This is a genomic window from Stenotrophomonas maltophilia group sp. Smal13 (genome assembly GCF_030236855.1).
Lineage (GTDB): Bacteria > Pseudomonadota > Gammaproteobacteria > Xanthomonadales > Xanthomonadaceae > Stenotrophomonas > Stenotrophomonas maltophilia_A.
Genome location: NZ_JASJSQ010000018.1, coordinates 1 through 56486, shown reverse-complemented (window position 1 = coordinate 56486; position 56486 = coordinate 1). Strand labels below are relative to the sequence as shown.

Genomic DNA, 56486 nt, shown 5'->3' with positions numbered 1-56486 from the left:
TGCGCCCGGTGCAGGTGGGGATGCGCCCGCTGCAGGAGGGGATGCACCGGGCGCAGGTCTGGAGGTGCGCCCCGTGCCGCCTAACCGTCATATAACCCCCATTGAACCGTCAGATGAACCGCCAATTGCGCCGCCGGTGGCGACGCCGCCGACGAAGGCGGAGCTGGAGGAGCAGATGCAGCTGGCCTGCAAGGCGACGTGGGCCGCCTACCGGGCTGCCTACCGTATCCGCCACGGTGTGGACCCTGTTCGCAACGCCAAGGTCAACACCAACGTTCGGGATCTGGTGAAGCGGCTGGGCCGGGAAGAGGCGCCGCAGGTGGCGGGCTGGTTCCTGAGCGTCAACGAGAACTACGCCGTGAAGCGGATGCACGACCTGGGCGTGCTGCTGGCCGGGGCCGAGGCGTACCGCACGCAGTGGGCGACCGGGCGGCAGGTGACCGACACCAGCGCCCGGCAGCAGGACCAGACGCAGGCCAATGCCAACGCGGCCGACGACGCCAAGGCGCTGCTGCGCCGCTTGAAGGGGAACGCGAATGCTTAGTGATGCTGATCAGGACAGGCTGGTCGAAATGCTGGTGGCCACGGCCGAGGTGATGGGCGAGCAGATCCGCCCGGCCGCTGCCGCTTACATGGTCACCGATCTGGCGACCTATCCGCTGCAGGTGCTGGCCAACGCGCTGACTGCCTGCCGCCGAGAGGTGAAAGGCAAGCTCAGCCTCGCCGCGATCATGGAGCGCATCGACGACGGACACCCGGCACCCAACGAAGCTTGGGCCGTGGCCATCCGCGCCGCTGACGAGGCGGTGACGCTGGTGTGGACCGTGCAGACCCGGGACGCATGGACCGCGGCGCTGCCGCTGGTGGAGGCCGGCGACAAGATCGCAGGCCGGGCTGCATTCCTGGAGGTCTATACCCGGTTGGTGAAGGAGGCGCGCGCTGTAGGCGGCTGTGCCGTCTACCAGCCGTCGCTGGGCCATGACTCCGGCGCACGGGACGCAGCGCTGCAGCAAGCGGTGGCAGCCGGCCGCCTGGCGCACGAGCAGGTCGCTGATTACCTGTCGCTGCCACCGGCCACGCCCGCGTTCAATCCGATTGCGCTACTGGCTGGCCGAGTGGAGACGAGTCCGCAAGCGAGCGAGCGCGCCCGGAAGCGGCTGGCCGAGATCGCAGAGCTGCTCGGTTCCGCTCAGGACGCCGCGGCATGAGGGAGGACCACGTCGAACTGGAGGTGCGCCCGGTGTCCGAGCCAGTAGCGGTGGCAGGCTGGTATCTGGCCTATGGGTACGGGATCAAGCCGCTGGTGCTGTACGCCACCCGTGGCACCCGGGTGTGGCGCGATGGGATGCGCCAGATCCCGATCACCCGCTATGCCGGCCCGATCCCGGAGCTGCGCTGATGTGGTCGAAAGCACCACCGCCGAACAAGGAAGAGTCGGCCCGCATCGAATTGGCCAAGACCGGCCCGTGCATGGCCTGCCTGGCGCTGCAGATGCAGGGCCTGCTGGAGCCGGAGCTGGTGGTCTATGGCTGCGACTACAACCACGCCAAGAGCGGGAACGTGCGGCGGGGCCACGCGGAGGGCTATGGCCTCTGCAAGTGGCATCACATGCGGTATCCGCTGGAGGGGAACACCTTCGCGACGATGCGCCAGATCTACGGCCCGAGCCTGATGGATGGCTCGCGGACCTTCCACGAGACGTACGGCTCCGACGACGAGCTGATTGCAAACCAGACCTGCGTGAACGAATTGAGGGCGGCAGCATGAAGAAGACGAAGGCCATGGCGCCGAGGATCAACCCCCAGCGTGTCCCACGTGAGCGGCGGATGGACCACAACACCGTTTCCCGACCCAAGCGGCTGAAACCGGCGAAGAACGCGACCGGCCCGGCCGAGACGGTGGAGCAGTTCAAGGCGCGTGGTGGGCAGGTTCAGCGCCTGACGGCAAGCTGGGAGCAGCGAGCATGACCGCCGCCGCGTTGAAGCCGTGTCCGTTCTGCGGCGGCGTAGCCAAGCTGGAAACCTTCAATGAGGAGCACTCGATCTTCGGAGATGTTCCGTGGTTGCGCATGCGCTGCAGCTTCTGCCAAGTGCTGGAGCCTCAGCTTGCAGAGGGGCCAGAGATCGACCTGGCCATCGCGTGGAACACTCGCGTTCCAGTGGCACAGGCCTGGCAGCTGATCGCTGGAGCACCCCAGGACGGCACGCGGCTGATGCTGTGGGACTCGGTGAGCAGGCGGCCGGTGTTCGGGAGCTGGCGCGGGGACAACCCGGCGATCACGCACTATGCGGCCGAGCCGGCTGGTCCCGCGGCGGTCTGATGAACGCAACCAAGAATCCGGCGCGATCGCGCGCTGCACGAGCAAACCACCAAGGGGAAGGCGCATGAGGACGAGCAAGGCACGCGAACTGTTGGCAAGCCGGATGGGCCCGACGGCGACGAAGTTAGACGTTGCCGGTGGCGGCGGTAGCGGACGGCCGGATCTGACTGCTCAGGACATTGCTGCGGCGCTCGGAATGGTGCCCCCAGGCCTGGGACGAGAATTGCTTGAGACATGCTACTGGCCGGATTCATGCAGGGGATCGATGAGGCTGAGAGACGAGGTCGTTGCGCTCGTGGTTCCTGAGTTCAAACGACAGCTGCAAGAGCTCGCTGATGCACGTACGGACTTCGGACTTGCCGAAGTATGTGTTGGCTGGGTCGGCCGTACGACTCTGGAACAGAGGCAGTATCGAGAACGCTGCCGAGATCGTCTTGAGTCTCTCAAAAAGAAATGTTGGCCGGTATCAACCTTGGAGTCTCTCCCTACCTTGGCCGGAGCCATCGTGCAGGAATTGACCTCAAAGGGGGCGTGCAGAAGCTGTGGTGGCGTCGGGAAGCGCGTAGCGGGAGAGCATCTTCTCGTCTGTCCAGAGTGCGGAGGTGAGGGTGTTGCCGAGGTGAGTGACAGACAGCGAGCTGCACTGATCGGACGAGATGAATCGACGTACCGCGCCAAGTGGAGAGTCGTGTACGAGTGGATGTTCGATCGGATGAGTGCTGCCGAAGCGACAGCGGCAGATCAGCTTGCGCGCGCGCTGAGCAGACATGCGGCCTAGCCCAAAACCACGGGATTGAGCCTCCCGCAGGGTGACAACTAGATTTCCTAGCATCGCGAGGATCACTTCATTAGATCCAAGTTCACGCACTGATCGCGATAGGTGCAGACGAGCCCCGGCCTTTGGTCGGGGCTCTTTCGTTTCCAAAACTAGGAGCTCACTACATGAACACGAACATCCGCCCGTTTGGCGATCAGATCCCGACCCTACCTCCCGTTCCCGCTCTGCCGCCGCCGAAGATGGAGAACATCGGTGGCTCGATGGCGAGCCTCTTTGTCACGGCAATGGAGGGGTACAAGGGCGACTTCAATGGCGATGGTCTTCAGCTCTCGGAAGGGCCGATTGAGCCCGATGATGAAGTTCCGTCCGATCCGGAGCGAGATGCCGCTGAGGCAAAGCTCCGAAACAGTGCCGAGTTCCAGAAGCTGCCTCGCACAGTACGGGATACGGCCTTCATGAGTCGCAAGGAGGCGATTAGCTGGGCCAAAGCGCTGGACAACGGTCTCAAGATCCAAGTGGTGGCAAACACTCAGAGTGGCAATGCAGCGACCTATGATCCCAGTACGAAGACGATCTATCTGAAACAGTCATATGTCGACGCAGCGAGCGGCGAAGAGTATTACGGGTACAACAGCGGATTGTTGCTGGGCAGTCTAGTTCACGAGCTGGGACACCACCTGACCTTGGGCCAGATCTCTGTAGATCCGACGACCAGGGCAAATTACATCGATGGGAATCTCACAATCGAAGCCGCCGCCATCGTCAACAACCTGATTACATACCATCTGCTCGGCCATCAGGGATACGACGTGTTCGTGGGAGGTGGCAACGTCAACAACGTGTTCTTCACCTTCTACGAGCAGTTCATCGGTGACAACAACATCGACTCGCTCATCAACAAGATTAAGTCGCAGCTGCTGATCAACGGCACCTATCCCGACTACTACGGCCAGTACTGGGATCAGTACCTCAAGCCCTAAGTGCGAAACGCGTGCGGGATAGCTAGTCCCGCACCTTCTTGTGTACTTTTCTCAGCATTGCAGAGTACGCCCCGACTTCAGGTCGGGGCTATTTTTTTGCCCGCGTCCCAGCCGGACAAACTCTCGTGCCCAGCCGGCGCCAGGGGTGGGCACCCATCAACCGGGAGGGGCTTATGCCGAACCGGACAAGTCACGGGGCCACCATGAAAGACGAGATCATCAGCACCGCGGCCGGCGCGGTGGCCAAGGCCGCGCCGCCGGTAACCGTTGCCGGCGCCGTCGCTGCGGGAGCGGATCTAGACCGTGTGGTGGTGGTGTTGACCATCGTCTATCTCGTGGGCCAGATCGCCTACCTCGGCTGGCGCTGGGTTCGCGAGTGGCGGCAGAGGGCGCGAGCATGAAGGCCAAAATCATCGGTAGCAGCGCCGCCGCCGTCATTGCTTTGGCTGCGGCCGCGCTGGTGAAGCCATGGGAGGGCTACTCGCCGACTCCCTATGTCGACATGGTCGGCGTTGTCACCTACTGCTACGGCGATACCAGCCGCCCGGATAGGGCGGTCTACACCGAGCAGGAGTGCGCCGAGAAGTTGAACAGTCGGCTGGGCCAGTACCTGACCGGCATTCAGGCATGCATCCGCGTGCCACTGCAGCCCCACCAGGCTGCGGCGCTGCTCAGCTGGACCTACAACGTGGGCGTGGGCGCTGCCTGCCGTTCGACGCTGGTAGGGCGGATCAACGCTGGCCAGCCCGCCGCGAGTTGGTGCCCGGAGCTGGACCGCTGGGTCTACGCCGGTGGCAAGCGCGTGCAGGGCCTGGTGAACCGCCGAGCAGCTGAGCGCCGGATGTGCGAGGGCCGGTCGTGAAGCGCATCGCCATCGCAGTCGCCGTCTTTGTCCTGTGGTCCGGCGCCATGGTCGGCGTTGGTTGGGCCTGGCGCAGTGACCGGGCAGAGGGCAGGGAGGCCACCCAGCGCGCCGCCGGCGCCGAGGCGGTCGCCGCTCAGGTGAACCAGACCCGTGCCACCGAGCACGCTCAGGCCGAGACGCTGGCCGCCATTGGAGCGAAGCATGAAGAAGACCGCGCTGCGGCCGAGACCGTCCCTGCTGCTGTTGTGGCTGACCTGCGCGCTGGTCGTCTCCAGTTGCGCGACGACCTCGCCACCTGCAATACCGCTCGCCTGTCCGAAGCCGTCGCCGGCGCCGTCGAACGTGATGCGCACGCCGAACTACGAGCAGAGGTTGCGGGAGCTGCTGTTCAAATCGGCCGCGACGCCGACAACCACGTCCGTGCCGGCCAAGCAGTGATAGCGGCGGACCGCAAATAGTCGGGAAACCGAATTCCAACCCAGAACACATTGAGACCCGGCTAAGTGCCGGGTTTCTCGTTTCAAGCGCGGCCTAGGTTCGCTACCGAACGTCTGTCGACCTGCCCGACAGGCTGGCCGCGCTTCCTCTTCAGGCAGATCAGGAGGAGCAGGCATGTCCAATGTCATTCAGCTGGCAACCGCCGATGGTGAGGCGCGCGCTGATAGTGCGCAGATCGCCGAGAACCTCGGTGTAGCGCATGAAAGCAGCATCAAGCTCGTTCGGCGCTATCGAAAAGAGTTTGAGCGCTTGGGAAGGGTCGGATTTCAAATCCAACCCTTTCAAACCAGTGGCGGCCAACAGACACGCGAGGTTGCGCTGCTCAATGAAGATCAGTGCTACTTCCTGCTGTCTTTGTCGCGCAACACGCAGAGGGTCGTGGACCTCAAGGTGAGGCTTGTTCAGGCATTCAGTGAGGCACGGCGTGCCGGAGTGGTCCAATCGCTGTCTGTTTGGTATCAGCTGCAGGCTGTCCAGCTGGAAGAGAAGAACTCCGCCGCCAAGGGATCTTATGGGTCGCGCCTGATGAACAACCGGAAGCGCGAGAAGGCTGGGCTGCATCGTGAGTTGGCCAGGCTGGAGGCGCAGGTGGTCATTCCCCTGTTCCCCGGCGAGGCTGCAGCATGAACCGGCGAGGATTCCTGCGCGCGCTGGGTGCCGTCCCCGTCATTGCAGCGGTTCCGGCCTTCGTAGCTCGCTTGGCGCCCGCCGCAGCTACCGCGCCAGTGACTGCTGACAGCTTCAAGGTGCTGGCCCCGGACGGCGCGGTGCCGGTGGAGGTTGGTGGCGGAGCCACGACCATTCGCCATGCAGGTGGGCGGACTGAGTACCGGGACGGCCGTTGGGACGTTTACGACGCGCGAGGCGTACTGAGGATCAGCATGGGGTGCCTGTGATGGCTCCCGGAGGCAAGGCGGAACGCCGCATGCTCGCGCTGGGCCGGCTGAAGACCGGCGAGATGAACAAGACCGAGGCGGCTTATGCCGAGCGTCTGCGCGCGCTGCAGGCATCGGGTCAGATTCTCTGGCACAAGTTCGAGGGCCTGAAGCTGCGTCTGGCGGACAACACCTTCTACACGCCGGACTTTGCCGTGCTGGAGGCCGACGGTGTCATGGCCTGCCACGAAGTGAAGGGCCACTGGCAGGACGATGCCAGGGCCAAGATCAAGATTGCCGCCGCCATGTACCCGTTCCGCTTCCTTGCTGTGAAGGTCAGGCGCAAGCGCGACGGCGGCGGCTGGGCAGTAGAGGAGTTCTGATGGTTTCGACAGTGCACGCAAGGGTGCGCATGCGGTGGTGGCTTCGCTGCTACCTCGCCGCAGTTATGTGGTTCGCGCGGGCTACGGGAATGGAGCCGGACTGGGACCGGGTTGAACGGTGGATACGCCGCGGCCTGGTGCTGCAAACAACGAGGGTTACTGATGGACGCCACACTGGTTAGCGCGCGGGACACGGTGCTCAGCCCAGAACAGGTCGCGCGCTACGCTGCGGCCTCGTCGCTGGCTTCGCGTGTTGAATGTTGCAGCGATGCACGCATTGATCGCTTGGTTGGGGTCATTGAGCAGCAGGGCAAGCAGATCGCCGAACTGGCCATGCACGTGGGGCTGCTGGTGCAGGCCGTGGCCCAGCTGCTGGGTGAGGAAGCCGGTGCACCGGTGCAAGACGAAGGTGCCGAGCCAGAGCGAGTCGACCTGGACGGGAAACCGTACTGATGGCTGCAGGTGCTACCCCGCGCCGCGGCAGGACCCGACAAACAGGCGGCAGCGCCTTCGCGCACCTGTATGGCACCGCGCGCTGGCAACGCACGCGCAAGGCGCAGTTGGAGCGTGAGCCGCTGTGCAGCAGGTGCAAGGCCAGAGGCCACGTCACGGTCGCCACGGTGTGCAACCACACCAACGGCCATCCCGCCGGAGAGACGGAGGAGATGTTCTGGACAGGACCCTTCGACAGTCAGTGTGCCAACTGCCATAGCAGCGACCAGGCGCGACTGGAGCGCGGCGCCGCGCAGGTTCGCGGGTGCGACAACGACGGTTGGCCGATAGGTCACTGACGGTTCCACGGCCCGACGTTCCACGTCGAGGGGGTAGGGGGGGCGAATTTATGACGTCGGCCGGCTCCTAGACCGAGCGCCCCCCCAAACACGCGTATCCACAATTCACGGGACGACCCTCGAACGGGCCATCCCCGCCAAGAAAACCCGCATTTTCCCGAGGAATTCATGCCAAGGCCCCGACTGCCCGTCGCGAAGGCTGCGACAAGCGGCGCCGCCATCAAGAATCCAGGCCGGCATGCCGGGAGGAAGAGGCCAAAAGGTACGCGCGCCTTGGGCGAGCCGTTCAAAACCATGACAGCGGCCGAAAAGCGGGCGTGGAAGGAATTCGCATCGGAAATGCCCTGGCTCAATTCCAGCCACCGGGTGCTGCTCCGCCTGGCGTGCCTCTGGACGGCGCGGATGGAAGACCCAAAAGCCGAATTCGGCGTTTCAGCAACCCAGGCGGTCAGCTCGATCCTTTCGAAGCTGGGCGCCACACCTGTGGATGAATCGAAGGTCTCGCATGGCGGTGACGAAGACGACCAGGGCGAAGAATTCTTCGGTGGCCCCAGCTCCGGCCGACCGCACTAAGGCGTATGCGCTGGATGTGGTGGCTGGCCGGATCGTTGCCGGCCCCCATGTGCGCAACGCCTGCCGTCGCCACCTGCAGGATCTGATCGAAGGCCCCGAACGGGGCCTTTACTTTGACCACGAGGCTGCCGAGTACGCATTCCGATACTTCGAGAACGTGCTGATGCTCTCCGAGGGCCAGTTCGAGGGACGGAAGTTCGAGCTGCACCCCTCGCAGGCGTTCATCATCGGCTCGCTCTTCGGCTGGAAGGGTGCAGACGGCCTTCGCCGGTTCCGCCGCGCGTACATCGAGCAAGGCAAGGGCAACGGAAAGAGCCCGCTGGCCGGCGGGCTGGGTCTGCTGGGCATGACTGCCGCAGGCGAGGCCGGCGCACAGATCTACTCAGCGGCGGCGAAGAAGGACCAGGCGGGCATCCTGTTCGCCGATGCGGTGAAGATGGTCAAGAAGTCGCCGCTCCTGGCCAAGCGAATCGAGTTCGCTGGCGGTGAGGGCCGGGAATTCAGCATGGCCCACCACGCCAGCGCGAGCTTCTTCCGCCCGGTTTCGCGCGATACGGGGCGCACCGGTTCCGGTCCCCGCCCGTTCTTCGTGCTGGTCGATGAGGTGCACGAGCTTCCCGACCGCCGAATCATCGAAATGCTGGAGCGCGGCTTCAAGTTCCGCCGCGAGCCGCTGCTCTTCATGATCACCAACTCCGGCAGCGACCGGACCTCGGTGTGTTGGGAGGAGCACGAGCATGCCGTCAAGGTCGCCGCCGGCCACACCGAGGCGGTGAACGATCCGACCTTCGTTGGTGACGTGATCGATGACCGCACCTTCAGCTACGTGTGCAGCTTGGACGACGGGGACGACCCGCTCGAGGATCCCAGCTGCTGGGCGAAGGCCAATCCCCTGTTGGGGGTAACTATCGCCGAGCAGTACCTGGCGGACGTGGTGGCGCAAGCCAAGGCCATCCCCGGGTCACTGAACGGCATTCTTCGTCTGCACTTCTGTGTGTGGACCGATGCGGAGACCGCCTGGATGACGCGCCCAACGCTGGAACCGGCGCTGGCCGACTTCGACCCGCGCGTGCATGAGGGTCGCAAGGTTTACCTCGGCCTCGACCTGTCGCAGGTTCGCGATATCACCGCGATGGCGGCGGTGGTGGAGACCGGCACAGTGCCGGTGGAGGTTGAAGTCGAGGGCGAGAAGCTCGTCATCGAGAAGCCCACATTCGACGCCTGGATTGAGGCTTGGACGCCCGGCGACACGCTGGACGCGCGGCAGCTGCAGGACAAGCTGCCATACCGCACGTGGGTCAACGGTGGATACCTGCACGCGCCACAAGGGCAGGCCATCAACTTCCGGCATGTGGCCCAGGTCATGGCCGAGTACGACAACCGGTATGACGTGCAGCTGGTCGCGTACGACCGCTACGCGTTCCGCAGGTTCGAGGAAGAGGTCAACGACATTGGCTTGTCGGTGACCTTCGCAGAGCACCCGCAGGGCGGCTGCAAGAAGGGCAAGCCTCTGGAGGCCGCGGTCGAGGCCGCAGAACAGTCGGGACAGCCGGCGCCCGAAGGCATGTGGATGCCCGGATCGCTACGCCTGCTGGAGGAGGCGCTGCTGGAAGGCCGCCTGCGCCTGCGCCGGAACCCCGTTCTGGTGTCCGCAATCATGTCCGCCGTCATCGAATCGGACCGCTGGGGCAACAGCTGGCTGTCGAAGGCCAGGTCGGCAAACAAGATCGACGCCGCCGTGGCCCTTTGCATGGCCATCGGTGCGGCACACGCCATGCCGCCGGACGCCGGCGGCATCGACGACTACCTGGAAAACGGCTTCTTTGGACTGATCGGATGACTACCTTTCGCTGGTACAACCCGCTGAGCTGGCGGTTCTTCGGGTACGACGACCCTGCCACGGGCAACTACGTGGAGGTGGACCTATCCACCGGTGGCCGAGGCACGAAGGCCGGCGTCCGGGTGACGCCCAAGAAGGCGTTGACCGTCAGCATCGTGTGGTCCTGCGTCAAAGTCCTGTCCGAGTCGGCCGCGGGGCTGCCCTGGAAGCTCTACGAGGACAAGAACGGCCTGAGAGCGCTGGTCAAGGGAAGCAGCCCGCAGCGCCGACGGCTCTTGCGTCTGCTGAGCAAGCCCAACCCCTTCATCAAGTGGCTGGACCTAATCAAAGCGGTTGTGGTGAACATGGCGCTGCGCGGCAATGCCTTCGCCATCATCCAACGCGACGACGAAGGAGACTGGATCGGGCTTATTCCGCTGCCGGTGGACAGCGTCCGCATCGACACCGACGACGGACTGATCTACTGGGCAACGATCAACGGCAGCGAGACTCCGGTATCGCCGCAGAACATGCTGCATTTCAAGCTGTTCAGTCCGGACGGAATCGTTGGCTTGTCACCGGTGGAGTACCAAGCTGAAACCATCGGCCTGGCGCGCGCTGCCCAAGATTGGTCAGCTCGGTTCATGCGAAAGGGTGGCTTCACCGGCGGATACATCATCTATCCGGGCTTCCTGACCAAGGAGCAGCAGGCGCAAATCAAGGCGAAGCTGCCGGATATCCGTCAGGGCGACGTGGACGACCTCGGCAAGATGGCAATCCTGCAGGGCGGGCCGACGATCACCCCGGCCGGCCTGACCCAGAAAGACAGCCAGTTCATCGAATCGCAGCAGTTCCAGGAGGAGGCGCTTGCCGGCATCTGGGGTGTTCCGCTGTACCTGACCAACCGCGCACGCTCCACGTCGGTGCTGGGCTCGAATCTGGAGCAGCAGACCAGCGGCTTCGTCACCTTCGGCCTGAAGCCCTACCTCGATGCCATCGAGAGCGAGATCAACGACAAGCTGTTCGCCGATGGCGACATGTTCGTTGAGGCCGTCGTAGAGGGCCTGTTGCGCGCAGACAGCGGTGCCCGGTCGACCTACTACAAGACCGCCCTGGGCGGCTCTGGCGGCTCGGGCTGGATGACGATCAACGAGGTTCGGGTGAAAGAGAACCTGCCTGTGCTCGATGGCGAGCAATACAACCAGGTCACCCGGTGGACCAGCAACAAGCCCGATTCCAGCAACGACGACCCAAGGGGAGATCCCGACAATGCTTAGCAAGTACTCCTGCCCGTTCGAGGTCAAGGCGGCAGACGATTCCGGCAACTTCGAAGGCTATGCCTCGGTGTTCAACAACGTGGATCTCGGCGAGGACCTGATCCTTCCCGGCGCCTTCGTCAAGGTGAAGACGACCCGCACTGGCCGACTGCGCCTGGCGCTGTACCACAACCTGACGCGGTTGATCGGCGATGCCGAGTTCAAGCAGGACGACAACGGCCTGCACCTGAAGGGGAAGGTCAACCTCAACGTCAGCTACGCCAAGGACGCCTACGAGCTGATGAAGGCCGGCACCTTGGACGAAATGTCAGTCGGCTTCAACACGTTGGAGGACGCGATTGAAACCCGCGAGGGACGGCGGGTGCGCGTCATCAAGAAGGCTGAATTGTGGGAGGCCTCGGTCGTCCCCTTCGGCATGAACCCGGAAGCACAGGTGATGAGCGTCAAGTCCGACGTTCGCGCCTTCGAATCGGCCCTGCGCGAGCGCATGGGGCTGTCCCAGAAAGAGGCGGCGGCCGTCGCCTCGCTCGGCTTTCCTGCGATCCACCGAGACGGTGGCATTGGGGACACGGAGACCGTGAAGCAGCTGCAGCAACTCGGCACATCCATCGAATCCATTTTCAAAGGAATGCACCAATGAGCGAGAACATCAGCGATATCCGTGAGGGCCTGGAAAAGCAGCTGAAGGACGGCTTCGCCGGCTTGCAGAAGAAGTACGACGCCGCCTCCGAAGAGATCCAGAAGGGAAACCAGGTCACCACCGACCTGAAGAAGCAGATCCAGACCGCTACCGACGACATTCAGAAAGTGGTCGACAAGGTCCTGAAGCTGGAAGAGAAGGGCATCGGCCTGGGCAACCAGCCCGGCACGAAGAAGGGCTTCATCGACTTCATCAAGGGCAACGACGAGTACAAGGCGCTGCAGGGCCGTGAGAAGTCGGCGGCCGAGATCGAGATCAAGAAGGACGACCTGGCGTCCATGCAGGAGACCAAGGCGGTCACCAGCGCCGGCATCGTCGTGCCGAACTACGACCCGACCATCCAGCCGGGGATCCGCCAGGAACTGCGCATCCGCGACATGATCCCGTCGATCTCCGTCACCGGCCAGAGCTACACCTACTTCCGCGAGAAGCTGCACACCCGCGGCGCTGGCCCGGTCGGCGAAGGCGGGACCAAGCCGCAGAGCAACGTCACCTTCGAGCAGAAGACCGACCTGGTGAAGAAGCTGGCGGTCTGGATTCCGGTCACTGACGAAGCCCTGGACGACGTACCGCAGATGTATGGCTACCTCCAGCAGCTGCTGCGCTACGACCTGAAGCTGGAAGAAGAAGTCCAGATCCTGAAGGGCGACGGCCTGGGCAACAACCTGCCCGGCCTGATGACTGACGCCACGCTGTTCGATGCCGACCTTTCGAAGGCAAGCGACACCTCGATCGATACCGTCCGCCGCGCGATCTACCAGGTGCGCAAGCAGTCGAAGCTGTCGGCGGACGCCACGGTGATGACCGAGCTGGACTGGATGAACATCGAGCTGGAGAAGGACAGCCAGAACCGCTACCTGTTCGCCAACCTGCAGGGCTTCGTGACCCCGATCCTGTGGGGCCGGCCGGTGGTCGCCTCGGACAGCATGGACGAAGGCGACGGCACCACCACCGGTGGCGAGTTCCTGGTCGCCAACTTCCAGCGCGGCGCCACGATCTACGACCGCATGAGCTTCCTGTTCAAGGTCGGCCTGATCAACGACGACTTCGTGAAGAACCAGCGCGTGCTGCTGGTCGAAGAGCGCCTGGGCCTGGCCAAGCGCCGGGTCGAGGCATTCGTGAAGGGCCGCTTCAAGCCGCAGGCGTGATAGCGCGCTGATCCCGAACGAGGCCGGCCACGCGCCGGCCTCTCTCTTTCGATACGGAGCAGGAACATGAAGATCAAAGCTCAATGGGGCTTCCGCGGCGACGCCCCGAAGCTCAACGCCGAGTCGGCCGATGTGAAGGCTGGCGACGTGTTCGACGGCGTGGATCCGGAATACGGACACGCGCTGGTCGGCAAGGGCCTGGTGGTACAGGTCCACGAAGGTGCCGCACCCCAGGAGACGAAGCCGGCCAAGCCCAGCGAACTGAAGGCGGGCGAGGGCGACGGTGTGGGCGGAACTACCAGCACCGACGCAGTTCCAGGTGCAGGCGCACCGGTGGGCGATGGTGCTGCGTCCGCTGAAGCTGGCACGCCCGGCGCCGTGGCCGGCAGCCCGGCAATCGATCCGGTCGGCGCTGATGAAAGGGCGCTCTTGATCCAGCAGCTGGAGGCCGCCGGCGTCGAGTTCGATCGCCGCTGGGGGGCTGCTCGCCTGGCAGCGGTGCTGGCCGAAGCCCAGAACAAGGATCCCGAGTAATGGCGATCACCCTCGACCTTGAGCTTGTCCGCGAACAGTGCCGCGTTGTCGATGAAATCAGCGACGCACTCCTGCAGACGTACATCGCCGCGGCGCTCGTGCACGTAGAGATGCATTGCGATCGCCGTCTGGTTGAGGGTGAACCGTCCAGCGAGGACGAGATGGCGCTAACGGCGGACGTGCATCAGGCGGTTCTGCTGATAGTCGGCAGCTGGGCGGAGAACCGCAGCGCCCTGGGTGAGCTGACCACTGAGATTGCCCTCGGTGTGTCACGACTGCTTTGGTACAGGAAGCGATTCTGATGGCTACTTCAGCAGGGCAGCGCCGTCACTTGATCCGCTTCGAGCGCTCAGTCGACGTCCGCGATCCGCTTGGCGGGCCGCCCAAGAAAGAATGGCAGTTTGTCGCCGAGGCGTGGGCAAAGAAAACGAACCAGCTCAGCGCGACGGCAGAGGCGATCGCCGCGGGGGCGGAGCGATACCGCGAGCAGGTCCGGTGGGACATGCTCCCGCGACATGTCGAGCCCACTTGGCGCATTGTCGAGCGGGGCAAGCCTTATGCGATCAAGAGCATTGCACCGAGCAACGACGGTAGTGAGATGGCGATCATCGCCGTAGCGGGGTTGGGCAATGGCTGAGCAAGTGTCAATTCAGGGGCTGGATGGCCTGTTGCGCTCGCTGCGGGAAGCCCCGAAGGCCATCCAAGGGAGGGCGGTGCAGGCCGGCATGCGCAAGGGCGGCAATGTCATCCGGGACGACGCTAGGCGCCGGGCGCCGAAAGAATCGGGGTTCATGGCATCGCAGATCGTGACGCGCAGAGCCAACAGCAGGAGCCGGCAGCGTGCAGGTGTGGGCCAAGGCGGTGAGTACTTCACGGTTGGCGTCAAGACTGGGCGCCGCCGCAAGTACGCCAACACCAAGCGCAACCGTCGCCGTGGCCGCGTTGGGAAGGTCTACGAGGAGGCGGGGTGGGCCTATTACTGGCGGTTCGTGGAGTTCGGCACCAAGAAGATGCGGGCCTCTCCATTCCTCACACCCGCCGGTGAGGCCAAGGGGCCGGAAGCGGCACAGGTGATCATCAATGAAACTTGGGCCGCGCTGGACAAGCAACTGAAGAAGGGTGGCTGGCGATGATGGTTCCCCCGATCCAATCGCTGCTGGAAGGCGATCCGTCCGTCCGGCAGCAGCTCGGCGACCCCGTTCGCCTGTTCCTGGGCAGCGCGCCTCAGAACACGCCACTCCCCTACGCAACGTGGGAGGTGGTTAACGGCTCGCCAACCGCGATGCTGTCCGATCCGCCGCCGGCTGACGGCTGGCGGGTCCGCATGACCGTGTGGAGTGAGGTCCTCAGCCAAGCCAACGGCGTTGCCGTCGCCATCCGCGATGTGGTGGAGCGCGTGGGCAGCATCGAGTCGTACAACCCGACGCCCGACAGCGACGGCACGGATTCGGTAGGCATTTCGTTCGACGTGCGGCTCCTGCAGCTGCGCTGATCCACACAACGGCAACCAACCGGCCCCGCAAGGGGCCTTTTCTATGCCCGGCGACGGGCGCAACGCAAGGAAACCCTTATGGGACAGGTAATCAAGTCGAAGCACTCCCAGTTGTTCGTCGCCATCGGCGCGGCCGAGGTCATCAAGGTGACCCGCCTGCGTTCGGTTGGCTTCCCTGATGGCCAGGCGTCGGAGATCGATATCTCCGACTACGACGACGACTGGGACCAGTTCGTCGCCGGCCGAAAGCAGACCGGCAGCACCAGCATCGAGATCATCTACGACAGCGTCGACCACGAGAAGCTGGAAGAGCTGCATGAGACCGGTGCCGTCGTGAACTGGCTGGTGACCGCGCCGCTGTCGGAAACCGAAGGGGCGGCGAAGCCGACCGCAGCCTCAGGGAAAATTACTCCGCCCACTGACGTGCTGTCCAAGCAGTTCGACGGTTTCGTCCAGAACTTCGCGGTGACCAGCCAGGACAACGACGTCTGGAAGGCCACGATCACCATCCGCGGCTCCGGCGCAGTCACTACGCATCGCCCTGCTGCTGGCCCGTAACTGGCGGCAACGGCTTCTGCACTCCCGGCCCACTTCGGTGGGCCTTCTCTTTGGCAGGGCGCGCGGATCCTCCGCGTGTTAGCCGTGCGCGGCCCGCGCGCCCTGTCGCCATTCAAGGAAACGGCCAATGAGCAAGACCAACGAAACCACCGATACCCAGCCGCAGCAGCCCGTGAGCATCCTGCAGTCGTTCACTGACCTGGGCATGTTCGCGTCCAAGGACGTGCATGCCGACACGATCACCCTGCCGAACGGCGACAAGGCACAGTTCCACGTGCGCGAGCTGCCGGATGCGGAGTTCCGCAAGCTGTGGGGCGAGGGCGACCGCGCCAAGCTGATCGAGGCAACCATCTGCGACGAGGACGGCAATCCGGTCATGAACGCGGCGCAGGCCGCCCAGCTCAAGCCGCTGGTGGCTGCTGAACTGCAGCGCGTGGCCATGAAGCACTCCGGGTTCGGCGACGCCGCCGCCCAGGCGCAGGCCGACGCGGGAAACGGCTAAGGCAGCGTGGCGAGGACTGGTTCTGGAAGGTCCTCGCCGGTCACCTGCACCGGCCGGTTTCGGAGTTGCGGGCCACCATGTCACGGCGCGAGTTCCTGGAATGGTGGGAGTTCCACAAGCGGAACCCCATCGACCCCGTGAGCCTGCACATCAAGCCCGCTGCCTTCGCCGCGTACATCACCGCCTCGCACAGCCAGGGCGGGACCAAGCGCTCCTTTCAGCACTACCTCGACGCCCTCGTGCCACGGTCCGATGAGGACGAGGCGCAGGACTGGTTCGACGGACTGGGATGACCATGACCGACACCTTCGGGCGGTTCGCCGCTACACCCATTGGCCCGGTACTCGCTGCGCGAGATGGCGGGCTGACCCTGGCCACCACTGGCGCCACCACGCTGGCCAGTCACGCGCGTTCCGACTTCAGCCTTGATGCCGGGACGGTGGGCGTGGAGTTTGCCGTGTGGGGTGATGACGCCGTTGCAGCACTCGTAGGATTCGCCACCGGCCCGGCAGCGATGAACAAGGCGTTGGGTGCAGACCTCGCCAGTATCGGTTGGGATCTCGCCGCCGGGCGCCTGCTGCAGGCGGGCGGTGCGATCGCAACGGGCCTTCCGACAGTGGCCCATGGCGACATTGTCGGGCTGCAGGTGGTGTTCTCGACCCCTCGCCAGCTGCGGCTCTACCTCAACGGCGCGCAGATCCTGGTGCGCGAGCTGCAATTGTCCGGTCCGCTGTTCTTCGCCGCTTCGCTGGGCGCTTCGAAGGCTGGCGGGCTCTGCCTGGCTGTCAATGCCGGGCAGTGGGGGCCGCGAAGCGAGGCGGCGGCCGCTGGCTGGCGGTTGCCCACTGCGTCCGTCAGTCCGACCCGGCTGGCCGACGTGGACTGGCTGTCCGCGCCCGGCGACAGCCCGGCCAATGCCCGTTACGAGGGGTTGGTGGCCGAGGGCGTCAACCTGATTCAGGAGCTGGCGTTCTGGCCGTGGGGCGGTGATCCGGTGTCCCAGGCAGCGGCTGCCGAGTGCGTCGTGGTCGATGCGGAAGGTTTGCTGGACGGGATGGCGGGCACCGGTGCTTCTGGCAGTTCAGTGCAGATCCTGCTGGCACCCGAGAGCGGCATGCGGGCCGACGCCGTCCCAGCCTTCCGTTGCGCGATCGAACAGATCGAGTCCAACGACGATGGCACCAAGACGCTGCACCTGCGCGATGCGCACGACTACCTGGACGAGACGATCAACCGGGGCGTGTTCCTGCCGAATGTCGCGTCACTGGCGTGGAAGCCCCAGCCGGTGGTGATTGGCGCGGTGGCCAGCATCCCGGCCATGGGCGCCAATTCGGACGCAACATCGATGTTCGTCGCTGACAGCCGGGTCTACGTCAATGCGGTGATGGACCGCGGTGACCTGATGGAGATCAACACCTACAACGAGGCGCCGGACGGGCAACAGCTGCTGCTGAAGTCGCCACCGGTGACGCCGGTGGTGGTTGACGCCTCCAGCATCGGCGCGGGCATGATGCCGGCGCGGCTGGAGCAGGCGGTGGGTGATGTGATGGCCCGGTTGGGCCGAGCGGCGTGGTCGGCCAGCGACTGCGCGGTGATCGACCAAGCCACGGGCTACATGGGGATCGGCTACTACGCGGGCACAGCCATCACCGGCCGCGCAGCGCTGAATTCCCTCCTGCCCAGCTACGGCGCCGGCTGCTATCAGGATCCTGCTGGCGTGTTGCGCTTTGTCCGCGTGACCGCGCCCGAGGCCCATGCCGGTGCGTTCGCCTTCGACCTGTCGGAGGATGATCTGGCGGCTGATCTGGTCATGGTTCCCGATGACGCTCCCAACCTGACCCGACGCATGGCCTACCGACCCAACGGCCAGGCGCTGGGCGCATCGGACCTGGTCACCGACGTTGTCGACGTGCCCCAGTCCCGGCGCGATGAGCTGACCGGCCTCTACCGGGGGCAGGTGTATGGTGCTGGTCCGCTGCACGCCCACTACCAGCGTGCCGAGGCTGCGGACCCGGTCATCTCGTTGTTCTGGCACGCGGCCGATGCGCAGCAGGAAATTGAGCGCGTCCTGGGCATGTACCAGGTGCAGCGCCACTTCTACCAGCTCGCCGTCCGTGGTGATCAGGATCTGGCGCCGCTGCCCGGGCAGATCGGTCGGCTTACCTACGGTCGATACGGCCTCGAGGACGGCAAGCCAGTGCTGGTGCGTCGGGTAGAGCGCAACCCAGCCACGGGGGACGTGGTGCTGACGGTATGGGGATGATGACGTGTTGATTGGATATGGCATGCCGGCAGTCACGACAGTGACCCTCACCGGCGGCACGTGGCTCAGTGCGGATCAGGGCTCGGCGCTCTTCGACGGGAAGCCTGGCAGGGCCTCTCGGATCCGGCGCACAAGCTCGCTGGCGATCACGATCACCCTGGCCGATGCTGTCGTCCCGGGGATCATCGCGATTCTCGGCCTCAACATTCCGCCGGGCGTGCAGGTCAGCGCTGCCGGCGCGACCGGGACCACTGTGCGACTGCCCGACGGTAGCGTCTGCGCATGGCTGTTTCCGCAGGCCAGCGTCCTGGTCTCGGCGGTGTCCGTGGAGATCGCCACCACGGCCACCAACGTGGACGTGGGCGAGATTGCGATCTTCCGGGCAGTGGACGTTGGCATCAAGGACGGCTGGGCCGTGGCCACTATCGACGCCAGCGTTCATGCCCGGACCAAGGGCGGGCAGGTCAATACGGTTCCCGGGGCGCTGTACCGCCGCCTGACCTGCACGCTGTCGGGCCGCTCCACGACGGTTGTGCGCGGCAACGGCCTCAGCGGCATGGATTGGGAGACGATCGGGGCCGCTCTGTCGGGCCGGCGGCGCTCCTGCGTGGTGCCCCAGTACCGGGATATGGTCACGAAGGCATTCGATCCTGCACTGGCGGCGCGGTCCGCTCTCTATGGCTTTCCGCCCCAGCTACCCAGTGCCGAGAACATCAGCCGGCAGTACTTCTCGGGATACATGGAATTCGAAGAGGTTCCTTCGTAGCACCCGCCGTTTGAGGCCTCTGACTCGGGCTGGCATGATGCCTGGAGTCAAAAAGGGGGCAAGGAAAGATGAAGTACGCGGTCCTAATGGGCTTGTTTTTTCTGGCGCTGCCAGTTGCTGCGCGACAATCGCAAGAGCCTGGCTACGGCAAGCCTCCCACCTATGGAGAGGCGGTGGAAGTCGCATTCACGTCTATCGGTGGAATGATGCGTGATCCGGCAAACATGTACGGATTTGCGATATCGCGCCCCGAAGCGACTTGTATGAGGCGGGGGCACCCTGGGCGATCCGAAGTGTGCGGTTATCGCATGTGCGTCGTTTTGAACGCCAAGAACGCCTTTGGCGGCTACGTTGGGTTCCGCAATTACACCCTGATCTCGACGCCCGAGCGAGGCCCCTTCTTTTGGGAAGGGGGTTGCACCGTGGCGCAGCCTTGGCTGGGGGATCCTCCGGTTGAGGTCCGGAACTTTTGCATGGACAACCCGAAGCACAGCGCATGCAAGGAAGGGTTCACCGAGTCCTTCGTGGCACGAACCCTGGAGGAAAGTGTTGCGAAACCTGAGTGGATGACTGGCAGCGGCAAAAGCGGCGGCAGTAAGCCGGAAGTGGTGGCACCGTGCAGTGATGAGTTCAAAGATCAGTTGAGGGCAAAAGGAATGTCATACAAGGACATTTCGGAAGTCTGTATCGACTGAAAAGAACCGATTTGAATCCAAAGCCCGCCTAGAGCGGGCTTTTTTTTGGGGAAGCCATGAGTCTGTATACCCTCACTGTTGATCTTCTGCTCAAGACGGGATCGTTTGAGCGCGATGGCGGCAAGACCGCTCGCCAGTTTGAGCAGCGGATGCAGAGCATGCAGGCATCCGCACGCCGTGCTGGCACGGCGATCGGTCTGGCCATCTCGGCTGGTGTCACCGCTGGTGGCGCCGCCATGGTTCAGTGGACGCGACAGGTTGCCGATCTTGGCGTGGAGTACGACAAGCTCGGAAAGCTATCGGGGACAACTTCGGAACAGTTTCAGCGAATGGCGGCCGGTGCCAACTCTGTTGGGATGAGTCACGAGAAGCTGGCGGATATCTTCAAGGATGTTCAGGACAAGATCGGCGACTATGTCCAAACCGGCGGCGGCGCCTTGGCGGACTTCTTCGACAACATCGCCAAGCGCACGGGCGTCACCGCCGAGCAAATGCGAAAGTTGTCAGGTCCGGATGCGTTGGGCCTCTACTTCAAGAGCCTGGAGCGTGCGAATCTGTCGCAGACGGAGTTGACCTTCTACATGGAGGCTATTGCCAGCGACGCATCGGCGCTGATTCCGTTGTTGCGCAACAACAGCGCCGGGTTTCAACAATGGGGTAACGCCGCGCAGGCCGCGGGAGCCATCATCGATGGAAAAACCAACAAGGCAACTGAGCGTCTTCGCCAGGTCACACTTGAAGCGGATCTGGCGTTCAAGGGGCTGAAGGTAAGCGTAGCTGAGGAGATCATTCCGGCGCTGTCCGACTTCTCTGAGCTGTTGAATGACCCTGATTTCCGGCAGGGATTCGGGGTGATCGTCCAAGGTTTGGCCACAGTCACGACAAAGGCAGCGGAGGCTGCGTCGATGATTGGGAACCTCTCTGTTCTGGTGGCGCAGGGTTTCAAACCCGTAGGTGATAAGAGTTACGACGGCCTGATACAGGAACGGATGCGGATTGAGGAGCAGATTGCCGGTGCAAAGGACGTCGCTGCCAGGGCGCGCGCCGGAAACGCATCGTGGTGGGAGGGCGGGCTTTTCCGAAATACGAACAGTGAAGCCAATGCCAAGTCATGGGATAAGTATGCCCGTGACCGAGAAGCAGAGTTGGTGCGTGTTGACGCTGCGCTGAAACGTCGGCGCATGAAGGACCTAGCTGACGCTGTTGTTGTAATCGACAACGGACAGGCGTTGCCGGAGTCAGCACTCAAGCCCGACGCCGTGGGCTATCGACCAACCGGAAACATCGACAAGAGTGCTCGGGACAAGGCTGACGCAGAGGCAAAGCGCCGCGCAGACGAGATTGCCCGATACCGTCGCCAAGCGCAGGAAGCTGCTGGGGCAATGCAGGGCCCATTGGCAGAGGCGATGGGTAAGCACCTCGGTAACATGTCCGAGTACAACAGCCTGCTGGCCAAAGGGAACATTGCTCAAGCCGACGCCAATGTGCTGATGGCTCAAAGCGCTATTGAGTACTCCAAGGTAGCGGCGGAGGTGGAGAAGGCTCTGGCCAGCCCGGAGTCGCTGCTGGCAACGATGGATGCTGAAGTTGCCATGCTTGGAAAGGTCGGGCGTGCACGGGAACTGTCGCGACGACAGATGATGAACGAGCGCGACATGCGCCAGGAGCTGCAGAAGGCTGTGGAGGCAGCGGGAAGTAAGGAGGAGCTGGCGAGGAGGAAGGGCGTAGCCTCCTACGAGGCGTACGAGCGGTCCATGCTAGCAGCGGCCCGAGCATCGGCCGAGCTGTCGTTGCGCGTGGAAGAGGCCGCAGCCAACGTTGAGGCGTGGGCCGGCGTGGTCGTCAACGGCGTGGGCGATGCCGCCGACGCCATGGCCGACTTCGTTGCTGGCGGTCTGCGCGAATTCGACAACCTGTGGGACGATCTGAAGGACACCGCCAAGCGCGGGCTACGTGACCTGACTCGCGAGTTCCTGCAGCAGAAGATCGTGATCCCCATCCAGACGCAGATCCTCAGTGGGATGAATGGGCAGGGCGGAGGTCTGAACCTGCAGAGCCTGATGGGCCTATTCGGCGGTAACGGGTCCGCGGCCGGTGGCCAGAACGTGAGTACGGTCGCCGGGCTGCTTTCCAAGGGTCAGGGTCTGTTCGGATTCGGCCGTTCGGCCGGGGCTGCAGCGGGGACCCTGAGCGGCTTCGGTGACGTGACCAGCATGGCCGGAATGACTGGTTCCAGCTTCTCGGGGCTGATCGGCGGGGGGAGCGCCGGCGCGGGTGCCGGTGCAGGGGCTGGTGCGGCCGGCTCGGCAGCTGCGGCGGTGCCGATCATCGGCTGGATCGTGGCCGGCATGATGAAGAACGCCCAGCTGTTCGATCAGGGCTGGAACATCGCCAACGGTGAGAGTTGGGCCGGCAAGATCGCCACAGCCGGTGCGGTGGGGCTGGCCGACAAGGGGTTCCGTGCCCTGGGCTTCAACGACAAGGTCGCTTCAATCCTGTCTGGCTCCAGCATCCACGCCAAGCTGTTCGGCCGACAGGCGCCCAAGGTCACAGGCCAAGGCATCACCGGCAGCTATGGCTTCGGCGGCTTCGACGGCCAGAGCTATGCGGATATCAAGGCCAAGGGCGGCCTGTTCCGCAGCGACAAGAAGTGGACGCAGTTCGGCGCGCTGGATCCTGGCATCGATCGCACGTTCGATATGGCGGCGCGGCAGGTGCGTGGCGCGGCGACCGATCTGGCCAAGCAGTTGGGTGTGGACCTTACCCAGAAGCTCGGCAGCGTGCGGGTAGACCTGGGCAAGCTCCAGTTGTCGGCGGACTCCTCCGAGGCCAAGGCGCAGCTGGAGGCTTACCTCGCCGAGATGACCAATCGGTTGTATACCGAGGCGGTCAAGGCGGCGGGGTTCGGTGGCCAGCTCGACGGCTACTTCGAGTCGGCGGACGTGTTCACCGCGCTCAGTGCGTCGATCGCGCTGGCAGTGGGCAATGCCGATGAGCTGGGCCGAGCACTCAACGGGCTGGATGTCGACAAGGTCAACAAGGCGGTCGACTACTTCCAGGACCTGGCCGGCGTCGCCGGCACGGACTTGGCCACCCAGGTGCAGAAGGTGACCGGGCTACTCGGCAACTACGCCAGCCTCATGGCCGACGTGAGCACCCAGCTGATGACGGCCAACCTGACGCAGTACCAGTCGCAGGCGTTGTCGATCGAGCGCACGTATCGCCAGCAGGTGAAGTCGGCCAATGACTACGCTAAGGCGCTTGGCTTGTCCGGCGCCCGCGCGGAAGACCTGGCCAAGATCGAGGCGCTGCGTGCCACCAACATGGGCAAGCTGCAGGCACAGATCGACAAGGACAAGAAGGCCATGCAGTACGGCCTGTCGATCAGTGACCTTTCGCCGCTGACGGACCAGGAGAAGCTGGGCGAGGCGATGAAGGAGTTGGAGCGGGCGGTGTCCGGTGGGGACACCAGCGCCGCACAGGCGGCCGCTCAGGCGGCGCTGGGCTTCGGACGCAACCTCTACGCCAGCGGACAGGACTACAACAGCCTGTACGGCCGCGTGACGGGCCTGATCGATGGCATGAAGGTCGGAGACCTCAATCAGCAGGACGGCACCAGCATGGGGGCGCTGGCAGACGCCATCGAGGCGCTGCCGGACAACTTCAGCCGGGCCGTGTTCGACCTGGTCGTGAACAACGACGCTCAGACGCAAACCACTGCCGCAGTACAGCAGAGCAACGCTCTGCTCGCCGAGCAGAACCAGCTGCTCCGGCAACTCGTGTCTACCACTACCCAGGGCGTACGCAACGCCAGCAGTTCAGCGCTGCGCGAAGCACTCAACGCGAGGTAATCAGCAATGCAAGCAAGGAAACTCACGCTGGTGGAAATCGGCGTGGGCGGGCTGCCGTCCGCGTCTCCGGTGGCACCGCGCTTTTCCACGTGGTTCCCGGTGCCCTTCAAGGCGCCGGACGTGCCGCCGGCGAACGGGGTTACCCCCACGCCGGTGGCCGACGGCGTCGTGCTCGAATGGGACGCCGTCAATCTGGAGGGCGTGGTCTACGTCATCTCGCGCAGCGAGAACCAGAACGGCCCCTGGACGGAGATCCACCGCACCACCGAGACGCGGTACGTCTATAGCGACGGCAGCGGCAAGACGTGGTGGTTCCAGATCACCCCGACCGTGCGCGGCAAGACAGGCACCGGAACCGTGGTGGGTGCTGTCCCGCCCACGACCTCCAAGGACCTGGCCGAGCAGCAGGCCAAGCTGGCGGAGGAGATCAGCGCCCGGATCCAGGCGATCGCAGACGAGGCGGCGGCACGCGCTGCTGGGCTGGCGCAGGCTGCACAGGACCTGGTCGCCGAGGCACTGCTGCGGCAGCAGGGCGTGACCGAGGCCCTGCAGGCGGTCAGTGCAGAGGCCCAGGCGCGAATCGATGCGCTGCTGAACGAGAAGATGGCGCGCGAGGCGGCGATCAGCCATGAGCAGCAACTGCGGCAGAGCGCCGATGAATCGCTGGCGCGCGCAGTGTCAGAGGTCGCGGCTGGCAGCGGGACGCAGTTCGACAGCATCAAGCTCTGGCCGTTCAATCAGACCATTGAAGGGTGGACGGGCAACGGCGCGCCGACGCTCGTGGACGGCTGGCTGCGGCCCGCCAACCATGCCACCGCGCCGTGGGTGCAGTCGCCGGTGGCCTTGGCCGTAGACGGCAGCGCATACCGCTTCGTGAAGCTGCGCGTGAAGCGCGTTGGCTCGCCGACGTGGAGCGGGCTCCTGCAGTGGATCACCGCCACGGACCAGGCATGGAATACGCAGAAGCGTGCGGCCATCCCGGAGCCGGCGTGGGACGCGAATGGCGTGGCCACGGTCGACGTGCAGGACATTGCCTGGTGGCCGGCCACGGTTGATGCGATTCGCCTGCAGCTGGGGGCGGCGCAGACCGTCGCCAACTACTACCTGATCGACTACATCGCCGTGGGGCGTCCGCAACCGGGTGCGTCGGTGGCGCTGGTGCAGGAGGAAACCCAGGCACGTATCACTGCAGTCGCCGCTGAAGCTCTCCAGCGCAACACGCTGGCCGTTCAGATGCGAGGCAACTACACCGGAACGGATCCGCTGCAGCTGACTGCAGGGCTGGCCTACGAGGAGTTTAAGGCCCGAGTGGCTGCGGACTCGGCGCAGGTGCAGCGCATCAGCACGATGGAAGCTCGCATGCCGGTCGGCACTGGTTCGCTTGCAACCGCGGCATCGGTGACGGCGCTGCAGGAAGCCACCGCGACCACCACCAACGCGTTGGCGCAGTCGATCATGACGATCAACGCCACATTGCCCGCGATGATTTCGCAGGGCAGCAGCATGGTCCTCAATGGCTCCTGGCAGGCCGGCAAGGACGTTGGTTGGACCTACGACCCGGGTGCCACCGGCACCAGCTGGCCGGCGACGGAGGGGCGTGCCGGTGGGGCGTGTGTGCGCTTCGATCCAGGGGCCATTCGACGGAAGGCTGCATATGCCAACAGCCGGACGGTGATGCCGACGAGCCCGGGCAAGAAGTACCGCTACGGCTGCTGGTATCGGACTAGCCCGGACTTCAATGGCACCTCGGGTGACAGCAAGCTGCGGCTGTCGAATCAGAACGATGATCTGCTCGGCGGCTCAACGTTCTTCGTGGCGAACAAGGCCGCGTGGACGTACCTGAGTGCCGTTTACTCGATCCCGGAGAACACTGCGATCACCGGGTTGAAGCTGAGCATACTGGCTGACAACACCGCCGGCACGTTGTGGGTCGACGACGTTTCGCTAGAGGAAGTGACAGAAATTCTGGCGAACGCTCAAGCGATTTCGGACCTCAGCACCAGCGTGACGCAGCTGGGTGAGACGGTCACGTCTCAGGCAGGGCAGTTGACGGCGCTTCGAAGCGACCTTACCGGCGTTTCTGGGAGAACCGACGCCAACACCCTGGCGCTGACCCAGCTGACCTCGCGCACCACTACGGTGGAGGGCAAGGTGGAGACGGTGGGCACCAGCGTAACGAAGCTGGAAGGCCAGATCCAATCTGTCGGCGGCGACAACCTGCTCTGGAACAGCAGCATGGAAGACGCCCCGGTAGCCACCGCGGCCCCAACCGGTTGGAATCTGGAACGTATCCGCAGTGACGTGGGTGGGACCTTCTCCTACGTCGACTCGTCGCTATCCGGTGGCGGCAAGGCCGTGCGACTCGACTGGACGGCTGTGAACGCCAAAGACTGGGTCGGCCTGAACCGTGCCGGTCCTGGCTCCAACTACGTGAAGGTGGATCCGAACACCGACTACACCTTGTCCTCTTGGGTGCGCGGCACGGCGGGAACGAAAGCCCAGATCTACGTCCAGTGGATGAACGCTTCGGGCGGAACAGTGCTGGGAACCGTGACCTTGCCGGAAGTGGTCATGACCAGTCAGTGGCAGCGGCTGATTCTGCCCGCTCGTTCCCGCGGTGACGCTGTGCTTGCTCGCGTGTACGTGGGCCGACAGTTCGCAGACCAGCCCGGTGCGTACGCCATCGAGATCGACAACGTGCAGTTCCAGCGTGGGTTGGTAGCCACTGAATACCGCCCGAGCGGTCAGGAGGCGATCAACCTCACGACGCAGAACGTGTCTGCTGTTTCCGGCCTGACGACCCGCATGACCAACGCCGAGAACAAGGCAACGGCTCAGGCGGACCAGCTGACGAGCCTCACAGCGTCGGTGAATGCCAGCTTCAACCGTGGCGACAGCATCAACACCAACTCCGCTTTCGACGGATCGGCCCAGCCGTTCGCACTTGATGGGGCGGTTGAGTGGGTAAATGGTGGGGGGCAAGTCGGGTCCGCAATACAGATGACCCACGTCGCGGGGGCTACGAATCCAGCGGTGCGAGCTAACCGTGGCGCCTGGTCTCCACTCCGGGCGGGCACTGGACGGCGCATGCGTACAGTCATCGTGGCACGCGCCACATCGGGTTCCATTTCCTTGACGGCGCGATGCCGGGTCCGCACGGGTGGCGTGGCGGGCGAGGGCAACAACGACCAGACGACGCCTGTTCTGACTACGGCTTGGCAGAGGTTCGCCTTGGAGCACCCAATCGGTGATGACCGCACCGAAGTAATGTCCCACGTGTGGGCAACGAACCGGGCGAGCGGAACAGCTGTGGTGCTGGTGGATCGCATCGAGTTCTACGACGTGACCGACGAGTTGCTGATCAGTGCCAATGCATCGGCAACGGCAGGCCTCACCACGGCGGTGAACCAGCAGGGCAGCAAGCTGGACGCGACGGCGCAGGACTTGCTGAGCCTGAAGACGCAGGTGGGGAATGTGTCGGCCAGCGGCTTCAACGAGCTGAAGACCCAGGTCACGCAGCAGGGACAGACGCAGGAGTCGCAGGCGCAGCTGATCACCGGCTTGCAATCCCAGATGGGGAACAAGGCGGAAGCGGCGGTAGTGGTGGAGATGGGAACCAGCATCAAGAACCTTGGAGAGTCCGGCAACCTGCTGCAGAACTCCACGTTCCCGTTCTGGTCAAAGAACGGCTGGGAGTGGACGGAAAACCCCGACAATTGGTGGAATGAACTCGGCAACCCGACAGGTAGCGGCGACTGGAACCCCCAAGGTGTGTTTGGTCTTGGGGCAGTAGCGAAGGGCGGTATGAGTGCCGGTCAGGTGTCAGCGACATCCACCGCCTACGACACTGCCGTACTTCCAAACCGCACGTATTGCTTCAGCGTGTGGCTTCAGACGCATCGGTGTGATAGCCGGATCGAGATCGCATTCTATGATCGCGGCGGCAACTACCGAAGCAGCGCCTACAGCGATTGGTCGCCGGCGAACGATGGCAACGCGTCTTGGGGTCTGGGTGCCATTCCGCGCAGCTATTTGTTCGGAAAGGCACCGCCAGAAGCTACCTTCGCCCGAGTTCGTGTCTTCCTGCGAGGTGTTGGTGGCCTACAGGCGCCGTACTGGTGGATGTTCCGGCCGATGTTCAGTCAGGTGGCAGAGGGCGCGACTGCCCCGCCTGCATGGAACGCGGGTGGCCTTGAGGCGAACGCGAACTGGGGTGTGAACGTTCGTGCTGACGGGAAGATCGGCGGCATCCAGCTGGCCAGTAACGGGGCGATTTCGTCGTTCGACGTAGTGGCCGACGTGTTCCGTGTGTCCTCCCCTGGCAACAGCGGGCAGCGCACGGAATACAGCGACGGGAACTGGCGCACCTACTACCCGAACGGGCAGCTCGCCACGCGCATGGGCTGGTGGCAATAGCAAAAGGCGGGAGTGGCAAACGCCCTCCCGTCAATCACTAGAGGAGTAGAGCGCATGCCTGCGGGAATTCAGACCTTCAATCTCGACGGATCGCTGGAGATTGACTACACGACCCGCTTGGGGCTGTTCATCGGCACGGTTCAGACCGACGCCGTGCACGGTAATTCGACCTGGGTTGGGCCACTGCCACCAGGGGATTTTCTCTTCTACGTAGTGCCGCCTCCGGCGCAGCCTGGCCGCACCCCAACCGTTTGGTACTCGGATGGCCGGGTGTATTGGGGAACGGATGTGGATGGCAACGGGCAACCAGTCTTCTCCCTGGTTCCGGCAACTGTCCTTTACGGGGTGCACTGAAATGCTAATAGGAGGGTTTGAGGCATACACCCCATCTGGAACGGTGCAGGTCCGAAGCGATCTGCTCAACTTCCATCTGCGCCACAAGTTCGATATCAACGAAGCTGGCGCCGTTGCGTACCAGGTGTCTGGGATCGTAGTAACCCGGTACGTCACGCGTGACTTCCAGGCCAAGAGCCCCGTGGTTGCGGTCACTGGTCCGACAAACAATTTCGGACTCAGCGTGATTCTGACCAATCTCGGCGGCAACAACTGGCGAGTGTCGGCCTACACGGGCTCATCGATTGTGTTCGGCACGGTGTGGGTGTACGACTCGGTTGTGACTGGAACGCCGGGCAAGACCGGAATCGAGGTGTACCGAGAGCATACCGGGGAGCTGGCCTTCGCTTCCTGGGCGAAGCCCCTACGCATCATGGGCGTAACTACTGCCCCGTTCGGGGCAGCAGAGGGCGCCTATATGCAAGTACCTGCTGGTCGGCGCTACGCGGTGATCTCGTCCCGTTCGTGCCAGCGAATTGAGCGTGGCGTGGGCTTCCGCTTGACCGGGCCGCAGGGGGACGGGACCGGTGCAGCGGGTTCGGGGCGCTTCTACTATGCCGGCGCGACTGCCCTGATCCCGCAGTCCGACAATGCGACACAGTTCAGCGCATCGGGCCACTTCGTGCTGATCGACGTGACCGGCCACTAAGCTGCAGCGTCACGGCGACTGAACGGCGGGGCGTGTCAGATTGCGCCCATGTGCTATTCCGCCCAGATCACCGCCGCCTATCAGAAGCTGGTCCGGATGACCGGCGCCACGCTGTCGCTGCAGGAATTCGCCGCGCTCTATGCTCACGACCCGGGCAAGAAGCGGCCCAAGACCCCGAAGGCGATGGACGACGCCTTCCGCGCCGGCTCCAGCCCGGAGGAGCTGGCAGTGTGGGCTGAGGTGGAGCAGTGGAACCGGGCCGAGGCCGCGGTGCTTGAGCAGGAACTGTTCGCCAGCCGCAAGCGCCTGGCCGATGCCGAGCGGGCGCTGCAGGTGAAGGAAACTAAGAAGGCGCGGGAAGACGTGCGGATCGCCGGCAACAAGATCGATCGCGCCCTGGCCAAGCTGGCCGACCTGAAGCGTACCGACCCCAAGGACCGGGATAGCCGGATCTTCCCCGGCGTCTATGCCCCAGTGATCGTCTCGGAGGGCGGCAAACTGGTGATCAGGCCAATGCGCTACCAGTGCCGACTCGCCGGGAAGCCGGCCAACTACGACCAGCGTTACCCGGGCACTTACAACGCCCGCCGCGACAGCTTGGAGAAGTTCTGGGCGCCGGCCTTCGGCCACACCCACGGCCTGCTGGTGGTCAATACCTTCTACGAGAACGTGGAGGGGCCGGACGGCAAGAACCAGGTGGTGCAGTTCACCCCGCGCACTGGCGAGCCGATGCTGGTGGCGTGCCTGTGGTCGCACTGGACGGACCCCGCGGGGAAAGAACCCGACCTCCTGTCGTTCGCCGCCATCACCGATGATCCGGAGCCGGAGGTGGCTGCCGCCGGCCATGACCGGACGATCATCAACATCAAGCCCGAACACGTCGATGCCTGGCTGAACCCGGACCCGACCGACCTGGCCGCGCTCTATCGGATCTTTGACGGCAAGCGGCACCCGTTCTACGAGCACCAGCTGGCTGCGTAGGGAGAACCCCGAACGTCAGTGGGTGGTTGCCCGATAGTGCCAAGCCGCCGGTGCTGGCATTCTGACTGTGCCGGATCCGGGGCCGCAGGCAGCTCAACCCGGGGGCGCGTGAGCAGCGCCGCGCCGGCACCCATCCCGAACGATTCAGGCAGGTCACCGCCACGTTCGCAGGATCTGCGACGGTCGGTCGTATTCTTCCGGCCATGCCGCTCCCCGCCGACTTCTACTGGACGACTAGGTCGGCCAGCCACCCGAATGACACCCCGACTGTGATCGCCTGCCATGGGGTGTGGGTGGTGGCCATGGCTGAACGGGTGAACGATGGCATCTGGATTGCCTCGCTGGACCGGCACCGGCACGGCCCGGGAGGACCGTTCCGCTGGTGCAGCAGCTACGCGCAGGGCCGGGCCGGCGCCGAACAATGGGTGGTCAGGCACGAGGCGAGGTTGCGCGAGGACGTGGCCTTGATCCGGGCCTGGCAGGAAAAGGTTCGGGGCAATCGGCTGGCCAAGGCAGGCCAGGATCCGCCATTTGGTTGGATGGGATAGCCCTTGTTTGAGGCTGCTGGATGGGTTGGAAATCCATTCCGCAAAATTTCCGGGGCCTTTGCGGCTCAAGGCTTTCAAGTGTCAGTTTCGAAGACTGTAGCGGAACGAATAGCGGCGTAACGCATTGAAAGTAATGCAATTGTCCTGTGACTTTTAATCTTTTGGTCGAAGGTTCGAATCCTTCACGGCCCACCATTGCATTCAATGACCCAGGTCATTCAGAAAGGCACCGCAATGCGGTGCCTTTTTTGTGGCGCTCGTCCAGGGCAACTACTTCGTCCGCGCATTCTTCGCTTTAGCCGCCGCCGCGTCGGCAGCCTCCTGTGCGGCCGTTGCTGCCGCATTCGCAGAACGTGCCGCCTCCGCTCTTGCCGCCTCGAAATAGGTGAGCCGCTGCAGACTGGTTCTGCGTTCCAGTTCCATTGCTGCGGCGAAGCTCTCCGGATGCTTTGCAGCGCAGGCCTCCTGCACCAGTTGCACGGCACGATCAGACAGCCCGGGCTGGATGTTGCCGAGCAGGCAATCGGCATACGGTACGGGCGCGGCCGGGCTGGCGGCCAGCGCGGCGATGAGTACGGCACTCAACATGCAAACCTCCTTGTAGGTTTCGAAGGGGCTGGTGACCAGTCGGTCCCAAGTATGGACCGGTTCTGGGTAAAGCGGGGGTACGCCGGCCGGATATCCCGGCACACCCGTTCCGCCAGCCTGCGGCAGGCGAAGAACAACCCATCGCCCCCCCCCCCTTTCATCCAGATGGCAGTCGGGCGTGGCCATCGACCGGCAGCGCTCAGCGGCGTGCAGCATTTCCGCCACGGTCAGCATGCCAACGGCGGCACGCTTCGCGCGTGCCATCGCGGATGCGCTTGAGGCATCCCCAGAATGCGCATCCACGCATGGCGTGGATCTACTTTCGCCTGAGGACAATCGCTGCGATGACGGCTGCGATGCCGACCGGGATCAGGACGACCGCCAGAAGAATGATCCAGTGCCAAATGCTGAAGCCCCCCATGTCCCAACTCCTTGTAGGAAACGACGAATGCTAGCAAACCCGATTGCAGTCATTTCCCGATACAGTTCAAGCATCGCGCAGCGCCGTAGCATACGTGCAGGCTTGCCGAATCGGCCGACGCCTTGGCCTTGGCGTTATGCTCGGCACTTTCCCAGGATGGGCCGCTCCATGCGCTTGATCGTGCTGTCGCTGTTGTTGTCCGCTGTCTCCGCCGCGCCGTTGATGGCCGCCGAGCCGGCACCGTCCGCACAGGCCGCCGCCGCAACCCCGCTGGTCATCGGCGAGACCTTCACCATTGAATCGAAGGCGCTGGGCGAAACTCGCCGCATCAATGTCTACCGCCCGCAGCCGTGGGGCCTGGACCCGAAGGCGGCGTTGCCGGTGCTGTACATGGCCGATGGCGGCATCGGCGAGGACTTCCTGCATGTGGCCGGGCTGGTGCAGGTGCTGAGCGGCAACGGCAGCATGCGTCCGTTCCTGCTGGTAGGCATCGAGAACACCGAGCGCCGCCGCGACATGACGGGCCCCAGCAGCGACCCGCAAGACCAGAAGATCGCGCCCCGCATCGGCGGTTCAGCGGCCTACCGCAGCTTCCTGCGCGATGAACTGATGCCGCAGGTGCGCCAACGCTACCCGACCACCGACGAGCGCGCGCTGATCGGTGAATCGCTGGCCGGCTTGTTCGTGGTCGAGACGTTGCTGCAGGAGCCGACACTCTTCAACAGCTACATCGCGCTGGACCCCAGCCTGTGGTGGAATCGGGGCACGATGTTGGCCGCTGCGGCCAAGCAGTTGCCGGCGGTGACGCGTGCGCAGCCGCGCGTATTCCTGGCCAGCAGTGGGCAGCCGGAGCTGGCTGCGTCCGCCGCGCAGTTGGCCACGCTGCTGCAGCAGGCGTCGCCGTCGCCGCTGGTGAAGTACCTGCCGCTGCCGGAGGAAACCCACGCTACGATCTATCACCCAGCCGCCTTGCGGGCGCTGCGCACGCTGTTCCCGGCACCGCCGCCGGCCTCGCCCTGATCCGGCGTGGCACTGCACCGCACGACGTGTGAGGATGCGGTAGCGGCGCCACTTGGGGGCGCCGCCCGCAACGGGAGAGCGTGGATGCAGCGTGTGCGTGGATGGAGTGTGGCGGCCTGCCTGGCCGTGAGTGGCTGTGCGATGTCGGTGGCACCACCGGCAACGCAGAGTGACGCGAAGGAAAGCGCGGCAACGGCGGTGCCGGGCGTGGTGCTGCCGGATACCGAAGCGCTGCGCGTACATGACCCCGTGGGGCGCGATTACCCGATCTGGGTGGCGCTGCCGGCCGACTATGCGGCGCATCCGGAAAAGCACTATCCGGTGCTGTACGTGACCGATGCTCTGTACAGCTTCCCGCTGGTGCGCAGCGTGCGCAATCTGGTGGGGCAGCAGGGCGTCAACATCGAGAATTTCATCCTGGTCGGTCTGCCGCCGCAGGAAGGCCTGACTTCAAAGCAGAGCCGCTCGCGCGACTACACGCCCAGCAATCCGGCGCGCACGGTCGATGGCTATTACAGTGATGACGTCACCTACGGCGGTGCGGCACATTACCGCGATTTCCTGGCCGCACAGGTGCTGCCGATGGTCGATGCGCGTTATCGCACCGATCCCGCCCGGCGCATGTTCGCTGGTCATTCCTATGGCGCGCTGTTCGGTGCCTATGTGCTGACCACACAACCGGACATGTTCAGTACCTACATCCTGTCCAGTCCTTCGTTGTGGTTCGACCAGCTTCTGCTGCCGCGCATGCAGGATGCCGCAGTCATCCCTGCGCAACCTACGCGCGTGCTGCTGTCGGTGGGCAGTTACGAGACGGACAAGCCAGGGCCGCGTTATTCAACCGGCAACGACATGCTGAGGCAGACCGCGGACTTCACTGCCCAGCTGAAGCGCACGGGTCGCAAGTTGAAGGTGGACAACGTGGTGATTGACGGCGAGGACCATCTCACGGTTTACCCGCGGGTGATCACTCGCGCACTGCTGGAGGTGATGCCGGGTGAAGGGCCGTACACCGGCGGTTGATGGAGGGCTGCATCCACGCATGGCGTGGATCTACGGGTGGTGTTGACGTGGATCCATGCCGAAGAGAAACGGAATCAGTAGATCCACGCCAGGCGTGGATGATTGCCTCAGGCCGCGCTGGCCTGCGGCGGCGGTATCAGCGTGGCATCCGCTGCGTGCCGGAAGCACAGCCGGATGGCATCGAGCAGTTCGCTCATGCTGTACGGCTTGGGCAGGAAGTGGATGCCGGCGCGCAGCTGCGGCAGCACGCGGTGCTGGTCCATGCCGGAGGTGACCAAGATCGGCAGCTGCGGCAGGTGCTCGCGCACGCGGTTGGCGGTTTCGATGCCGCTGATGCCGCCCAGGCAGACGTCGGTGAACAGCAGGTCGAACGGTTCACCGGCGTTGAGCAGGCCCAGCGCGGCCTCGGCGCTGCTGACAGCGGTGACCTGGCAGGCCTGGCTTTCCAGGGCGAGGCGACTGAGTTCCTGGGTTTCCTCGGCGTCCTCGATCAGCAGGACGCGCGGTTCCACAAAGCGCTTGGACAGCAACATGACGCGGCAACTCCGGACAACAGGGGGAGCGAAAGGCGCGCAAGTATGCGCAAGCCGGTAGTGAGCCCGGCGTGCACGGCAAGCTAAGTGGGCGTTACAGCCGCCCGCGCCGCTGGCGGCGCACGTGCCAGGCCAGCACCAGCACCGCCAGCAGGGCCGTGCCGATGCGCAGGCTGGTGGCCGGCCAGCCGAGCGCGACGGCGTCATCAAGGCTGAACACATTCCAGGCCAGGTTCATCGAAACGTGCAGGACCAGGCCGCACCACAGGGTGTCACCGTCGAGGTGGTCGAGCCAGGCGAAGATGAAGCCGCCGAGGGCGATCACCGCGCCGACGAACAGCGCGATGCCGCCACCGTCGAACCCACCGAAGCCGAGCCAGTGCACCATGCCGAACAGCAGCGCCTGCGGCAGCGCGAGCAGCGGCCACGGACCACGCACGATCTTCACCAGCAGCACGAAGCCCAGGCCGCGGAACAGCACTTCCTCGGCCAGCGGGAACAGCACGCCCAGCATCGTGGCATCCAGCGAGGTCAACGCCGTGTTCGGGGTACCGAGCAGCGCCAGGCCCAGCCAGCACGGCAGGCTGGCCAACAGCACCCACATCGGGCCTCCCCAGCCATTTCCGCGCAGCCCGAGGCTGCCCAGCAGGCCCATGCCACGGGGCCGCAGCAGCGTGGCCAGCAGTAGTGCCACCAGCACCGCCAGCGCATTGTCCAGCAGGCTGCCGCCGTAGGGCATGGGCAGGGCAGGAATCGGAGTCCCTGCGGCCGCGGCGATATCGCGCAGGTTCAGGCCCAGGCCAACGCCCAGCAGGACCAGCAGCAGGCGCGCGGTGGTGGGCAGGCGGGACAACGCGGTCATGTACGCACTCCCTGCGGAACAGGGGCCCAGTGTGTGCGACTGCCGCCGCATCGGCGCGCGTCGGAAGTCCCTGTGCCATCGGTCATGCGTTGCCGCACAGTCATCACCGCACAGGTACAGTCGATGCAGGACCGACAGGAGCAATGCCGATGCTGTGCCCCGTGTGCAAGACCCAGACCCTGCAGATGGCCGAACGCCATGGCATCGAGATCGACTATTGCCCCGGCTGCAGGGGCGTGTGGCTGGATCGTGGTGAACTGGACAAGATCATCGAGCGTGCCGGTGCCGGTGCCGGTGCGGCCGTGCCGCCGCCCGCGCCTGTGCAGCAGCATCCGGCATCCTCTCCGCCGCCGGTGATGCACCGTGATACCCGCCACTTGGGCCAGCGCTACGAGGACAATCGGGGCCACGGATACAAGAAAAAGAAGAAGGACAGCTTCCTGTCGGAACTGTTCGATTTCTGAGGCGCTTCGCGCTTTGTAGAGTCGAGCTATGCTCGACTGGCTGTTGCCGCCAAGAGTCGAGCATGGCTCGACTCTACAGGTTAGGTGCAGTCGAGCATGGCTCGACTCTACATGGAGCGCGTGATCACGGCCGCCGCAGGATGAACTCGCGGTCGTGGGTGTCGCCGACGATGAAGTCGTACTCGCCAACCTTGCTGCAGCCGTAACGCGCATAGAAGCGCTGTGCGCCGAAATTCTCTTCCCACACGCCCACCCACAGTGTGCGGCGCTGCGGCTGGTCCAGCCAGGCCATGAACGCGTCCATCATGCGTGCACCATGGCCGCCGTTCTGGTGTGCGGCCAGGATGTAGAACCGCTTCAGTTCGATGTCGCCGTCGCGTGCATCCGTGTGCGGCAGGGTGTTGGCACCGGCGGCCAGATAGCCGACCACGGCGTCACCGTCCATCAACAGCCAGATGGCACTGCGTGGATCGGACAGTTCGATGCGCTGCGGCTCGCTGCTGTAGTGCGCCTGCAGGAAATCGTGCAGCTCCTGCGGCGGATAGGAATCGCCCCAGGTTTCGTTGTAGGTGGCAATCGCGATGGCCGACAGCGCGTCGACGTCGGCAAGGGTGGCGCGGCGGATCTGCAACGACATAGCGGTGCCTGCATTGGAACGTGGCGCAGTGTAGCCGGCCCCGGCGGCTGCCGGGGCTGGCCATTGCTCACGAACTGCTGCTCAGAACCACATGCGCACGCCGGCCACCCAGCGTGTGTCGCGTGCGTGGTCACCGGCGTAGTCGGCGGTGTCACCAAACGTGCGTTCGTGGCTGATGCCGATGTAGGGCGCGAAGCGGCGGCTGAACTCATAGCGCAGTCGCAGCCCGGCTTCGACCTTGTTCAGGCCACGGCCGATGCCGTACTCCTTTTCGTCCTTGGCCGCGACGGTGGCTTCCAGCAGCGGCTGCAGGATCAGGCGGTTGGTCAGCAGCACGTCGTACTCCACTTCGGCCTTGGCCAGCACCTGGCCGCCGGAGCCCATGTACAGCGTGGCCGAGCTCTCGAACTTGTACGGCGCCAGGCCCTGGATGCCGACCGCCGCCCACGTGCGCGAGTCGGCCGGGCGGAAGTCCTGGCGCACGCCGACCAGCACGTCCCACCATGGCGACACGCTGCGGCCATACAGTGCTTCCAGTGACGACGATTCCGTGCGGCCACGGCTGCGTTCGCCATCGGTGCGCAGCCACAGGCGGTTGATGTTGCCGCCGATCCAACCGGTCGCCTCCCAGGCCTGACCATTGCTGCTCTTGCCATCCCAATGTTCCAGACGGTCGATCAGCAGCAGGCTGTTGATCTCCGGCGCATGCTCCATCGCACCGTGGGCGATGGGCGGGAAGGCCGCGGCGCGGTCGGCGTCGGTCGGCACCGGGATGGGTTCGCGCGGTTCGGTCGGTGCAGGCGATCCGTGGCCCATCGCGGCGTGGTCCATCGTGGAATGGTCCATCGTCGCCGGCTGCCTCGCGCCATGGTCCATCTTCGAGTGATCCATGGCTGAGTGGTCCATCGCACCCGAATCCATCTTCGAATGATCCATCTTCGAATGATCGACCGGTTCGACCGGTGCCTTCACGGTCTTCGCGGGCGGATCCATCGCGGCCATGTCATGACCAGCGTGCGACTGCGCGAACACCGGCATTGCAGCGGCCAGGCCCAGGGCCAGCAGGCTGGGGGAAAGCAGTGAGCGGCTCATTCTTCGATCCTCACTTCGCGCATCATGCCCGCTTCCATGTGGTACAGCAGATGGCAGTGGTAGGCCCAGCGGCCGAGTGCATCGGCGCGCACGCGATAGCTGCGGCGGGTGCCCGGCGGCATGTCGATGGTGTGCTTGCGCAGCTGGAACTCGCCCTGTGCGTTTTCCAGATCGCTCCACACGCCGTGCAGATGGATCGGGTGCTGCATCATGGTGTCGTTGACCAGCACGATGCGCATGCGCTCGCCGTAGTTCAGCCGCAGTGGTTCGGCGCTGGCGAATGGGATGCCATCGAACGACCAGGAGAACTTCTCCATGTGTCCGGTCAGGTGCAGCTCGATCTCGCGGTTCGGCTCGCGGCCATCCGGGTCTTCGAACAGGCTGCGCATCGCGCCGTAGGTCAGCACCTGGCGGCCGTTGTCGCGCAGGCCGATGCCGGGGTCGTCCAGCTTCGGTTCGGAGGCCGAACTCTGCATGTCCACCAGCGGGTTGTTGCGTTCGCTGGCGGGGTGCTTCGGTGCCTTGCTGGCGGCATCGCCGCCGCCGTGCGCGCCGTGGCCCATGCTGGCGCCGCAGCCACCTTCCATGCTTTTCATCGCGGCCATGTCGTGACCGCCGTGGCCACCACTGCCCATGTCGTGACCCATGTCGCTCATCGTCAGCAACGGACGTGGGTCGCGCGCGGGAATCGGTGCCTGCAGGCCATGGCGAATCGCCAGCGTGCCGGCGGCGTAGCCGGTGCGGCCCATGTCCTGGCAGAAGATGGTGAAGGCGTCCTGGCCGCTCGGTTCGACGATCACATCGTAGGTTTCGGCCGGGGCGATGCGGAACTCATCGATGCTCACCGGGTGGATGTACTGGCCGTCGGCAGCGACCACGGTCATCTTCAGGCCAGGAATGCGTACGTCGAAGTAGGTCATCGACCCGCCATTGATGAAGCGCAGCAGCACCTTCTCGCCGCTGCAGAACAGCCCGGTCCAGTTGCCGGCCGGGGCGGTGCCGTTCATCAGGTAGGTATAGGTGTGCGCGTTGATATCGGAGATATCGGTGGGCGTCATCCGCATCCGGCCCCACATGCCACGGTCGGACAGCGCCGCCGACCAGCCGTCGCGTTTCGCGTCGCGCAGGAAGTCGGGCAGGGTGCGCTTGTAGTAGTTGTCGTGCTCGGCCAGCTTCTTCATGCGGCGGAACAGCGCGCCCGGGTCCATGTCGGTCCAGTCCGACAGCATGATCACGTGCTCGCGGTCGTGGTGGTACGGCGCCGGTTCGGCCGGGTCGATGATCAGCGCGCCGTACAGACCAGCCTGCTCCTGGAACATGGAGTGGCTGTGGTACCAGTAGGTGCCCGACTGCTTCAGCTCGAAGTGGTAGTGGTAGGTCTCACCAGGGCCGATGCCGTTGAAGCTCAGGCCGGGCACGCCGTCCATGTTGGCGGGCAGCAGGATGCCGTGCCAGTGGATCGAGGTCGGGTGGCGTTCCAGCGTGTTGCGCACGAACAGGTCGACGGTCTGGCCTTCGCGCCAGCGCAGGATCGGTGCCGGCAGCGAGCCGTTGACGGTGATCGCCGGGCGGGTGCGGCCGGTGAAATTGGCCAGCGATTCGCCGATGGCCAGTTCGATGCGGGTGTCGCTTAGCACGGCGGGGGCGCCAGCCAGCCGGGGGGCGGCCGTGGCGGCGGCGAGCGCGCGCTGCGGCACGCCGACAGCGGCGATGCCGGCAACCACGCCGCCGGCGGCCAGGCCCTGCACGAACAGGCGGCGCGACGGCATGGGCACAGCGCCCGGACCGGGGGGAATGCGGGTATTCATGGTGGTGACTCCAGACACGTAAAGACGCCGGCAGGCGGCCGGCTGCGGTGCGCAGGGCGCACGGTGCGTGTGGAATCAGCCGATGGGAGGACGCGAGATCGGCGGCAGTGGCGGCGCCGGGCGGCCATTGGCCGGCATCGGCTGCGGGGCCAGCGACAGCGCCGGGCCGGCCATGACCGGCAACGGCAGCACTACCAGCAGCGGGTGCTGGGCACAGCTGCGCACGCAGTCCTTGATCTGGCAATGAGCGTCATGGGCGGGGGCCTTGGCCTGCGGAGCCTCGTCGGCCTGCATGCCGGCGTGGTGGTGGCAGTCGGCGGTGCCGCCGTCAACAGCAGTGGCTACGGCGTGCGCCATCCGGCCCATTTCCTCGTGACCACTGGCCATGGCCGCGTTCAGCCCGTTGAGCAACAGGCTGAGCATGAGCACGACACGGAGCAGGGTCGAGGCCAGGGACATGGCGCTAATCTAGCTGCAAGCGGGCGCGGATGCACTTCCGGCTGAATGGCCGGTTCAAGGTTGGAGCAGCACCAATGTAGAGCCGCTACCCTTCTTCGCGCACGATCTCCACCAGGCGCGGGCCGTAGCGGCTCAGCTTGGTGCCGCCGATGCCGCCGACCCTGGCCAGTTCGTCCAGGCTGGTCGGGCGCTGTTCGGCGATGTTGCGCAGAGTGCTGTCGTGGAAGATCACGAAGGCCGGCACGTTCTGTTCGCGGGCCAGTTCGGCACGCAGGCCGCGCAGCGCGTTGAACAGGGCCAGATCCTGCGGCAGCACCGACAGGCCGGTGCGCTGCGCGCTGCGCTCGCGCCCGCTGGTGCTGCTGGCCGGGTCGCGGCGCATGCTGATCTGGCGGCGGCCGGTCAGCACGTCGCGGCTTGCATCGGTCAGGCGCAGGCCACCGTGGCCCTCGCTGTCCACTTCCAGCAGGCTGGCGGCGACCAGTTGGCGGAACACGCTGCGCCAGGTGCGTGCATCCAGGTCACGGCCGATCGCATAGGTGCTGAGCTTGTCGTGGCCCTGCTGCTTCACCTTCTCGTTCTCGCTGCCGCGCAGGACGTCGATCAGGTGACCGACACCGAAGCGCTGGCCGCTGCGATAGACACAGCTCAGCGCCTTCTGCGCCGGAATGGTCGCGTCCCAGGAGGCGGGCGGGGTCAGGCAGTTGTCGCAGTTGCCGCAGGGCTGGGGATAGGTCTCGCCGAAACCGGCCAGCAGCACCTGGCGGCGGCACTGCATGGATTCGCAGTAGCCTAGCAGGTGGTCGAGCTTGGATCGCTCCAGCTGCTTGCGCTCTTCGCCGGCTTCGGACTGCTCGATCATCTGCTTGAGCAGCACCACGTCGCCCAGGCCGTAGCACAGCCAGGCCTCGGCGGCTTCGCCATCACGGCCGGCGCGGCCGGTTTCCTGGTAGTAGCCTTCCATCGACTTGGGCAGGTCGGTATGCGCGACGAAGCGCACGTCCGGCTTGTCGATGCCCATGCCGAAGGCGATGGTGGCGCACATCACGATGCCATCCTCGCGCAGGAAGCGGCGCTGGTTGTTCGCGCGCACGTCCGGCGGCAGGCCGGCATGGTAGGGCAGGGCATTGAAGCCCTGTCCGCAGAGGAATTCGGCGGTCTCTTCGACCTTGCGCCGCGACATGCAGTAGACGATGCCGGCCTCGCCGCGGTGGCCGCGCAGGAAATCGGTCAGCTGCTTGCGGGCGTTGTCCTTCTGCACCACGGTGTAGCGGATGTTGGGGCGGTCGAAGGAGCTGACGAAGTGGCGTGCTTCCTGCAGGTCCAGCCGCTCGGCGATCTCGCGCTGGGTTGGCGGATCGGCGGTGGCGGTGAGCGCGATCCGCGGGATCTGTGGCCAGCGCTCGTGCAGCACGGTCAGCTGGCGGTATTCCGGGCGGAAGTCGTGGCCCCACTGCGACACGCAGTGCGCTTCGTCGATGGCGAACAGGGCGATGCGGCTGCGCGACAGCAGCGACAGGAAGCGGCCGGTCAGCAGGCGCTCGGGGGCGACATAGAGCATGTCCAGCTCGCCCGCGAGCAGTTCGCGCTCGACGCGGCCGGCGGTCTCGGCGTCCAGGGTCGAGTTCAGGTACTCGGCACGCACGCCGAGCTGGCGCAGGGCTTCGACCTGGTCCTGCATCAGCGCGATCAGCGGCGAGATGACAATGCCGCAACCGTCACGCAGCAGGGCCGGAACCTGGTAGCACAGCGACTTGCCGCCGCCGGTGGGCATCAGCACCAGGGCATCGTGACCGGCAGCCACATGCTCCACGATGTCCTGCTGGGGACCACGGAAATCGTCGTAACCAAAGACGCGTTGGAGCAGGTCGTGCGCGGGACGGGAAGCCATCCGGCTAGTTTACCTCCCGGAGGCGGCGGCAGGGCTGCGCCCTGCACCTGCTAGAAGCCAGAGCAACGTCAAAGGCAACAGCCGGCTCTGGGGCGATCCGTGGTTTGGCGGGGCGGTGTCGGATTGCGGGGACGCCGCAAGTACGTCCGTGTAGGCTTGGCAGCCGCATCCATGCGGCTGACACCCCGCAATCCGACACCGCCCCGCATTCGACAGGTTCACGCGGCTGTTGGTAGGTGTCGACCTTGGTCGACACATCTGTCAGATATCGAGTGAATTCATCCGTGTCGACCAAGGTCGACACCTACCAGAGCGGACGCTGTCCCGGCAGATCGCGAAAAACTGTCGAAGGCGGGGGGTGTCCGGTTGCGGGGGGCGTGAGCGCCATGGATGGATTTACGGCGTCCCCCGCAACCGGACCCACCCCGCCAACCCACAGATAGCCAGCTTCTGCTCTGGCTCTGGCCTTGGCTTCAAGGCCTCTGCGGGTGCAGGGCGCAGCCCTGCCGGGCCCCCAAACTCTTACTGGAGCAGCGAGCGCAGCATCCAGGCGTACTTTTCGTGGGTCTGCAGGCGCTGGGTCATCAGATCCTCGGTCGGGGCGTCGTCACCCTTGGCCGCCACGTCCAGCACTTCACGTGCCGTACGGCAGACCGCTTCGTTGGCGACCACCAACTGGCGTACCATTTCACGCCAGTCCGCACTGTCGGTCAGGCCCGGTTCCTCGGCGATCGAGGTCAGCGCAGCGAATTCCCGGTAGGAGCCCGGGGCATTGAAGCCCAGCGCGCGGATGCGCTCGGCCACGTCGTCCAGTGCCGCCCACTGCTCGGTGTACTGCGTCTCGAACATGGTGTGCAGCGAGTTGAACATCGACCCGGTCACATTCCAGTGGAAGTTGTGCGTCTTCAGGTAGAGCGTGAACGCATCGGCCTGGAAGCGCGACAGACCGTCGGCGATCTTCTTGCGGTCGCCCTGGGTGATCCCGATATCGATGTTCGGCGCCGACGGTGCCGCCGCTGCAAGCTTCTGCTTGCCGGTCTTGGCCTTGGTCGTGCTCTTGGTCTTCGCCATGGGGTTCCTCCTTGTGGAATCGTTGGCCTTCACAATAAACCGGTCGTGATGACTGGTCGCTTTCAAAGTTTTGAACGAACCGATTGATGAACTCTATCGATAAAAATCCATCGCCCCGCCTGCGCCAACAGCGCGCCGCCATCGACGGCGCCATGAGCCGCGACCGGGGCCGTTTGCTGGGGATGCTCTCGCGTTGCCAGGCCAAGCCACAGGATGCGGCACTGGCCGCCACTTTCGAGCAGGCCTTGCAGGCGTCGGTGCAGCGCCGGATGACACGGGCGCAGCAGCAGCCGTCCATTACTCTGGACCCGCAGCTGCCGATTGCGCGTGAAGCCGACGCCATCATCGGGCTGATCCGCGACCACCAGGTCGTGGTGATCGCTGGTGAAACCGGCTCGGGCAAGACCACCCAGCTGCCGAAACTGTGCCTGGCCGCAGGCCGTGGCCAGGCCGGCATGATCGGCTGCACCCAGCCGCGACGGATTGCTGCACGTGCGGTGGCCAGCCGCGTGGCGCAGGAACTGCAGAGCGAACTGGGCCAGCTGGTCGGCTACCAGGTGCGCTTCAACGACAAGGTCAGCGAAGACAGCCGCATCAAGTTCATGACCGACGGCATCCTGCTGGCGGAAATCGCCAGTGACCGCTGGTTGTCGAACTACGACACGATCATCGTCGACGAGGCGCACGAACGCAGCCTCAACATCGACTTCCTGCTGGGCTACCTGAAGCAGCTGCTGCGCAAGCGCCCGGACCTGAAGCTGATCGTCACTTCGGCCACCATCGACACCGAACGCTTCGCCCAGCATTTCGACAATGCGCCGGTGATCAGCGTCGAAGGCCGCACCTACCCGGTGGAAGTGCGCTATCGCGCGCTGGAAGGCGAGGGCGAAGACCAGGGCGAACGCACCGTCAACGACGCCATCGTGTCGGCCATCGACGAGATCACCCGCCTGGATGCGCGCGGCGACGTGCTGATCTTCCTGCCCGGCGAACGCGAGATCCGCGATGCGCACCAGTCGCTGGAGCGCCGCAAGTACCGCAATACCGAGGTGCTGCCGCTGTACGCGCGCCTGTCCAACCAGGACCAGGACCGGGTGTTCAACCCCGGGCCGAACCGGCGCATCGTGCTGGCCACCAACGTGGCGGAAACCTCGCTGACGGTGCCGCGCATCCGCTACGTGGTCGATCCGGGCTTTGCCCGCGTCAAGCGCTACAGCCCGCGCAACAAGCTGGACCGCCTGCACATCGAGCCGATCTCGCAGGCCAGCGCCAACCAGCGCAAGGGCCGCTGCGGCCGTATCGCCGAGGGCATCTGCTACCGCCTGTATGCCGAGGCCGATTTCCAGGCGCGGCCCGAGTTCACCGATCCGGAAATCCGCCGCTCCAGCCTGGCCGGGGTGATCCTGCGCATGCTGCAGCTGGGCCTGGGCCGCATCGAAGAGTTCCCGTTCCTGGAAGCGCCGGACGAGCGTGCGGTGGCCGATGGCTGGCAGCAGCTGACCGAACTGGGCGCGATCGACGCCGAGCGGCGCATGACCACCATCGGCAAGCAGATGGCACGCCTGCCGGTGGACGTGAAGCTGGCGCGCATGCTGGTCGCCGCGCAGGCTGCCGGCTGCCTGCGGCCGATGTTGGTGATCGCCTCGTTCCTGGGCATCCAGGACCCGCGCGAACGCCCGCCCGAAGCGCGTGGCGCAGCCGACAGCGCGCATGCGCAGTTCGCCGATGGGCGGTCCGAATTCGTCGGCGTGCTGCGCCTGTGGGATGCCTATCGGCAGGCTCACGAAGACCTGACCCAGTCCAAGCTGCGTGACTGGTGCGGCCGCCACTTCCTTGGCTTCCTGCGCATGCGCGAGTGGCGCGAGCTGCATCGCCAACTGCGCCTGCTGTGCGAGGAACTGGGCTGGAAGGAAGAAGCCAACGAGGCCTCGATGGCACCGCTGCTGGCCGGCAGCAGTGCACCGGCTCCGGCGCGCGATGACGCCGCTGCAGTGAAGGCCACCCGTGGCCAGCTGCACCGTGCCGCGCGCCTGGCCCGCGAAGGCAAGGCCGAGGCGGCCCCGGCGCCGGTGCCCGTGCGTGCGCAGAAGGAACAGGCGCCGGTGGGCGGCGGTTTCAGCGAACGCGTGCGTGCCGCTGCGTACCAGACCCTGCACCGGGCGCTGGTGGCGGGCCTGCCGACGCAGATCGGCCACCGCACCGAGAAGGGTGACTTCCAGGCGCCGCGCCAGCGCCGCTTCCTGCCGTTCCCGGGCTCGGCCCTGTCCAAGCGTCCGCCGCCATGGCTGCTGGTGGCCAATCTGCTGGATACGCAGAAGGTGTGGGGCATGACCCTGGCGGCGATCGAGCCGGACTGGGTCATCGCCGAACTGCCGCACCTGCTGCTGCGCAAGCACTTCGACCCGCACTGGTCGCGCGCACAGGGCCAGGTGCTGGCCTCCGAGCAGATCAGCCTGTTCGGCCTGGTGCTGGCGCCGAAGAAGCCGGTGCACTACGGCCGCATCGCGCCGGGCGAAGCGCACGACATCTTCGTGCGCCAGGCACTGGTGACCGGCGAGATCAACACCCGCGCCAGCTTCGTGGCCGACAACCAGAAAGTGCTGGAGGTCGCCCGCGAGGAAGAAGCCAAGCTGCGCCGCGCCGGCATCGTGGCCGACGAGGACTGGCAGGCGCGCTGGTACCTGGACCGGGTGCCGCCACAGATCCATTCGGCGGCGGGTCTGGACACCTGGTGGAAGGGGCTGGCACCGGAACAGCGCAAGACCCTGCACTGGTCCCTGGTCGATCTGTTGCCGGGTGAGGGCAGCGAACAGGAGCGCTATCCGAAGTACCTGCCGCTGGGCCAGGCGCGCCTGCCACTGCATTACCGCTTCGAACCGGGTGCCGACGACGACGGCGTCACCCTGGATGTGCCGCTGCATCTGCTCAACGCGCTGGACCCGGTGCAACTGGGCTGGCTGGCGCCGGGTTTCGTCGCCGACAAGGCCTCGGCACTGATCCGCAGCCTGCCCAAGGCGATGCGCCGCAACTACGTGCCGGCACCGGACTTCGGCCGCGCGTTCTACGAGGCGTTCCCGCAGCCCAGCGCCGATGCCATTACCGGCGAACTGGCGCGCTTCCTGTCACGTGCGACCGGCGCAACGGTGACCGCGCTCGATTTCGAGCCTGGTTCGATCGAACCGCACCTGCACATGAACCTGCGGCTGCGCGACGAGCAGGGCAAGGTACTGGCGACCTCGCGCGATCTGGACGCACTGCGCGCGAAATTCGGCGGTCGTGCCGGCGATGCCTTCGCTGCACGCGCTGGGCGCGAGATGGCCGCCGATGGCCTGCGCACGTTCCCGGCCACGCCGATTCCGCTGCAGGTACCCGGTGAAGCGGGCGTGCCGGCCTATCCGGCGCTGCTGGACGAGGGCGACAGCGTGGCGCTGCGCATCTTCGCCGATCGCCAGCAGGCGCTGGAGGCCCATCCGCTGGGCGTGCGCCGGCTGCTGGAGATTGCCCTGGCCGAGAAGGTGAAGCAGGCGCGCAAGCAGCTGCCGGTCGGTGCCAAGACCGGCCTGTTGTATGCGGCGATCGAGTCGCAGGAGCGCCTGCGTGGCGACCTGGTCGATGCGGCGATGAACGCGGTGCTGGCCGAGGGCCTGGAAGACATCCGCGATGCGGCGGCCTTCGAACAGCGACGTGAGCATGCGGCCAAGGCGTTGTTCGGCGAGGCCATGTCGCGGCTGAAACTGGCCGAGACCATCCTGGCGCTGGTGGCGGAACTGAAGCCGATGCTGGAAGCACCGTTGATGGGCTGGGCACGCGGCAATCTGGACGACATGGAAGCGCAGCTGGTCGGGCTGATCCATCCCGGCTTCCTGCGCGACACGCCGGCCGACGCGCTGGCGCAGTACCCGCGCTATCTGAAGGCGATGATCCTGCGCACCGAGCGTGCCAAGCGTGATCCGCCACGTGACCAGGCACGCATGCTGGAACTGCATCCGTTCCTGGAAGCGCTGGAAGCGGGGGAGCAGCAGGGACTGCGCGAGCGCCCGCAATGGCAGGCGCTGCGCTGGGATCTGGAAGAGCTGCGGGTGTCACTGTTCGCGCAGGAGCTGGGTGCGCGCACCGGCATCTCGGCGAAGAAGCTGGCGCAGCGGGTGACCGCATTGCGCCAGGCGTGACGTCGTTGCTGCAGAGCCGAGCCGAGCCCACGCTCGGCTCTGCAGCAAGGTCACGGCGTTACTTGGTTCGGCGCACCTTCGGCTGGGTGTTCACGCCGTCGACCTTCAGGTACCACACGCCCATCACACCGGGCTTGATGCTGACGGCGGGGGACTGCTTGCGCACACCGGCCAGGGTGCTTGCATCGGTCTGCTCCCATTCCTGGCCGTTGTCCAGCACGTAGACGCGGCCCTTGCCGAAGCCGCGGAACTCGCCCTGCAGCACGCCGGTGATCGGCTCGCTGCTGCCGAAATCGAAGAAGCCGCGATTCTTCACGATCACTTCCTGACGGCCTTCCTCGCGCGCCGTTTCCCGTACGGCCGCAACCGCCTGGGTGGTGGCCGCTTCGACCTTGCCCTGCAGCCAGCGGTTCAGCGTGGCCAGTTCCTGCGCGTTGAGCTTGTCCAGGCCGGCCGCCTTGAACTCGGCCGGTGACATCTGCTGCTGCAGGTCACCCTCCACCACGCGCTGGGCCAGCGCAGGCGCCGACAGGGACAGCAACAGTGCGGCACAGGCCAGCAGCCGTAGGCGGAAACGCGGGACGATCGAGGACATGTCGGGACTCTCCTGGGTTTGCCCGCGAGTGTAGCGGCATGTCTTCATGCCGGGTGATGGTGGCCGCGGTGATTGTCCCTGAACGGCGCCGGCGCTAGTGTAGGGGCCTCTGTCTTGCCTGCTCGATGCTGTGAACCGCGCTTCCGTCCCCGGCCTGGATGCCTTGTTGAACCGCCCCTCGGCAGCCGTGCTGCCTGCTCCGCTGCGCCAGGCCCTGCGCGGGCACTGGGAAGCACCGGACTGCGATCACCAGATGCGCGCCAGCTGGTCGGTGCTGGGCGACACCCTCGACGCACTGGCGATGCTCTCGGCCGACGAAGGCGCGGTGGTCGCGGCCCTGCTGTTCGATCTGCCCGGCCTGCGCGCCAGCCTGGAGCAACTGCCGCTGGGCAACCACAAGGCCGCAGTGATCGGCCTGCTGGATGGCCAGGATGCGGCCGACCCGGTCTGGGCACTGCATGCCGGACGTGAGGCAGGGCGCAACAGCGAGGGCCTGCGCCGCCTGCTGCTGGCGATCATCCGTGACCTGCGCGTGGTGCCCATCCTGCTGGCGCGGCAGCTGGCGCGCATGCGCGCGGCCGACAAGCTGGACGACGAGCAACGCCGCGCGCTGGCGCAGCTGACCCGCGACATCCATGCGCCGTTGGCCAACCGTCTGGGCATCTGGCAGCTGAAGTGGGAGCTGGAGGACCTGGCGTTCCGCCACCTGGAACCGGAGACCTACCGGCGCATTGCGCGGGAGGTGGACGAAACCCGCATCGCCCGCGAGCGTTACGTCGAGAACGTCAAGAAGGTGCTGTCGCGCGAACTGGTCGCGCAGGGCATCAAGGCCGAGGTCAGTGGCCGCCCGAAGCACATCTACAGCATCTGGCGGAAGATGCAGAAGAAGCGGCTGGCGTTCGACCAGCTGTACGACATTCGTGCGGTGCGCGTCATGGTCGACGATGTCGCCGCCTGCTACGCCGCGCTGGGCGTGGTGCATGCACTGTGGGCGCCGGTGCCCAGCGAGTTCGACGACTACATCGCCCGGCCCAAGGCCAACGACTATCGCTCGCTGCATACCGCCGTGGTCGGCCCGGAAGGGCGCACCATCGAAGTGCAGATCCGTACCCACGAGATGCATTCGCAGGCCGAGCTGGGCGTGGCCGCGCACTGGAAGTACAAGGAAGGCGGCAAGGGCGCGGAGAAGTCCTTCGACCGCAAGATCACCTGGATGCGCCAGCTGCTGGAGCAGGCGCAGGATGGGCAGGGCAATGAACTGGCCGGGGCGCTCGATGCCGAGCTGACCGAGGACCGGGTCTATGCACTGAGCCCGAAGGACGAGGTGCTGGACCTGCCGCAGGGCGCCACGCCGCTCGATTTCGCCTACCAGGTGCACACGATGGTGGGCCACCGCTGCCGTGGTGCGAAGGTCAATGGCCGTATCGTGCCGCTGACCTACCGCCTGCGCAGCGGCGACCGCGTCGAGATCCTGACCGGCAAGGAGGCCGATCCGCGCCGCGACTGGCTGATGCCGGCCAACGGCTTCCTGGCCAGCAACCGCTCGCGCGAAAAAGTACGCAGCTGGTTCCACAAGCTGGACCGCGCGCGCAACGTGCAGGCCGGGCGCGAACTGCTCGAGCGCGAGCTGAAGCGTCTGGGCCTGCAGCATTCTGATCTGGCGGTGGCGGCGAAGAAGTTCCATGCCGACAGCGTTGACGACCTCTACATCCAGGTGGCGCTCGGTGACACCGGCCCGAACCAGGTCAGTCGTACCCTGCTGGAAGCCGAACGTGCAGCGAGCCAGCCGGCGCCCGCGCCAGCCCTGCCGCGGCCGACCGCGCGCCGCGAGAACCTGGGCAAGTCCAAGTTCACCGTGCAGGGCGTGGGCAACCTGCTGGTGCAGCTGGCGCGTTGCTGCCAGCCAGTGGCCGGTGAACCGATCGTCGGCTACCTGACCCGTAGCCGGGGTGTCACCGTGCATCGTGCAGACTGTGCCGCGCTGGCCCGGCTGGCAGCCACCAGCCCGCAGCGCATCCTGCCTGTGGAGTGGGGCCAGGCCGGTGGCGGCTACGAAGTGGACGTGGTGGTCACTGCAGTCGACCGCCGCTGGCTGCTGAAGGACATCACCAACCTGATCGCCCAGGAAGACGCCTACGTGCTCGACATCCACAGTGACAACGTGCGCAACAGTGGCCGTGCCCACCTGCGCCTGCGCCTGAAGGTGAGCGACTACGGCCAGCTGTCGACCCTGCTGGGCAAGCTGGATGCGCTGCCCGGCGTGAGCGAGGCGCGTCGCCTCGGCTGAGCTTCACGCTGCCCCGGCTACCCTGCACGCATGGAACGCGAGCCTCCGCATCGCCCGCATGGCGCTGAACATCCTGCGCTGGACCGCGTCCGCCGCGAAGGCCGTTGGTGGTGGCTGCAGGCACGTCACGCGCGCCGGGTGTGGCGCTGGGCGCTGGTCGCGGCGCTGGCGGTGTTCGTGCTGCTGGTGCTGCTGCGCAAGCCGCTGGCCGACTGGTTCTGGGATGAGCCTCAGATTGAACAGTTGCTGGCCGAAGGCGATCGCGCACTGGCGGCCGGGCGGCTGAGTGCCGCCGATGGCAGTGGTGCGCGTGAGCGCTACCAGGCCGTGCTGGCGCTGGATGGTGATCGTCCGCAGGCCCGTGAGGGGCTGGCCCGTACCGGCGCCGCGGCCCTGCAGCAGGCCAGCGAAAAACTGCAGGCCAACGACCTCGAAGGCAGCGCGCAGGCGCTGGCATTGGCCCGGGAACTGCAGGTGCCGCAGGGCGATGCGGACGCCGTGGCACGCCAGCTGCAGGCCCGGCGCAGCGCAGGCGCCGGCATCGGTGCACTGCTGGCGCAGGCGCGCAACGCCTTTGCAGCGGGCCGGCTGGACGACGGTGACAGCAGCGCGCTGCCCCTGTTCCAGCGCATCCTGGTACTGCAGCCGGACAATCTGCCGGCGCTGGAAGGTCGCGAGGACGCACTGAGCGATCTGCTGCAGCAGGCCCGCATCCTGGCCGGACGCGGCGAGCTGGCCGAGGCAGCCGCGATACTGCAGCGTGCGCGCCAGTTCGATGCCGGCCACGCCGATCTGCCCGCCAGCCAGGAAGCATTGGCACAGGCCGTCGACCAGCGCCTGCGCCAGGCCCAGCGCGCCTTGCAGCGTCGGCAGCTGGAATCCGCAGCGAAGGGATTCCTCGCCGTGCTGGCAGTGGCGGTTGATGATTCCAGTGCCCAGCGCGGCCGCGAACAGACCTTGCAGGCGGTGCTGGCACGCAGCCAGAAGCAGGCCGACGATTTCCAGTTCGAAGCGGCGCAGGCCGATGCCGCACTGGCAGCGGAACTGGGTGCTTCGCCGGCGGCGCAACAGCAGCTCGCGCAACGCCTGCAGCGCGCCCAACAGGCGCAGAAGGCGCTGCAGCAGCCGGCGGTCAGCAACACGCAGCGCGAGCGCCAACTGCGCGACCACCTGCGCAGGATCGAGCGCGCCGAACGTGCCGGGCAATGGATCAGCCCCCCCGGCCACAGTGCGTTCGACGCGTTGCGCGAAGCACAGTCACTGGCGCCACGCGATGCACGGGTGAAGGCTGCCGCAGCGCGGCTGCTGCCCGCCAGTCGCCGCTGCTTCGACGACAACCTGCGGCAGAATCGCGTGCAGGCGGCCGGTGCCTGCCTGCAGGCGTGGCAGACTCTGTCGCCGACCGCGGCCGGGCTTCCCTCGGCACGCCTGCGCCTGGCCCAGCGCTGGCTGGCGATCGGCAGCGAACGGCTCGGCAACGGCGATCTGGCTTTCGCGGCACACGCCGCCGAACAGGCCCGGTTGCTACAACCGGACCTGGCCGAGCTGCCGGCGTTCGAAGACCGCCTGCGCCGCGCCGGCGGTCGCCCGGATTAGGTGAAGAACACCCGCTGCACGGTCGCGCGGGCAGCGTCGAGGGAGAAGTGCTCTGCGATGTTGGCCAGGCCGGCGTCGGACAACTGCTGCCACAGCTGCGGATCCTGGTACAGGCGGACCACCGCATCGGCGAAGCCCGCCGCATCATCCGCCACCAGCACGTCCTGGCCCGGGTGCAGGTGCATTCCTTCCACGGCGCAGGTGGTACCTACCACCGGCTGGCCATGGGCCATGCTCAGGTTGATCTTGCCCTTCACGCCGGCGCCGAAGCGCAGCGGCGCGATGGAAATGCGTGCGCCGTCCATGTAGGGCGTGATGTCCTCGACGAAACCGTGCATCTGCACGCCGGGTTGGCGTGCGGCCAATGCCAGCAGCGATTCCGGTGTGGCGGCACCGATGCAGTGCAGGTGTACCTCGGGCAGGCGGGCGCGGATGCCGGCAAAGACTTCGCCGATGAACCACTCCATGGCATCCAGGTTCGGCGGATGGCGGAAGCCGCCGACAAACACCAGATCATGGCGCTGTTCGAACGGTTTGCCGGCGCCGGCGACGTCGTGCAGGTTGGAGATCAGCTCCACCTGCACGGAAGGGGCGTCGGCCTGCAGCTGCTCGCGCTCGGCGGCACTGACCAGCACGGTGACGTCGCACTGCTCCATCACCGCCAGCTCGCTGGCGCGGGTGCGCTCGGCGGCGCGCAGCAACCCGGCATCACCGGCGACTTCGGCACCACGACGTTCGCGCAGGTAGTGCAGGTCCACGGTGTCGAACACGGTGCGGGCCTGCGGCGCATAGCGCTTCAGCAGCGGCAGGCACTCGTGGGCGACATGGTGGCGGACCAGCAGCGCGACGTGGAAACGCGTACCGTGCGTTCGCAGCCAGCTGGCGACGCCATCGAGGAACGGCGCATACCAGACTTCCACGCCCATCCGCTGCAGTGCTTCGGTGGCGGCACCGCCATGTTCGCGGCGGGTGGGAACAAACACCACATGAGCGCCGCCCTGCAGCAGCAGGCGGATCAGGTTCACCTGGCGCAGTGACGCCGAATCGCGATCCGGTTGGGGTACTTCCTCGTCCAGGATCAACACCTGGCGTCGGCCACGCAGCAGCAGCGCGGGTGACGGCACTTCGCCCACCGCCGGATGGCGGGCCAGCTCGGTGGCCCAGCGGGCGGCGAAGATGGCCTGGTTGCGCACCTGGTAGGCCTTCACCCCGCTGCCGGTATCGGTGCCGTTGCTGGTGCCTTCATCGTGGATCACCCGGCTGGCTGGTTGCACCAGCACACGCAGGCCCTGGGCGCGAACGCGGAAGGCCAGGTCGGTGTCCTCGTAGTACGCCGGCTTGTAACGGGTATCGAAGCCGCCCAGCTGCTGCCAGAGGGCGCGCGGCAGCATCAGCGCCGCGCCGGAGCAGTAGTCGACGTCGCGCAGGCTGGCAAAGCGTGGGTCGTCCGCCGCCTCGAAACGGCCGTAGCTCCAGCCGCTGCCGTTAGCGAAGATCACACCCCCTGATTCCTGCAGGCGGCCATCCGGGTACAGCAGCTGGCTGCCGACCAGGCCGGCGTCGGGTGTGCTGGCGAACGTGTCCAGCAGGGCATCCAGCCAGTCCGGCTGTGGCACCGTATCGTTGTTGAGCAGCACCACATAGCGGCCGCGTGCGCGCGACACGCCATCGTTGCAGGCCTCGATGAAGCCGCCGTTGTGCTCGCGCACCTCATAGCGCAGTCCGGCGACCTGCGGCATCCACTGCACGGTGGCGTCGCTGCTGCCGTCATCCACGACCAGGATCTCGCACGCCGCCAGCGGCGGATGTGCCGCCAGGGCGCGCAGGCAGGCCAGGGTATGGCCGACGTGGTTGTAGACCGGGATGACGATACTCACTTCCGGCGTTTCGCTGAACGGCACCGTGAAGGGGGCGAAATCCTGTGCCGGCGGCAGGAACAGCGGCGTTCGCGGCGCAGGAACGGCGCGCTGGGTATGCACGCGGATGCGCTGCCAGGTCGCCCGCCACCCACGGGTACGCAGGCTGGCCAGGCTCCGGCGGGCCAGGCCCGTGAGGCGGTTGATCAGGTATCGGATCTCGGCCAGGGACATCGCCATCCGGTTGCAACTCCAGCTTAAGCAGGGGAACCCGGGAGAATTCGCCAGCCGCAGCGGCTGGGGTAGACTCGCCAGACCCTACATTCTCGCATTCCCGTGCCCCGACGCTACGATTCCGACGACATCGACGATTTCGACGACGACGACCAGCAGGACAACGGCCCGCTGTGGCGGCGCCGGCTGATCACCTGGAGCATGGCTGCGGTCGCGTTGGGATTGGGTTTCCTCATTCCCTATACGCTGTACCTGAACCAGCAGGTGACCCAGCGTTTCGGCGAGCTGCGCTGGCAGATCCCGACGCGCGTCTACGCGCGCCCGCTGGTGCTCACCCCCGGCAAGGCGATGGATGCGTCCACGCTGAAGACCGAGCTGGCCGCCTCCGCCTACCGCGATGACGGCCAGGGCAAGGAGCCGGCCACCTATGCGGTGAACGGCGGGCGCTTCGTCATCTCCAGCCGCGGCTACAACGACGTCGATGGCCGGGTTGCCCCGCGCCGGCTCGAGTTGTCACTGGCCGATGGTGCGGTCGCCTCGCTGCGCGACGCCGACAACCGCAAGGCCTTGAAGGCCGCGCGGTTGGACCCGGCCCGCATCGCCACCCTGTACGGCCAGAAGCAGGAAGAACGCCGCCTGATCCGCATGGACGAGGCGCCGGACCTGCTGGTGACCGGCCTGCAGGCGGTGGAGGACAAGGACTTCAACCGCCACCACGGCATCGACCTGTCCGGCATCGCGCGCGCGGTGTGGGTAACCATCCGCTCCGGTGGCCAGAGCCGCCAGGGCGCCTCTACGCTGACCCAGCAGCTGGCCCGCAGCGGCCTGCTCGGCATCGGCAAGGAGCAGACGGTTACCCGCAAATTCAACGAAGTGCTCTACGCGCTGATCATGGAAGCGCGCTACGACAAGCGCACCATCTTCGAGGCCTACCTCAACCAGGTGTATCTGGGCCAGCGTGGCAGCCAGGCGATCCATGGCATGTCCTCTGGCGCCGAGTTCTGGTTCGGTCGCGACCTGCAGTCGCTGGAGACCGAGCAGATCGCGCTGCTGATCGGCCTGGTCAAGGGCCCGTCCTTCTACGACCCGCGGCGCAATCCGGAACGCGCGCTGGATCGCCGCAACTTCGTGCTGGGCAAACTGCACGAAGCGACGCTGATCGATGACGCCGAGTACCAGCGTGCGTTGAAGGCCCCGCTGGGCGTGCCCAAGACGCCGGGCCTGGTTGCCGCCAACCGCTTCCCCGCCTATGTCGATCTGGTCCGCCGCCAACTGGGTCACGACTATCCGGAATCTGCCCTGCAGGGCGCCGGCCTGAGCGTGATGACCGGTATGTCGCCGTCCGCGCAGGCCTATGCCGAAGGCGCGGTGACCCGCACCATCAAGTCGCTGGAGAGCAAGCGTCGCCCCGAACTGCAGGCCGGCATGGTGCTGACCGACGTGCACAACGGTGACGTGCTGGCGGTGATCGGCAGCCGTGAAGTGTCCGAGGTCGGCTTCAACCGTGCGATCGAAGCACAGCGCCCGGTCGGCTCGTTGCTGAAGCCGTTCGTGTACCTGCTCGCGTTGGCGCAGCCGGACCGCTACTCGCTGGCCAGCTGGGTCGACGATTCACCGGTGACCGTGCAGCTCGGCCGCGGCCGCAACTGGAATCCCGGCAATGCCGACAACCGCAGCCACGGCACCGTGCGCCTGATCGACGCGCTGGCGCATTCCTACAACCAGGCCACGGTGCGCGTGGGCATGCAGGTCGGCCCCGAGCGCGTGACCCAGCTGATCCACGTGCTGGCCGGCATCAAGGCCGAGGCGAATCCGGCGGTGATTCTCGGTTCGACCGACCAGAGCCCGTACGCGATGGCCCAGCTGTACCAGTTCCTCGCGTCCGGTGGCGAAATCCAGCCGCTGCATGCGGTGCGTGGCGTGCTCGATCCGCAGGGCAAGCTGCTCAAGCGTTACGACAAGACCCCGGCACCGGCCCAGGAAGGCGACTCGATTGCCGCCAACCTGATCAGTGTCGGCCTGCAGCAGGTGGTTGCCAGCGGCACCGCGCAGCGGCTCAACGCCGATGGCCTCGGCCGCCTGCAGCCGGCCGGCAAGACCGGTACCACCAACGATGGCCGTGACAGTTGGTACGCCGGTTACACCGGCGATCATCTGGCGGTGATCTGGATCGGCAACGACCAGAACGAGCAGGCCGGCCTGTACGGTGCCACCGGTGCGATGCGGGTGTGGTCGGGCATATTCCAGCGCCTGCCGAGTGCGCCGCTGCGGGTCAGCAACAAGGGCCTGGACTGGCAGTCGGTGGCGCCGACCGGACTCAACAGCACGGATGAAGGCTGCCCGGGCGCGCGTCGTTTCCCGTTCGTGGTGGGCTACGCGCCGGCCTATGCACCGTGTGCGCCGGCGGTGTCGCCGGACGGGCAGGGTGCAGAAGGCGAGGGCGGTGGCTGGCGTAGCTGGTTCGGCCTGGACCGCAAGCCTGAGCCGCCTGCTGAACCTGCTGCGGCGCCCGCCGCCGCCACTCCTCCCCCGAGCCGATGATGCCGATGAACATGCGATCCCTGCTGCAGCCCCTGGCCCTGACCGGCCTCAGCCTGGCCCTGGCCGCCTGCGTCAGCAGCGCACCGCCGGTGGCCAAGCCGCCGGTTGATACCACCACGCCGGCACAGCGCCTGGCTGCGGTGGATGCGGCCGCAGGTCCGGACGACAAGGAGCTGTCGGTGCAGCCGCTGCGTGATTCGCAGGTGGAAGACCTGCGGGTGACCGCACAGACGCAGCGCCAGGCCAACGACCTGGCCGGTGCCGCCAGCAGCCTGGACCACGCGCTGGAAATCGTGGCCGGTGACCCGGCGGTGCTGCAGGAGCGTGCCGAGCTGGCGCTGTTGCAGGGCCAATGGGCACAGGCTGAGACGTTCGCGCGCAAGGCGGTGGATCTGGGCTCGAAGACCGGGCCGCTGTGCCGCCGGCACTGGGCGACGATCGAGCAGTCGCGTCTGGCGCGCGGCGAGAAGGAGAACGCGGTGTCCGCGCATGCGCAGCTGGAAGGCTGCACGGTGCCGGGGATCAAGCGGTACTGAGTTTCCGGCCAACGGCGCAGCCCCTCGTGGCTGGGTATACTGCGTAGAGTCGAGCTTGCTCGACTGCGGGTCGGCGAGGTGGGCCGGGCGGGTGAGCTGCGCAGGGGGCGCTGCAAGTACGTCCATGTAAGCTCGGTCGCCGCATCCA

At 65.7% G+C, this 56486-nt stretch carries 54 protein-coding genes (1 of these 54 running past the window's edge); 43 read left to right on the top strand and 11 right to left on the bottom strand.

Annotated elements, in window-relative coordinates; genetic code table 11:
- From QRO95_RS08660 to QRO95_RS08490, 35 genes are all read left to right on the top strand, one after another.
- Positions 1-544 carry the 3' portion of a helix-turn-helix domain-containing protein gene (locus QRO95_RS08660; protein ID WP_285302309.1) on the top strand. It extends 347 nt beyond the left edge of the window, so the window shows 544 of its 891 coding nt (coding positions 348-891); the start codon falls outside the window, past its left edge; the stop codon is at positions 542-544.
- 28 nt (positions 545-572) lie between these two features.
- Entirely contained in the window at positions 573-1208 is a 636-nt protein-coding gene (locus tag QRO95_RS08655) for a hypothetical protein (RefSeq protein WP_285302308.1), read from the top strand.
- Positions 1205-1399 carry a hypothetical protein gene (locus tag QRO95_RS08650; protein ID WP_032129812.1) on the top strand — a complete coding sequence of 65 codons (195 nt, stop codon included), beginning with the start codon at positions 1205-1207 and terminating at the stop codon, positions 1397-1399. Before QRO95_RS08655 ends, QRO95_RS08650 begins: the two co-directional genes overlap by 4 nt.
- Entirely contained in the window at positions 1399-1767 is a 369-nt protein-coding gene (locus QRO95_RS08645) for a Ref family recombination enhancement nuclease (RefSeq protein WP_032129813.1), read from the top strand. The genes QRO95_RS08650 and QRO95_RS08645 overlap by 1 nt, the downstream gene beginning before the upstream one ends.
- Positions 1764-1967 (top strand): hypothetical protein, encoded by a 204-nt coding sequence (locus tag QRO95_RS08640; protein WP_285302306.1) that lies wholly within the window; start codon positions 1764-1766, stop codon positions 1965-1967. The genes QRO95_RS08645 and QRO95_RS08640 overlap by 4 nt, the downstream gene beginning before the upstream one ends.
- Positions 1964-2320, top strand: a complete 357-nt coding sequence (locus tag QRO95_RS08635) for a Lar family restriction alleviation protein (protein WP_285302305.1) — start codon at positions 1964-1966, stop codon at positions 2318-2320. The genes QRO95_RS08640 and QRO95_RS08635 overlap by 4 nt, the downstream gene beginning before the upstream one ends.
- 942 nt (positions 2321-3262) lie before the next feature.
- A complete protein-coding gene (locus tag QRO95_RS08630; RefSeq protein WP_285302304.1) occupies positions 3263-4078 on the top strand; it encodes a hypothetical protein in 816 nt (271 codons plus the stop codon).
- A 203-nt stretch (positions 4079-4281) separates the two neighbouring features.
- Positions 4282-4479 (top strand): hypothetical protein, encoded by a 198-nt coding sequence (locus QRO95_RS08625; RefSeq protein WP_285302303.1) that lies wholly within the window; start codon positions 4282-4284, stop codon positions 4477-4479.
- Positions 4476-4940: a lysozyme gene (locus tag QRO95_RS08620; protein ID WP_285302301.1), complete on the top strand. Its 465-nt coding sequence runs from the start codon at positions 4476-4478 to the stop codon at positions 4938-4940. Before QRO95_RS08625 ends, QRO95_RS08620 begins: the two co-directional genes overlap by 4 nt.
- Positions 4937-5401 (top strand): lysis system i-spanin subunit Rz, encoded by a 465-nt coding sequence (locus tag QRO95_RS08615; protein ID WP_285302300.1) that lies wholly within the window; start codon positions 4937-4939, stop codon positions 5399-5401. Before QRO95_RS08620 ends, QRO95_RS08615 begins: the two co-directional genes overlap by 4 nt.
- Positions 5402-5555: 154 nt before the next feature.
- Positions 5556-6068, top strand: a complete 513-nt coding sequence (locus QRO95_RS08610) for a Rha family transcriptional regulator (protein WP_285302299.1) — start codon at positions 5556-5558, stop codon at positions 6066-6068.
- Between the two features lie 298 nt (positions 6069-6366).
- Positions 6367-6699 carry a DUF1064 domain-containing protein gene (locus QRO95_RS08605; RefSeq protein WP_285302298.1) on the top strand — a complete coding sequence of 111 codons (333 nt, stop codon included), beginning with the start codon at positions 6367-6369 and terminating at the stop codon, positions 6697-6699.
- A 162-nt stretch (positions 6700-6861) separates the two neighbouring features.
- Positions 6862-7152 carry a hypothetical protein gene (locus QRO95_RS08600; RefSeq protein ID WP_285302297.1) on the top strand — a complete coding sequence of 97 codons (291 nt, stop codon included), beginning with the start codon at positions 6862-6864 and terminating at the stop codon, positions 7150-7152.
- Between the two features lie 611 nt (positions 7153-7763).
- On the top strand, positions 7764-8063 hold the full coding sequence (locus QRO95_RS08595; protein WP_285302296.1) for a hypothetical protein: 300 nt from the start codon (positions 7764-7766) through the stop codon (positions 8061-8063).
- A complete protein-coding gene (locus QRO95_RS08590; protein WP_285302295.1) occupies positions 8035-9903 on the top strand; it encodes a terminase large subunit in 1869 nt (622 codons plus the stop codon). The genes QRO95_RS08595 and QRO95_RS08590 overlap by 29 nt, the downstream gene beginning before the upstream one ends.
- Entirely contained in the window at positions 9900-11159 is a 1260-nt protein-coding gene (locus tag QRO95_RS08585) for a phage portal protein (RefSeq protein ID WP_285302294.1), read from the top strand. Before QRO95_RS08590 ends, QRO95_RS08585 begins: the two co-directional genes overlap by 4 nt.
- The gene (locus QRO95_RS08580) at positions 11152-11799 is read left to right on the top strand and encodes an HK97 family phage prohead protease (protein ID WP_285302293.1); all 648 of its coding nucleotides are present in this window, start codon (positions 11152-11154) and stop codon (positions 11797-11799) included. Before QRO95_RS08585 ends, QRO95_RS08580 begins: the two co-directional genes overlap by 8 nt.
- The gene (locus tag QRO95_RS08575) at positions 11796-13007 is read left to right on the top strand and encodes a phage major capsid protein (RefSeq protein WP_285302292.1); all 1212 of its coding nucleotides are present in this window, start codon (positions 11796-11798) and stop codon (positions 13005-13007) included. Before QRO95_RS08580 ends, QRO95_RS08575 begins: the two co-directional genes overlap by 4 nt.
- A 66-nt stretch (positions 13008-13073) precedes the next feature.
- Positions 13074-13541, top strand: a complete 468-nt coding sequence (locus QRO95_RS08570; protein WP_285302291.1) for a hypothetical protein — start codon at positions 13074-13076, stop codon at positions 13539-13541.
- Positions 13541-13843: a head-tail connector protein gene (locus QRO95_RS08565; RefSeq protein ID WP_285302290.1), complete on the top strand. Its 303-nt coding sequence runs from the start codon at positions 13541-13543 to the stop codon at positions 13841-13843. Before QRO95_RS08570 ends, QRO95_RS08565 begins: the two co-directional genes overlap by 1 nt.
- Positions 13843-14178, top strand: a complete 336-nt coding sequence (locus QRO95_RS08560; RefSeq protein WP_164136024.1) for a head-tail adaptor protein — start codon at positions 13843-13845, stop codon at positions 14176-14178. The genes QRO95_RS08565 and QRO95_RS08560 overlap by 1 nt, the downstream gene beginning before the upstream one ends.
- A complete protein-coding gene (locus QRO95_RS08555) occupies positions 14171-14674 on the top strand; it encodes an HK97-gp10 family putative phage morphogenesis protein (RefSeq protein WP_285302289.1) in 504 nt (167 codons plus the stop codon). Before QRO95_RS08560 ends, QRO95_RS08555 begins: the two co-directional genes overlap by 8 nt.
- The gene (locus QRO95_RS08550) at positions 14671-15033 is read left to right on the top strand and encodes a DUF3168 domain-containing protein (protein ID WP_285302288.1); all 363 of its coding nucleotides are present in this window, start codon (positions 14671-14673) and stop codon (positions 15031-15033) included. The genes QRO95_RS08555 and QRO95_RS08550 overlap by 4 nt, the downstream gene beginning before the upstream one ends.
- Positions 15034-15111: 78 nt before the next feature.
- Complete coding sequence (locus QRO95_RS08545) at positions 15112-15591, top strand: hypothetical protein (RefSeq protein ID WP_285302287.1); 480 nt, start codon at positions 15112-15114, stop codon at positions 15589-15591.
- A 127-nt stretch (positions 15592-15718) separates the two neighbouring features.
- Positions 15719-16093 carry a hypothetical protein gene (locus QRO95_RS08540; protein ID WP_285302286.1) on the top strand — a complete coding sequence of 125 codons (375 nt, stop codon included), beginning with the start codon at positions 15719-15721 and terminating at the stop codon, positions 16091-16093.
- A gap of 77 nt (positions 16094-16170) precedes the next feature.
- Positions 16171-16386: a hypothetical protein gene (locus tag QRO95_RS08535; RefSeq protein WP_012511474.1), complete on the top strand. Its 216-nt coding sequence runs from the start codon at positions 16171-16173 to the stop codon at positions 16384-16386.
- 2 nt (positions 16387-16388) lie between these two features.
- Positions 16389-18356 carry a hypothetical protein gene (locus QRO95_RS08530; RefSeq protein ID WP_285302285.1) on the top strand — a complete coding sequence of 656 codons (1968 nt, stop codon included), beginning with the start codon at positions 16389-16391 and terminating at the stop codon, positions 18354-18356.
- Positions 18357-18378: 22 nt separating this feature from the next.
- A complete protein-coding gene (locus tag QRO95_RS08525) occupies positions 18379-19122 on the top strand; it encodes a hypothetical protein (RefSeq protein ID WP_285302284.1) in 744 nt (247 codons plus the stop codon).
- Positions 19123-19190: 68 nt separating this feature from the next.
- On the top strand, positions 19191-19817 hold the full coding sequence (locus QRO95_RS08520; protein ID WP_285302283.1) for a hypothetical protein: 627 nt from the start codon (positions 19191-19193) through the stop codon (positions 19815-19817).
- Positions 19818-19873: 56 nt separating this feature from the next.
- Positions 19874-23668 carry a phage tail protein gene (locus QRO95_RS08515; RefSeq protein ID WP_285302282.1) on the top strand — a complete coding sequence of 1265 codons (3795 nt, stop codon included), beginning with the start codon at positions 19874-19876 and terminating at the stop codon, positions 23666-23668.
- Positions 23669-23674: 6 nt separating this feature from the next.
- Positions 23675-28084: a hypothetical protein gene (locus QRO95_RS08510; protein WP_285302281.1), complete on the top strand. Its 4410-nt coding sequence runs from the start codon at positions 23675-23677 to the stop codon at positions 28082-28084.
- 54 nt (positions 28085-28138) lie between these two features.
- Entirely contained in the window at positions 28139-28438 is a 300-nt protein-coding gene (locus QRO95_RS08505) for a hypothetical protein (protein WP_121504505.1), read from the top strand.
- Positions 28439-28481: 43 nt separating this feature from the next.
- A complete protein-coding gene (locus QRO95_RS08500; RefSeq protein WP_285302280.1) occupies positions 28482-29126 on the top strand; it encodes a hypothetical protein in 645 nt (214 codons plus the stop codon).
- Between the two features lie 48 nt (positions 29127-29174).
- On the top strand, positions 29175-30107 hold the full coding sequence (locus QRO95_RS08495; protein WP_285302279.1) for an SOS response-associated peptidase family protein: 933 nt from the start codon (positions 29175-29177) through the stop codon (positions 30105-30107).
- Positions 30108-30310: 203 nt separating this feature from the next.
- Positions 30311-30655 carry a hypothetical protein gene (locus tag QRO95_RS08490; protein WP_107432122.1) on the top strand — a complete coding sequence of 115 codons (345 nt, stop codon included), beginning with the start codon at positions 30311-30313 and terminating at the stop codon, positions 30653-30655.
- A gap of 270 nt (positions 30656-30925) precedes the next feature.
- On the opposite strand, the gene QRO95_RS25310 is transcribed toward QRO95_RS08490, so the two are convergent.
- Positions 30926-31243 (bottom strand): hypothetical protein, encoded by a 318-nt coding sequence (locus tag QRO95_RS25310; RefSeq protein WP_049463266.1) that lies wholly within the window; start codon positions 31241-31243, stop codon positions 30926-30928.
- A 589-nt stretch (positions 31244-31832) separates the two neighbouring features.
- Between QRO95_RS25310 and QRO95_RS08480 the strand changes: the two genes are divergently transcribed.
- On the top strand, positions 31833-32684 hold the full coding sequence (locus QRO95_RS08480) for an alpha/beta hydrolase (protein ID WP_285302277.1): 852 nt from the start codon (positions 31833-31835) through the stop codon (positions 32682-32684).
- Between the two features lie 84 nt (positions 32685-32768).
- Positions 32769-33707, top strand: a complete 939-nt coding sequence (locus QRO95_RS08475; RefSeq protein ID WP_285302275.1) for an alpha/beta hydrolase — start codon at positions 32769-32771, stop codon at positions 33705-33707.
- A gap of 107 nt (positions 33708-33814) precedes the next feature.
- Here QRO95_RS08475 and QRO95_RS08470 read toward each other — a convergent pair whose 3' ends face one another.
- Positions 33815-34240, bottom strand: coding sequence for a response regulator (locus QRO95_RS08470; RefSeq protein WP_049400506.1), 426 nt, complete (start codon positions 34238-34240; stop codon positions 33815-33817).
- A 94-nt stretch (positions 34241-34334) separates the two neighbouring features.
- Positions 34335-35102, bottom strand: a complete 768-nt coding sequence (locus QRO95_RS08465; protein WP_285302273.1) for a type II CAAX prenyl endopeptidase Rce1 family protein — start codon at positions 35100-35102, stop codon at positions 34335-34337.
- A 149-nt stretch (positions 35103-35251) separates the two neighbouring features.
- Here QRO95_RS08465 and QRO95_RS08460 point away from each other — a divergent pair, with 149 nt between their 5' ends.
- On the top strand, positions 35252-35566 hold the full coding sequence (locus QRO95_RS08460; RefSeq protein ID WP_032128518.1) for a zf-TFIIB domain-containing protein: 315 nt from the start codon (positions 35252-35254) through the stop codon (positions 35564-35566).
- Between the two features lie 124 nt (positions 35567-35690).
- Here the strand turns inward: QRO95_RS08460 and QRO95_RS08455 are convergent, their stop codons facing one another.
- The 6 genes from QRO95_RS08455 to QRO95_RS08430 all read right to left on the bottom strand — a co-directional run bounded on the left by QRO95_RS08455 (position 35691) and on the right by QRO95_RS08430 (position 42524).
- Entirely contained in the window at positions 35691-36203 is a 513-nt protein-coding gene (locus tag QRO95_RS08455; protein ID WP_032128517.1) for a GNAT family N-acetyltransferase, read from the bottom strand.
- Positions 36204-36284: 81 nt separating this feature from the next.
- Complete coding sequence (locus QRO95_RS08450) at positions 36285-37295, bottom strand: copper resistance protein B (RefSeq protein WP_285302272.1); 1011 nt, start codon at positions 37293-37295, stop codon at positions 36285-36287.
- A complete protein-coding gene (locus QRO95_RS08445; protein WP_285302271.1) occupies positions 37292-39103 on the bottom strand; it encodes a copper resistance system multicopper oxidase in 1812 nt (603 codons plus the stop codon). The genes QRO95_RS08450 and QRO95_RS08445 overlap by 4 nt, the downstream gene beginning before the upstream one ends.
- Before the next feature lie 75 nt (positions 39104-39178).
- The gene (locus tag QRO95_RS08440; RefSeq protein WP_049400501.1) at positions 39179-39562 is read right to left on the bottom strand and encodes a CopL family metal-binding regulatory protein; all 384 of its coding nucleotides are present in this window, start codon (positions 39560-39562) and stop codon (positions 39179-39181) included.
- 85 nt (positions 39563-39647) lie between these two features.
- A complete protein-coding gene (recQ, locus tag QRO95_RS08435) occupies positions 39648-41453 on the bottom strand; it encodes a DNA helicase RecQ (protein WP_285302270.1) in 1806 nt (601 codons plus the stop codon).
- 522 nt (positions 41454-41975) lie between these two features.
- The gene (locus QRO95_RS08430; RefSeq protein WP_006439098.1) at positions 41976-42524 is read right to left on the bottom strand and encodes a Dps family protein; all 549 of its coding nucleotides are present in this window, start codon (positions 42522-42524) and stop codon (positions 41976-41978) included.
- A gap of 86 nt (positions 42525-42610) precedes the next feature.
- Here QRO95_RS08430 and hrpA point away from each other — a divergent pair, with 86 nt between their 5' ends.
- On the top strand, positions 42611-46693 hold the full coding sequence (gene hrpA / locus QRO95_RS08425; protein ID WP_285302268.1) for an ATP-dependent RNA helicase HrpA: 4083 nt from the start codon (positions 42611-42613) through the stop codon (positions 46691-46693).
- Positions 46694-46751: 58 nt separating this feature from the next.
- Here the strand turns inward: hrpA and QRO95_RS08420 are convergent, their stop codons facing one another.
- Positions 46752-47288, bottom strand: a complete 537-nt coding sequence (locus QRO95_RS08420; protein ID WP_032130197.1) for a hypothetical protein — start codon at positions 47286-47288, stop codon at positions 46752-46754.
- Between the two features lie 130 nt (positions 47289-47418).
- On the opposite strand from QRO95_RS08420, the gene QRO95_RS08415 reads away from it, so the two are divergent.
- The gene (locus QRO95_RS08415) at positions 47419-49575 is read left to right on the top strand and encodes a bifunctional (p)ppGpp synthetase/guanosine-3',5'-bis(diphosphate) 3'-pyrophosphohydrolase (protein ID WP_032130198.1); all 2157 of its coding nucleotides are present in this window, start codon (positions 47419-47421) and stop codon (positions 49573-49575) included.
- 30 nt (positions 49576-49605) lie between these two features.
- Complete coding sequence (locus QRO95_RS08410) at positions 49606-51171, top strand: hypothetical protein (protein WP_107431691.1); 1566 nt, start codon at positions 49606-49608, stop codon at positions 51169-51171.
- On the opposite strand, the gene QRO95_RS08405 is transcribed toward QRO95_RS08410, so the two are convergent.
- Positions 51168-53267 (bottom strand): glycosyltransferase, encoded by a 2100-nt coding sequence (locus tag QRO95_RS08405; protein ID WP_285302267.1) that lies wholly within the window; start codon positions 53265-53267, stop codon positions 51168-51170. The genes QRO95_RS08410 and QRO95_RS08405 overlap by 4 nt on opposite strands.
- A gap of 96 nt (positions 53268-53363) precedes the next feature.
- Here QRO95_RS08405 and mrcB point away from each other — a divergent pair, with 96 nt between their 5' ends.
- Together mrcB and QRO95_RS08395 are read left to right on the top strand one after the other, a co-directional pair.
- The gene (mrcB, locus tag QRO95_RS08400) at positions 53364-55802 is read left to right on the top strand and encodes a penicillin-binding protein 1B (protein ID WP_032130201.1); all 2439 of its coding nucleotides are present in this window, start codon (positions 53364-53366) and stop codon (positions 55800-55802) included.
- Positions 55799-56338, top strand: a complete 540-nt coding sequence (locus QRO95_RS08395; RefSeq protein WP_080355139.1) for a hypothetical protein — start codon at positions 55799-55801, stop codon at positions 56336-56338. Before mrcB ends, QRO95_RS08395 begins: the two co-directional genes overlap by 4 nt.
- Positions 56339-56486: the final 148 nt, after the last annotated feature.

Coding starts and splice junctions, on each gene's coding strand:
- QRO95_RS08655 (WP_285302308.1), top strand. CDS start 573: ATGCTGGTGGCCACGGCCGAGGTGATGGGCGAGCAGATCCGCCCGGCC.
- QRO95_RS08650 (WP_032129812.1), top strand. CDS start 1,205: ATGAGGGAGGACCACGTCGAACTGGAGGTGCGCCCGGTGTCCGAGCCA.
- QRO95_RS08645 (WP_032129813.1), top strand. CDS start 1,399: ATGTGGTCGAAAGCACCACCGCCGAACAAGGAAGAGTCGGCCCGCATC.
- QRO95_RS08640 (WP_285302306.1), top strand. CDS start 1,764: ATGAAGAAGACGAAGGCCATGGCGCCGAGGATCAACCCCCAGCGTGTC.
- QRO95_RS08635 (WP_285302305.1), top strand. CDS start 1,964: ATGACCGCCGCCGCGTTGAAGCCGTGTCCGTTCTGCGGCGGCGTAGCC.
- QRO95_RS08630 (WP_285302304.1), top strand. CDS start 3,263: ATGAACACGAACATCCGCCCGTTTGGCGATCAGATCCCGACCCTACCT.
- QRO95_RS08625 (WP_285302303.1), top strand. CDS start 4,282: ATGAAAGACGAGATCATCAGCACCGCGGCCGGCGCGGTGGCCAAGGCC.
- QRO95_RS08620 (WP_285302301.1), top strand. CDS start 4,476: ATGAAGGCCAAAATCATCGGTAGCAGCGCCGCCGCCGTCATTGCTTTG.
- QRO95_RS08610 (WP_285302299.1), top strand. CDS start 5,556: ATGTCCAATGTCATTCAGCTGGCAACCGCCGATGGTGAGGCGCGCGCT.
- QRO95_RS08605 (WP_285302298.1), top strand. CDS start 6,367: ATGCTCGCGCTGGGCCGGCTGAAGACCGGCGAGATGAACAAGACCGAG.
- QRO95_RS08600 (WP_285302297.1), top strand. CDS start 6,862: ATGGACGCCACACTGGTTAGCGCGCGGGACACGGTGCTCAGCCCAGAA.
- QRO95_RS08585 (WP_285302294.1), top strand. CDS start 9,900: ATGACTACCTTTCGCTGGTACAACCCGCTGAGCTGGCGGTTCTTCGGG.
- QRO95_RS08580 (WP_285302293.1), top strand. CDS start 11,152: ATGCTTAGCAAGTACTCCTGCCCGTTCGAGGTCAAGGCGGCAGACGAT.
- QRO95_RS08575 (WP_285302292.1), top strand. CDS start 11,796: ATGAGCGAGAACATCAGCGATATCCGTGAGGGCCTGGAAAAGCAGCTG.
- QRO95_RS08570 (WP_285302291.1), top strand. CDS start 13,074: ATGAAGATCAAAGCTCAATGGGGCTTCCGCGGCGACGCCCCGAAGCTC.
- QRO95_RS08565 (WP_285302290.1), top strand. CDS start 13,541: ATGGCGATCACCCTCGACCTTGAGCTTGTCCGCGAACAGTGCCGCGTT.
- QRO95_RS08560 (WP_164136024.1), top strand. CDS start 13,843: ATGGCTACTTCAGCAGGGCAGCGCCGTCACTTGATCCGCTTCGAGCGC.
- QRO95_RS08555 (WP_285302289.1), top strand. CDS start 14,171: ATGGCTGAGCAAGTGTCAATTCAGGGGCTGGATGGCCTGTTGCGCTCG.
- QRO95_RS08550 (WP_285302288.1), top strand. CDS start 14,671: ATGATGGTTCCCCCGATCCAATCGCTGCTGGAAGGCGATCCGTCCGTC.
- QRO95_RS08545 (WP_285302287.1), top strand. CDS start 15,112: ATGGGACAGGTAATCAAGTCGAAGCACTCCCAGTTGTTCGTCGCCATC.
- QRO95_RS08540 (WP_285302286.1), top strand. CDS start 15,719: ATGAGCAAGACCAACGAAACCACCGATACCCAGCCGCAGCAGCCCGTG.
- QRO95_RS08535 (WP_012511474.1), top strand. CDS start 16,171: ATGTCACGGCGCGAGTTCCTGGAATGGTGGGAGTTCCACAAGCGGAAC.
- QRO95_RS08530 (WP_285302285.1), top strand. CDS start 16,389: ATGACCGACACCTTCGGGCGGTTCGCCGCTACACCCATTGGCCCGGTA.
- QRO95_RS08525 (WP_285302284.1), top strand. CDS start 18,379: ATGCCGGCAGTCACGACAGTGACCCTCACCGGCGGCACGTGGCTCAGT.
- QRO95_RS08520 (WP_285302283.1), top strand. CDS start 19,191: ATGAAGTACGCGGTCCTAATGGGCTTGTTTTTTCTGGCGCTGCCAGTT.
- QRO95_RS08515 (WP_285302282.1), top strand. CDS start 19,874: ATGAGTCTGTATACCCTCACTGTTGATCTTCTGCTCAAGACGGGATCG.
- QRO95_RS08510 (WP_285302281.1), top strand. CDS start 23,675: ATGCAAGCAAGGAAACTCACGCTGGTGGAAATCGGCGTGGGCGGGCTG.
- QRO95_RS08505 (WP_121504505.1), top strand. CDS start 28,139: ATGCCTGCGGGAATTCAGACCTTCAATCTCGACGGATCGCTGGAGATT.
- QRO95_RS08495 (WP_285302279.1), top strand. CDS start 29,175: ATGTGCTATTCCGCCCAGATCACCGCCGCCTATCAGAAGCTGGTCCGG.
- QRO95_RS08490 (WP_107432122.1), top strand. CDS start 30,311: ATGCCGCTCCCCGCCGACTTCTACTGGACGACTAGGTCGGCCAGCCAC.
- QRO95_RS25310 (WP_049463266.1), bottom strand. CDS start 31,243: ATGTTGAGTGCCGTACTCATCGCCGCGCTGGCCGCCAGCCCGGCCGCG.
- QRO95_RS08480 (WP_285302277.1), top strand. CDS start 31,833: ATGCGCTTGATCGTGCTGTCGCTGTTGTTGTCCGCTGTCTCCGCCGCG.
- QRO95_RS08475 (WP_285302275.1), top strand. CDS start 32,769: ATGCAGCGTGTGCGTGGATGGAGTGTGGCGGCCTGCCTGGCCGTGAGT.
- QRO95_RS08470 (WP_049400506.1), bottom strand. CDS start 34,240: ATGTTGCTGTCCAAGCGCTTTGTGGAACCGCGCGTCCTGCTGATCGAG.
- QRO95_RS08465 (WP_285302273.1), bottom strand. CDS start 35,102: ATGACCGCGTTGTCCCGCCTGCCCACCACCGCGCGCCTGCTGCTGGTC.
- QRO95_RS08460 (WP_032128518.1), top strand. CDS start 35,252: ATGCTGTGCCCCGTGTGCAAGACCCAGACCCTGCAGATGGCCGAACGC.
- QRO95_RS08455 (WP_032128517.1), bottom strand. CDS start 36,203: ATGTCGTTGCAGATCCGCCGCGCCACCCTTGCCGACGTCGACGCGCTG.
- QRO95_RS08450 (WP_285302272.1), bottom strand. CDS start 37,295: ATGAGCCGCTCACTGCTTTCCCCCAGCCTGCTGGCCCTGGGCCTGGCC.
- QRO95_RS08445 (WP_285302271.1), bottom strand. CDS start 39,103: ATGAATACCCGCATTCCCCCCGGTCCGGGCGCTGTGCCCATGCCGTCG.
- QRO95_RS08440 (WP_049400501.1), bottom strand. CDS start 39,562: ATGTCCCTGGCCTCGACCCTGCTCCGTGTCGTGCTCATGCTCAGCCTG.
- recQ (WP_285302270.1), bottom strand. CDS start 41,453: ATGGCTTCCCGTCCCGCGCACGACCTGCTCCAACGCGTCTTTGGTTAC.
- QRO95_RS08430 (WP_006439098.1), bottom strand. CDS start 42,524: ATGGCGAAGACCAAGAGCACGACCAAGGCCAAGACCGGCAAGCAGAAG.
- hrpA (WP_285302268.1), top strand. CDS start 42,611: ATGAACTCTATCGATAAAAATCCATCGCCCCGCCTGCGCCAACAGCGC.
- QRO95_RS08420 (WP_032130197.1), bottom strand. CDS start 47,288: ATGTCCTCGATCGTCCCGCGTTTCCGCCTACGGCTGCTGGCCTGTGCC.
- QRO95_RS08410 (WP_107431691.1), top strand. CDS start 49,606: ATGGAACGCGAGCCTCCGCATCGCCCGCATGGCGCTGAACATCCTGCG.
- QRO95_RS08405 (WP_285302267.1), bottom strand. CDS start 53,267: ATGGCGATGTCCCTGGCCGAGATCCGATACCTGATCAACCGCCTCACG.
- QRO95_RS08395 (WP_080355139.1), top strand. CDS start 55,799: ATGATGCCGATGAACATGCGATCCCTGCTGCAGCCCCTGGCCCTGACC.